Annotated in this window: 40 protein-coding genes and 3 pseudogenes; 20 read left to right on the top strand and 23 right to left on the bottom strand. The window is 45.1% G+C overall.

Features of this window, described 5'->3' with window-relative positions:
- Positions 1-55: 55 nt before the first annotated feature.
- The 8 genes from QVA83_RS07240 to QVA83_RS22430 all read left to right on the top strand — a co-directional run bounded on the left by QVA83_RS07240 (position 56) and on the right by QVA83_RS22430 (position 9,964).
- On the top strand, positions 56-1,006 hold the full coding sequence (locus QVA83_RS07240; protein ID WP_018624881.1) for a DNA-binding protein: 951 nt from the start codon (positions 56-58) through the stop codon (positions 1,004-1,006).
- Positions 1,007-1,126: 120 nt separating this feature from the next.
- Positions 1,127-1,492, top strand: coding sequence for a hypothetical protein (locus QVA83_RS07235; RefSeq protein WP_106646697.1), 366 nt, complete (start codon positions 1,127-1,129; stop codon positions 1,490-1,492).
- A 98-nt stretch (positions 1,493-1,590) separates the two neighbouring features.
- Positions 1,591-2,823 (top strand): TolC family protein, encoded by a 1,233-nt coding sequence (locus QVA83_RS07230; RefSeq protein ID WP_045980007.1) that lies wholly within the window; start codon positions 1,591-1,593, stop codon positions 2,821-2,823.
- A gap of 16 nt (positions 2,824-2,839) precedes the next feature.
- Positions 2,840-4,150, top strand: a complete 1,311-nt coding sequence (locus QVA83_RS07225; protein WP_045980006.1) for an efflux RND transporter periplasmic adaptor subunit — start codon at positions 2,840-2,842, stop codon at positions 4,148-4,150.
- Positions 4,151-4,166: 16 nt separating this feature from the next.
- Positions 4,167-7,361: an efflux RND transporter permease subunit gene (locus tag QVA83_RS07220; RefSeq protein ID WP_281084606.1), complete on the top strand. Its 3,195-nt coding sequence runs from the start codon at positions 4,167-4,169 to the stop codon at positions 7,359-7,361.
- Positions 7,362-7,537: 176 nt separating this feature from the next.
- Positions 7,538-8,440, top strand: coding sequence for a cation efflux transmembrane domain-containing protein (locus QVA83_RS07215; protein ID WP_045980005.1), 903 nt, complete (start codon positions 7,538-7,540; stop codon positions 8,438-8,440).
- A 34-nt stretch (positions 8,441-8,474) separates the two neighbouring features.
- Positions 8,475-9,362 carry a cation diffusion facilitator family transporter gene (locus QVA83_RS07210; protein WP_045980004.1) on the top strand — a complete coding sequence of 296 codons (888 nt, stop codon included), beginning with the start codon at positions 8,475-8,477 and terminating at the stop codon, positions 9,360-9,362.
- A 311-nt stretch (positions 9,363-9,673) separates the two neighbouring features.
- Positions 9,674-9,964, top strand: coding sequence for a bile acid:sodium symporter (locus tag QVA83_RS22430; protein WP_197047990.1), 291 nt, complete (start codon positions 9,674-9,676; stop codon positions 9,962-9,964).
- Between the two features lie 378 nt (positions 9,965-10,342).
- Here the strand turns inward: QVA83_RS22430 and merA (QVA83_RS07205) are convergent, their stop codons facing one another.
- The 7 genes and pseudogenes from merA (QVA83_RS07205) to QVA83_RS07175 all read right to left on the bottom strand — a co-directional run bounded on the left by merA (QVA83_RS07205) (position 10,343) and on the right by QVA83_RS07175 (position 15,574).
- Entirely contained in the window at positions 10,343-11,980 is a 1,638-nt protein-coding gene (gene merA, locus QVA83_RS07205; protein WP_281084608.1) for a mercury(II) reductase, read from the bottom strand.
- A gap of 10 nt (positions 11,981-11,990) precedes the next feature.
- Positions 11,991-12,436: pseudogene (gene merC / locus QVA83_RS07200) on the bottom strand (organomercurial transporter MerC).
- 13 nt (positions 12,437-12,449) lie between these two features.
- Positions 12,450-12,725 (bottom strand): mercury resistance system periplasmic binding protein MerP, encoded by a 276-nt coding sequence (merP, locus tag QVA83_RS07195; RefSeq protein WP_012801202.1) that lies wholly within the window; start codon positions 12,723-12,725, stop codon positions 12,450-12,452.
- A 34-nt stretch (positions 12,726-12,759) separates the two neighbouring features.
- Positions 12,760-13,107, bottom strand: coding sequence for a mercuric transporter MerT family protein (locus QVA83_RS07190; protein WP_012801203.1), 348 nt, complete (start codon positions 13,105-13,107; stop codon positions 12,760-12,762).
- 84 nt (positions 13,108-13,191) lie between these two features.
- Positions 13,192-13,587, bottom strand: coding sequence for a mercury resistance transcriptional regulator MerR (merR, locus tag QVA83_RS07185; protein WP_425292844.1), 396 nt, complete (start codon positions 13,585-13,587; stop codon positions 13,192-13,194).
- A 133-nt stretch (positions 13,588-13,720) separates the two neighbouring features.
- The gene (locus QVA83_RS07180; protein WP_281084609.1) at positions 13,721-13,915 is read right to left on the bottom strand and encodes a hypothetical protein; all 195 of its coding nucleotides are present in this window, start codon (positions 13,913-13,915) and stop codon (positions 13,721-13,723) included.
- 900 nt (positions 13,916-14,815) lie between these two features.
- The gene (locus QVA83_RS07175) at positions 14,816-15,574 is read right to left on the bottom strand and encodes an IS5 family transposase (protein WP_069945575.1); all 759 of its coding nucleotides are present in this window, start codon (positions 15,572-15,574) and stop codon (positions 14,816-14,818) included.
- A 157-nt stretch (positions 15,575-15,731) separates the two neighbouring features.
- Here QVA83_RS07175 and QVA83_RS07170 point away from each other — a divergent pair, with 157 nt between their 5' ends.
- The 8 genes from QVA83_RS07170 to QVA83_RS07135 all read left to right on the top strand — a co-directional run bounded on the left by QVA83_RS07170 (position 15,732) and on the right by QVA83_RS07135 (position 23,177).
- Positions 15,732-15,986, top strand: coding sequence for a hypothetical protein (locus QVA83_RS07170; protein ID WP_232380342.1), 255 nt, complete (start codon positions 15,732-15,734; stop codon positions 15,984-15,986).
- A gap of 662 nt (positions 15,987-16,648) precedes the next feature.
- Positions 16,649-17,047, top strand: a complete 399-nt coding sequence (gene merR / locus QVA83_RS07165) for a mercury resistance transcriptional regulator MerR (RefSeq protein ID WP_061095336.1) — start codon at positions 16,649-16,651, stop codon at positions 17,045-17,047.
- Positions 17,048-17,121: 74 nt separating this feature from the next.
- Positions 17,122-17,466: a mercuric transporter MerT family protein gene (locus QVA83_RS07160; protein WP_020743019.1), complete on the top strand. Its 345-nt coding sequence runs from the start codon at positions 17,122-17,124 to the stop codon at positions 17,464-17,466.
- 35 nt (positions 17,467-17,501) lie between these two features.
- Positions 17,502-17,777, top strand: a complete 276-nt coding sequence (gene merP / locus QVA83_RS07155; RefSeq protein WP_020743018.1) for a mercury resistance system periplasmic binding protein MerP — start codon at positions 17,502-17,504, stop codon at positions 17,775-17,777.
- A gap of 4 nt (positions 17,778-17,781) precedes the next feature.
- On the top strand, positions 17,782-18,228 hold the full coding sequence (gene merC, locus QVA83_RS07150; RefSeq protein ID WP_020743017.1) for an organomercurial transporter MerC: 447 nt from the start codon (positions 17,782-17,784) through the stop codon (positions 18,226-18,228).
- Positions 18,225-19,865 (top strand): mercury(II) reductase, encoded by a 1,641-nt coding sequence (gene merA, locus QVA83_RS07145; protein ID WP_020743016.1) that lies wholly within the window; start codon positions 18,225-18,227, stop codon positions 19,863-19,865. The genes merC (QVA83_RS07150) and merA (QVA83_RS07145) overlap by 4 nt, the downstream gene beginning before the upstream one ends.
- Before the next feature lie 806 nt (positions 19,866-20,671).
- Positions 20,672-21,817 carry a reverse transcriptase domain-containing protein gene (locus QVA83_RS07140; RefSeq protein WP_156079176.1) on the top strand — a complete coding sequence of 382 codons (1,146 nt, stop codon included), beginning with the start codon at positions 20,672-20,674 and terminating at the stop codon, positions 21,815-21,817.
- A 4-nt stretch (positions 21,818-21,821) separates the two neighbouring features.
- The gene (locus tag QVA83_RS07135; RefSeq protein WP_156079177.1) at positions 21,822-23,177 is read left to right on the top strand and encodes an ATP-dependent nuclease; all 1,356 of its coding nucleotides are present in this window, start codon (positions 21,822-21,824) and stop codon (positions 23,175-23,177) included.
- 286 nt (positions 23,178-23,463) lie between these two features.
- On the opposite strand, the gene QVA83_RS07130 is transcribed toward QVA83_RS07135, so the two are convergent.
- Complete coding sequence (locus QVA83_RS07130) at positions 23,464-24,426, bottom strand: hypothetical protein (protein WP_156079178.1); 963 nt, start codon at positions 24,424-24,426, stop codon at positions 23,464-23,466.
- Between the two features lie 442 nt (positions 24,427-24,868).
- Positions 24,869-25,843 (bottom strand): tyrosine-type recombinase/integrase, encoded by a 975-nt coding sequence (locus QVA83_RS07125; protein WP_061487031.1) that lies wholly within the window; start codon positions 25,841-25,843, stop codon positions 24,869-24,871.
- 227 nt (positions 25,844-26,070) lie between these two features.
- Here QVA83_RS07125 and QVA83_RS07120 point away from each other — a divergent pair, with 227 nt between their 5' ends.
- Entirely contained in the window at positions 26,071-26,928 is an 858-nt protein-coding gene (locus QVA83_RS07120) for a hypothetical protein (protein ID WP_156079179.1), read from the top strand.
- A 305-nt stretch (positions 26,929-27,233) separates the two neighbouring features.
- Here QVA83_RS07120 and QVA83_RS07115 read toward each other — a convergent pair whose 3' ends face one another.
- On the bottom strand, positions 27,234-27,440 hold the full coding sequence (locus QVA83_RS07115) for a hypothetical protein (RefSeq protein WP_262404710.1): 207 nt from the start codon (positions 27,438-27,440) through the stop codon (positions 27,234-27,236).
- A 566-nt stretch (positions 27,441-28,006) separates the two neighbouring features.
- On the bottom strand, positions 28,007-28,165 hold the full coding sequence (locus QVA83_RS07110) for a hypothetical protein (RefSeq protein ID WP_156079180.1): 159 nt from the start codon (positions 28,163-28,165) through the stop codon (positions 28,007-28,009).
- Positions 28,166-28,381: 216 nt separating this feature from the next.
- Here QVA83_RS07110 and QVA83_RS07105 point away from each other — a divergent pair, with 216 nt between their 5' ends.
- Positions 28,382-29,548, top strand: a complete 1,167-nt coding sequence (locus tag QVA83_RS07105; protein ID WP_156079181.1) for a hypothetical protein — start codon at positions 28,382-28,384, stop codon at positions 29,546-29,548.
- Between the two features lie 166 nt (positions 29,549-29,714).
- Here the strand turns inward: QVA83_RS07105 and QVA83_RS07100 are convergent, their stop codons facing one another.
- Positions 29,715-31,235, bottom strand: coding sequence for an ISNCY family transposase (locus QVA83_RS07100; protein WP_287498284.1), 1,521 nt, complete (start codon positions 31,233-31,235; stop codon positions 29,715-29,717).
- A gap of 307 nt (positions 31,236-31,542) precedes the next feature.
- On the opposite strand from QVA83_RS07100, the pseudogene QVA83_RS07095 reads away from it, so the two are divergent.
- Positions 31,543-32,357: pseudogene (locus tag QVA83_RS07095) on the top strand (IS5 family transposase).
- Positions 32,358-32,474: 117 nt separating this feature from the next.
- A pseudogene (locus QVA83_RS07090) lies at positions 32,475-33,107 on the top strand (class I tRNA ligase family protein); the annotation flags it as partial.
- Positions 33,108-33,262: 155 nt separating this feature from the next.
- Here QVA83_RS07090 and QVA83_RS07085 read toward each other — a convergent pair.
- The 11 genes from QVA83_RS07085 to QVA83_RS07035 all read right to left on the bottom strand — a co-directional run.
- A complete protein-coding gene (locus QVA83_RS07085) occupies positions 33,263-34,432 on the bottom strand; it encodes a porin (protein WP_287498283.1) in 1,170 nt (389 codons plus the stop codon).
- 106 nt (positions 34,433-34,538) lie between these two features.
- Positions 34,539-35,594: a cyclase family protein gene (locus QVA83_RS07080; RefSeq protein ID WP_287498282.1), complete on the bottom strand. Its 1,056-nt coding sequence runs from the start codon at positions 35,592-35,594 to the stop codon at positions 34,539-34,541.
- 77 nt (positions 35,595-35,671) lie between these two features.
- A complete protein-coding gene (locus QVA83_RS07075) occupies positions 35,672-37,120 on the bottom strand; it encodes an NAD-dependent succinate-semialdehyde dehydrogenase (RefSeq protein WP_287498281.1) in 1,449 nt (482 codons plus the stop codon).
- Positions 37,117-38,490: a sigma-54 interaction domain-containing protein gene (locus QVA83_RS07070; RefSeq protein ID WP_287498280.1), complete on the bottom strand. Its 1,374-nt coding sequence runs from the start codon at positions 38,488-38,490 to the stop codon at positions 37,117-37,119. Before QVA83_RS07070 ends, QVA83_RS07075 begins: the two co-directional genes overlap by 4 nt.
- A gap of 9 nt (positions 38,491-38,499) precedes the next feature.
- Complete coding sequence (locus tag QVA83_RS07065) at positions 38,500-39,870, bottom strand: hypothetical protein (protein ID WP_287498279.1); 1,371 nt, start codon at positions 39,868-39,870, stop codon at positions 38,500-38,502.
- 30 nt (positions 39,871-39,900) lie between these two features.
- Entirely contained in the window at positions 39,901-41,049 is a 1,149-nt protein-coding gene (locus QVA83_RS07060) for an iron-containing alcohol dehydrogenase (RefSeq protein ID WP_287498285.1), read from the bottom strand.
- Positions 41,050-41,546: 497 nt separating this feature from the next.
- Positions 41,547-41,747: a response regulator gene (locus QVA83_RS07055; RefSeq protein WP_282765002.1), complete on the bottom strand. Its 201-nt coding sequence runs from the start codon at positions 41,745-41,747 to the stop codon at positions 41,547-41,549.
- Positions 41,701-42,081 (bottom strand): response regulator, encoded by a 381-nt coding sequence (locus QVA83_RS07050; protein WP_282765000.1) that lies wholly within the window; start codon positions 42,079-42,081, stop codon positions 41,701-41,703. The genes QVA83_RS07055 and QVA83_RS07050 overlap by 47 nt, the downstream gene beginning before the upstream one ends.
- Positions 42,081-42,620, bottom strand: coding sequence for an ATP-binding protein (locus QVA83_RS07045; RefSeq protein ID WP_282764998.1), 540 nt, complete (start codon positions 42,618-42,620; stop codon positions 42,081-42,083). The genes QVA83_RS07050 and QVA83_RS07045 overlap by 1 nt, the downstream gene beginning before the upstream one ends.
- Positions 42,621-42,640: 20 nt before the next feature.
- A complete protein-coding gene (locus tag QVA83_RS07040) occupies positions 42,641-43,036 on the bottom strand; it encodes a hypothetical protein (RefSeq protein ID WP_015066045.1) in 396 nt (131 codons plus the stop codon).
- Positions 43,008-43,386, bottom strand: a 379-nt coding sequence (locus QVA83_RS07035) for an IS66 family transposase (protein ID WP_287498278.1), incomplete at its 5' end; no start/stop codon positions are given. The genes QVA83_RS07035 and QVA83_RS07040, both read right to left, overlap by 29 nt.

Genomic DNA, 43,386 nt, shown 5'->3' with positions numbered 1-43,386 from the left:
TAATATGTATATACATATTATGTATTACATTACAAAATAATCAGAGACTTAAAAAATGGCGCGCACAGGCATCTCTCAATTTGACGTTGAAAAAGCATATAAATCATTGACTTCACAGGGTGTAAATAACCCATCAATTGATGCAATACGAGCTGAGCTGGGTAACACTGGCTCCAAAACCACCATCTCAAAATACCTCAAAGACATTAAAAAGACCCGTACTAACGGTACACTCACCGAGGTCAAAGTCTCCGACGCCATTGGGCACCTGGTAAGCCAGCTTGCTGCCAGGCTCAACGCTGAAGCGAATAAAACCATTGAAGACATGGAGCAAGCCTTTGATAAAGAGCGTAAGTCTTGGAATCAAGAAAAGTCAGGACTTGAGGAGTCGTTAAGCCAAGCCACAGAGCAAAATAAAGCTCTAAGTGATAACATTCACTCACTACAGGCGAAGCTCAATACTGCCAGCCGTGAGAGTGAGCAACTGAACACTGAGTTGCAAGGTATTCAAAGTGACTTGAAAGAACTTACAGCTGTTTGTGGACAAAAAGATGAACGAATTATCGATCTGGAGAAGAGTCTGCAACACAGTTATGACAACTTGAGCCACTTCCGCGAATCCGCTAAAGAACAGCGTGATCAACAAGAGCGCAAGCACGCTGAAGAAGTGTCGGGATTGCGAGCAGAGCAGCGAAAGCTGGGGCAAACCATTGCCTCTCAACAGTCAGAACTCACGCAGTTGAACCGTCAGAACGCTGAGCTAATCACCGAAAAGCGGTTGTTGGCCAAGTCACAGCGCGAACTTCAAAACTCATTAAAAGCGTTAACTGAACAGGTGCAGTCAGCCAGTACTGACAGAGAGGAGCTACTAGCGCAACTTGATGCTATAACCAAAGAAAACAATGAGCTAAACACTTCCGTTGTTCAGCTAGAGCATGAGGTTGAGGAATTGAAATCGCCCGAGAAACTCGCAAAAAAACAGGAAGTAGCCAAGTCTAAAAGCTAGCCTTTAAGCACAAAGCTGTGTAATAGTTGGTTAGTATCCACTTATCTTTTGTGAACTAACTGATAATCTGCTAGTCTACTGCCCTGCATTTATGAGAACGAGTAGAGACTCTTTTTTACCGTGAACCGTCAACTTTTAACTTTCGCTCTAGCCATATTGATTGCCCTGCAATCGGTAGTTGCTGTGGCGGACGTTCATCAGTTTCATCAATCCGGTTCTGAGCATCTTACTTTTGATCACGAGCATCAAAAAGCTCACTCTTCTCCAATACCAGATGATGACAAGCGTTGGTTAGAATCAGAAAAGAGCAAAAGCTACCAGCTTGATTGCCACCATTGTTGTCACTGTCATGGCTCATCACACCCTTTCTTTCTGGGTCGCCAAGATATCTCTGCTTCTCTTTATCAAAAGGGTGCTATTTTAGGCAACCCTTCCCATTACCGTTCCCATATAGCCTTCCCTGATAATCCCCCTCCGATCAGTTAAATACAGTACAAATAAACTTTTATTCTGAGGTATAGCGTTGTGCAAATGCCAACCCAGCTGTACCTGATGTACTTTGATTTTAATTGTGAGGAAATTTCATGAAGAAACTATCCGTTTCTTATGCGATGTGTGCCGTTATTTATTTGCTGTCGGCTTCGGCGCAAGCGCAACCCGTTGATTGGGAGCGCTGGCTGGCATCACAGATAAAGCAGCACCCAGACATCATCGCGGCCCGCGAGCAACTGCAAGGCTCGGAAGCTACTGCGGACGCAGCGGAACAGCCACTTTACAACCCGGAGTTATCTTCTGAGCTGGAACAGGTTGGTGAAGAAAATAACTACCGTGTAGGTGTTTCTCAAACGGTTGACTGGTGGGATAGACGAGGTGCTAAACAGCAGCAAGCGGCTTTTATCCGACAAGCAGCCAAAGCCCAGTATCAGCAACAGGTTATGAGTAAGACTGCTGAGGCTCTATCAGCATTGGTTGAGTGGCGTGCCAGTAATGAAGCCGCCATTATTGCTCAGGCACAAAAAGAGCAGCTTAATGCATTATTGCAAGTGGCTGAAAAGCGCCAAAAAGCAGGGGATATAGGCACTATTGATGCTGAACTCACCTTTCTATCTTTATCAAAACAGCTGGCACAGGTCGCTGAGCTTGAAGTCGCTTTGCAAAAAGCAGAAAGCAGAGTGCGCGAACTTTTGCCACAGTGGACTCCTGAAAAAGGAGGCATTCCCGAAGATTTCTGGCCTTCGGAGCCAGTGTCCATTACTGACCAGGAGTTGTTACAACATCCCTATGTTGCCAGCGCTCAGGCTCGCTGGAAGTCCATCAAGGAAGAGGCCGTAGCAACCCGCCGCGCAGCCAAAGCAGAGCCGACCTTTGGAGTCAATGCTGGTCGCGACGGTGGAGAAAATACTGTCGGCCTGACCTTCTCGATTCCTTTGAATGTACGTAATGACTACAGTGCCGAAACTCGTGTGGCTAATCGTGCAGCACTAGAAGCAGAGGCCCGATTCTTGGCCGTTTATCGCAATCTACGGTTTGACTGGCAGGCTGCACAAGCTGCCTGGAAACGTTATGACGAGCAATACCGACGCTGGCTCGAGCTAGCTCGTGGCAGAGTTGAAAATAGTGCTGACTTGTTGGAACGCCAGTGGCGAAGCGGCGACCTATCAACAACTGACTACCTGCTCGCTCTCAACCAGCGTTCGGAGAGCCTGCTGGCAGGAATCTCACTCGAAAAGCACACACAACTTGCGTTAACCGAAGTGTTGCTGCACTCCGGCCAGCTCAGAGCTGTTGCACCAACTGCGACTAAGCCACTGAATTAAAGATAGGATAATGAACATGAATAGATTATTGATAGCGATGCTAAGCGCCGCAATGACTGCACCAAGCATAGGGCTTGCAGAAACGATGAGTGGTGAGGCGCACGAACATGATAAGAGCAAGCCTGCTCAAGAGGTTATTGAGCATAAGGATGATGCGTCTCACAAGGAGCACCCATCAAATGCCACGGATGAACATGAGCGTCATGGTGATACAAAACATGGGTCTAGCGATAGTTCCCACAATGAAAGTCATGATGATGCGGGACACAGCGAAAGTAATACTGAAGAAGATGGACATGGGCATCAAGAAGAAGCTTCTGCCACTACGGCACTAAATGCTACTCAAATGACGATTGCTGATATCCAGGTTGCTCCTCTCACTGCCGAGCGCGTTGATTATGAGTTCTACGCACCAGGGGAAGTTCTTTCTAATGGATACACTAGCTACATAGTGTCACCGCGAGTAGCTTCCGTTGTATTACGTCGTCACGTAGCATTGGGCGCTCATGTCGAACAAGGTCAGCCACTGGTAACCCTGTTCAGTGAGGATGTGGCGCAGGCCCAGGCAGACTATCGCACCGCTTGGCCTGAATGGGAAAGAGTCCGCAAGCTCGGTCGCAAAACCGTTGGAGAGCAGCGTTATATCCAGGCCAAAACCAGCTGGGAGGCTGCTCGGGCAACGTTGCAGGCCTATGGGTTAGCTGAGTCAGATTTGCAGTCTCTGGCATCGCAAGATATTAAGGCATTGGGCGAATATACCCTACGTGCCGAAACCGATGGTTCTGTGTTATCTGACGACTTCGAGCAGGGGCAGCGCGTCGAAGCTGGTTCTCCTCTGATCAAGCTGGCCAATGAGAAGCAGCTCTGGGTCGAAGCACACCTTCCAGCAGATCAGTCTATATCACTTCCGCTCGGTACATTGGCTGACATTGTGGCTGGTGATATCCGAATTCAAGGCAAGGTATCCCAAGAAGCACATACCATAAACCCCGTTACACGAACCCGAACAGTGCGCTTATTGGTGGACAACCTGGAGCATAGGCTGCATCCGGGACAGTTTGCAGAGGTCTTCTTCCGTTTTCGTACAGAAGAGCCGGTATTGGCTGTGCCAGAGTCAGCACTGATGCGAAATCCCGATGGAGACTGGGCAATTTTTGTAGAAGAGAGTCCAGGGCAGTTTCGCTCTCAAGAAGTTGAACTAAAGCGAGCACTAGGTTCGTTGCGTGAAATTAACGGCATTGTTCCCGGAACACGTATTGTTACCGACGGTGCCTTTTTTGTTGCTTCACAAATCGCCAAAGGCGGTTTTGATCCGCATAACCACTAAGCATTAAGGAGACTCTATGTTTAATCGAATTGTCGATTGGGCGGTCACTAACCGTTTGCTGGTGGCGATTGCGCTCATTACACTAACGGTCAGCGCCTTTTTTATTATTCCAAGGCTGAATCTTGATGCATTTCCGGATGTTACCAACGTTCAGGTCTCGGTCAATACTGAAGCTCCTGGCTTGGCTGCTGAGGAAGTCGAGCAGCTGATAACCTATCCGATTGAAGCTGTCATGTACGCTCTGCCTGATGTAGAAGAAGTAAGGTCTATTTCAAAGACTGGCTTGTCTGGCGTTACTGTTGTGTTTAAGGAAGGCACTGATATTTACTTTGCCCGGCAACTGGTATTCGAGCGACTTCAGGCTGCCAAAGAGCTGATTCCAGAGGGCGTTGGTACACCCGAAATGGGGCCAAACACTTCTGGGCTGGGGCAAGTCTATCAGTATTTACTGGTTGCCGAACCCGGTTCGGGTTTCGATGCCATGGAGCTACGCAGCTTAAATGACTGGGTGGTCAAGTTGTTGCTTATCCCGGCCGAAGGCGTGACTGATGTGCTGTCTTTCGGCGGTGAGGTGCGTCAGTATCAGGTCGATCTGAATCCGTCAAAGCTGTTATCTTACGATCTGACCCAGGACGATATCATGGCGGCTCTGGAGCGTAACAACACCAATGTTGGCGGCTGGTATATGAACCGTGGTCAGGAGCAATTGGTGATCCGAGGTACCGGCTGGCTCGATCATGGCAAGCAAGGGCTGGAGCAGATCCGTCAAGTTCCCCTGAAAACGGTGGATGGCACCACTATCACCGTATCGGATGTAGCCAAAGTGAATCTGGGTAGCGAAATCCGCCAGGGCGCAGTGACCATGACACGCCGAACTTCGGATGGGAAAGTTGAGACACTAGGCGAAGTCGTCTCAGGCATTGTATTAAAACGTTTAGGCGCCAATACCAAAAGCACCATTGATGGGGTTAATGCCCGTATCGAGCGTATTAATCAGGCGTTACCGGAAGGAGTTAAGTTCGAGGCTTACTATGATCAGGCCGATCTGGTGACGCAAGCGGTTGATACCGTTGTCAATGCTCTGTTACTGGCGTTTGTCTTCATTGTGGTCATTTTGGCGCTGTTCCTAATGAATTTGCGTGCTACCTTACTGGTACTGATCTCAATTCCAATTTCCATCGGTATTGCTTTGATGGTGATGGCGTGGTTTGGTCTTTCGGCAAACTTAATGTCTCTAGGCGGTATTGCCGTGGCCATTGGCATGCTCGTGGATGGCTCTGTAGTGATGGTCGAAAACATGTTCAAACATTTGACCCATCCCGATGCCACCCATGACAAAGATAGACAGACAATGGTTCAGGATGATCCAGGTCCTGTTGATGCAGCTCATGATAGCCATGGGATTGCTTTACGCTTGCAAGAAGCTGGCAGAGAGGTAGCAAGACCTATATTTTTTGCGACAGCAATTATTTTAGTTGTCTTCATGCCGCTATTCAGTTTCGAAGGGGTCGAAGCCAAACTGTTCCAGCCGATGGCTATCAGTATCATGCTGTCTATGCTGTCCGCGCTGGTTGTAGCTTTAATCATAGTCCCAGCATTAGCCACCTACCTGTTTCGCAAAGGGATACGCCCGCGGGAGAGTTTCGTCTTGAAACCACTTGATAAACTCTACCGCAAGGGTTTGTCGTGGGCTATGAGCCACAGTAAGGTCGTCGTTGGTATTGCTGTAACGCTCGTGGTTGCGGCAGCTTTAGTAATACCGCGTCTGGGTACCGAGTTTGTGCCTGAACTCGAAGAAGGAACGGTCAACCTCCGGGTAACTCTCGCTCCGTCCTCCAGCCTGGATACTGCGCTTGAAGTCGCTCCAAAACTCGAAGCAATGCTGATGGAATTCCCGGAAGTCACCTATGCGTTATCACGCATTGGACGTGCCGAAATTGGCGGTGATCCAGAGCCAGTGAATAACATTGAGATCTATATTGGTCTTAAGCCAGTGCCAGAATGGACCAGCGCCGATAATCGTTATGAACTTCAATCCCTGATGGAGCAAAAGCTGGAACAACATCCCGGATTGCTGTTCAATTTTTCACAACCAATTGCCACCCGTGTGGATGAGCTGTTATCGGGGGTTAAAGCGCAACTAGCGATAAAACTCTTTGGTAAAGATCTTGATGTGCTGGCTGAAAAAGGGCAGGCAATTGAGGCAGTGGTCAAAAAGATCGACGGTACGCGTGATGTTGCCATGGAGCAAATTGTCGGTGAAGCTCAATTGGTCGTAAAGCCCAATCGCCGCGCATTGTCTCGTTATGGACTCGACGTAGCGGATGTCATGGAAGTGGTTCGAAATGGGCTTGGCGGTGCCAGCGCTGGACAAATCATCAATGGTAACGAACGTTATGATATCTATGTTCGGTTGGATGAACGTTTTCGCCAAGATCGCGAAACTATTGCTGACCTTCGTTTGCAGGCACCTTCAGGAGCCTGGGTTCGCCTTGGTGATGTAGCCTCTGTAAATATTGCTTCCGGCCCGCCGCAGGTTCGCCGCGATGATGTTCAGCGCAGAGTAGTCGTTCAGGCCAATGTGCAAGGGCGTGATATGGGCAGTGTGGTAGCAGATATTCGCGCAGCGATTGCTGAACAAGTTGATTTGCCAACGGGTTACTCCGTGGATATAGGTGGACAATTCGAAAATCAACAGCGAGCACAAAAGCGTCTGTCGCTGGTCGTGCCATTATCGCTGGCGCTTATTGCCTTGTTGCTTTACTTTGCCTTTGCTTCGGTTGGTCAGGCTATGCTGATCCTGGTAAATGTACCTCTAGCCGTTATTGGTGGGGTGTTCTCACTCTGGCTGTCAGGGCAGTATTTATCAGTGCCCAGCTCGGTCGGATTTATTACCCTGTTTGGCGTCGCGGTACTTAACGGTGTAGTGATGGTTGAAAGTATCAATCAGCGTATCAAGGATGGCCTACCTGTCAGTGAAGCCGCTTTTGATGGTGCCGTATCCAGGCTTAGACCGGTATTGATGACAGCAGTGACATCTGCGTTAGGTTTAATACCGATGTTGCTATCAAATGGCGTTGGCGCAGAGATACAAAAACCGCTTGCCAGTGTTATCGTAGGCGGGCTGATAACAGCCACATTTTTAACACTGTTTGTGTTGCCCGTTCTGTTTGCCTGGTTTTCAAAAGGTAAGTTGAAGGAGAAACACTAACTAGCAATCTGCCGGCTCTATTTTGGAGTCGGCAATACTTTATAATAGCAAGATGGTTTGAACCAACACCCCATTAATGCTGAAAGCTCGCCCATTTTCGTATCGAGGACTCTCCGCTTTAGACTATAGTGATCGGGGAGGGGGAAAGCCAATATCAAAAAATGCAAGGTATACCTATGAGCCAGAAATGTAACCGTGACTGCAAAGCAGATGCTACAGATGAAACACAAGATATTACTAACGACGACAAGTTATTTGAAGGGGCACATGTAAGCGAATACCACGTTCCTAAAATGGACTGCCCATCAGAGGAAAGCATGATCCGAATGGCACTGGACAGTCTTGAGCCAAGTGTAATCCTCGAGTTTGATACACATAAACGCATAGTTAGAGTGCTTCATCACCTTGAACTCAGGGACATGGTAGAAGACCGGATAACGTCTCTTGGGCTTGGGGCTAGATTGGAATCAACTAACGCTGTGGACAGCGAGATTATCCATAAAGCAAGGTTGACGGCACAAAATGAAGAAGCAGAGGAAGCTGGGATACTTAAAATGCTATTAGCTATTAATGCAGTGATGTTTATTACAGAACTTGTTATCGGCTGGTGGGCACAATCGACCGGATTGATAGCTGATTCATTGGATATGTTTGCCGATGCAGCAGTGTATGGGGTGGCACTATACGCCGTTGGGCATGGCGTCCGAAAAAAACTCCGTGCAGCGCATATATCAGGATGGTTACAGATTATATTAGCTCTGGGTGTATTAACAGAAGTTGTGAGGAGACTGGTTCAAGGGAGTGAGCCTGAGTCAAACCTTATGATGGTGTTTGGCTTAATTGCCTTGGTAGCAAATGTCTGGTGCTTAATCTTAATTGCCAAAAAGCGAAATGGCGGCGCTCACATGAGAGCAAGTTGGATTTTTTCTGCTAACGATGTCATCGCTAACGCAGGCGTTATTATTGCCGGAGGATTAGTGGCATGGACGGGCTCACAATATCCAGACTTAATCATTGGGTTTATCATTGGATTAATTGTTTTAGTTGGCGGTATTCGTATATTGAAGATCAAATCCTAAGGTAGGAATAGAGCTCCACAAGAGGTAATCTTAAATGCATGATCATTCGCACTCACATGGTTCAAATAATCGTATAGGTTGGGCATTTTTTCTGAATGTCACCTTTACCATTATCGAATTTATAGGAGGTATCTTAACCAATAGTACCGCCATCATGGCCGACGCCGTTCATGATCTTGGCGACAGTTTATCCATCGGATTTGCTTGGTTTCTCAGTAAAGTTAGTGAAAAAGGTTCAAATTCAGAGTTCACCTATGGTTACCGCCGGTTATCATTGTTCGGTGCACTTATTAATGGTCTAGTCCTCATTATTGGTTCCGTCTGGGTTCTGACAGAAGCTATCCCTAAACTCCTGCAACCAGAAATGCCTATAGTTGAGGGCATGATCGCCTTAGCCGTGTTTGGGGTGCTAGTTAATGGGTTTGCGGCTTATAAATTAAGTAAAGGCAAAACTCTTAATGAGCGTGTACTCAATTGGCATTTATTGGAAGATGTACTGGGTTGGGTTGCAGTTTTAATCGTTTCCATCGTACTTCTTTTTGTTGACTGGCCCATTCTTGACCCAGCTTTATCAATTCTTTTCACTCTCTATATTTTAATTAATGTTGCTAAAAACCTTTGGCACACTATAAGGTTATTTTTACAGGCAATCCCTGACAAAGAACTGTCAAAATCAGTTTATAAAACCTTAATAGAACTCAAAGAAGTGGATAGTATCCATCACCTGCACTTGTGGTCATTGGATGGAGAGCATCATGTACTTACTGCTCATCTAGCTCTACAAGAGGCACTGTCTACTCAACAGCAACTGGAGTTAAAAAAGTCCATAGCAGAACGATTGAGTAAATTTAATTTAGAGCATACGACCATTGAGCTTGAAATGACAAATGAGCAATGTCGCGATGATTCTCAAGCTCTGTAATTGGGAGTGTACAGCTATAATTTATATTGTGGCCGCACTGTAACTGGTACCCTTGACCTATGCGTCGATTAATTTATTTCGTTGAATCAAATCTTGTTTGGTTTGTGATTATTGTAGCTGGAGTTGGCCTGATATTGCCCGAATCCGGGAAGTACCTCGACTCCTCAATAGCCCCTTTACTTGTGATTCTGATGTTTGTGATCAGCCTTACATTTGATGCACATGCCGTACGAATAGTCTTTCGCAAACCGTCAAGACAGTTTTTGGCAATGGGGCTCGTCTATGGCCCGATTCAATTGCAGGCTTCTTGACTGGTCGCCTTTTTCAATGCGGTCAATACAGCCTTTTCTCCTTTCGTAGTTCCGCTCCTTTTTCTATGGCTGACAGGGATACAGCTAGAAGTCCCTCTCGTTTCCATCATCCTGGAGTTAGCTCTAGTTGTTTTAGTGCCTACAATTCTCGGTGTAACCTTACGCACCAACTTTCCGACGATTATTTCAAAGCATGATTCGACTTACGCAGGAATTGGGTCAGTCTTCTATCTTGTAATATTACTTGCGGTAGTGGCTTCCAATGCAGAAACCATCATTGGTTATGGATAGTATGCTTTTGTAATTGCTGGAGCAGCTTTAAGTCTAAATCTTTGTGGCTACTTAATTGGAATGGCTTCACGGTTTATAACGACAGACCGACCGGAAGTCATCGCATACCTATTTACTGTCAGCAAAAAAGAATTTAGCATTGCAGCGGCTTTTGTGGCTGCATCCCGGTTGCCATCAGAAATAGTAATACCAGCCACATTCTTTGCAGTAATTCAGATGATCACATCTCCTATTGTGGCCAAATATCTTGCTTGAGGCTAGCTCTCAAACAGTTACTGAAGAAACTTTCCACGAAGAAATATGCAGTAAATTGGTAGTACCGTATCACTGGAAACCAAAAGCAGACTCATAAATATCTTTTCTGACGAAAGATAAAGCTTACCCAGCACAGCAAGACAGTTCTTTAATATCTTTACTGAAAGTTTGTGCACAAAGCTTCAGGCCTTCCACCATAGTTAAATAAGGAAACAATTGATCCGCTAAGTCATCCACTGTCATGTGGTTGTGAATCGCCAGTGCCGCGCTCTGGATAATCTCGCCGCCATCATGAGCTAATACTTGGGCTCCGATCAGGCGTTGGGAGCCAGCTTCAACCACCAGTTTGATGAAACCCTGAGAGTCGAAGTTAGCCAGTGCTCGAGGCACGTTTTCCAGTGGGAATACTCGACTTTCGGTCTCAATATTCTGTGCATGAGCTTCTTGTTCTGACAACCCTACCGTTGCTACCTGCGGTTCGGTAAAGATCACGGCTGGCATCGCGGATAGATTCAACCGAGCTTCACCCCCTGTCATGTTAATCCCTGCACGACTGCCTGCCGCTGCCGCGACATAAACCAGTTGCGGCATGTTACTACAATCACCTGCTGCGTAAATATGTGACTGTGATGTGCGCATCTGATCACCTACAGTGACCGCTCCATTGGCCTCTTTTTCTACACCGGCAGCGGCAAGATTAAGCTTACCGGTATTAGGTGCACGGCCGGTGGCGACCAGCAATTTATCGCCACGAATTTCTCCTTGCTCGGTATCAAGGATAAACTTATTATCTTCATAAGACACCTGACTGGCTTGGGTATGTTCCAGTACGCGAATGCCTTCCTGTTCAAAAGCTACGGTTAAGCCTTCTCCCAACAGTGGGTCTTCACGGAGCAATAAAGTACTGCGAGCCAAGATAGTGACCTCTGCACCCAGCCGACGATAAGCTTGAGCAAGTTCGACAGCCACAACTGAAGAGCCTATCACTAACAAGTGCTCAGGTAGCTCAGTTTCGAATAAAGCTTCCGTCGAAGTCCAATAAGGGGTATCAACCAGGCCTGGAATAGGAGGAATAGATGGCTGACTGCCGCTGGCAATCAAAAAGCGATCTGCAACCAGCTCTTGCTCGTAACCATCTTTGTTGCGAATAGTTAAGGTATGAGTATCTTTAAAAGATGCATAACCTTGTACCAATGACAATGCTGGATTGGTATCCAGAATATGCTGATATTTGGCGGCACGTAACTCTTCCACGCGTGCAGTTTGTTGTTTCGCTAACAAGCTACGATCCAAAGAAGGTTCATGATTTTCTAGACCGTCGAAAGGATTGTTACGCTGCTGTTCAGCCAGCTGGGCAGCCCGGAGCAGAATTTTCGAAGGTACACAACCGACATTAACACAACAACCTCCGATCACATCTCCAGCTTCAACGAGTGTGACTTGTGCTCCATTTTCCACTGCCTTGATAGCACAAGCAAAAGCAGCCGAGCCAGTACCGATGATAGCGACATGCAGCGACTTTTTGTCAGTCACATCTTCACTATCGCAGCCATCTAACGCGACAGGTTGAGCCGTGTAGCCAAGAGCTTTGATGGTATTGATTAGCGTCTGTTCATTGACATCAGATTCTGCTTCGACGACTGCACTGGATTTCGTATAAAAAACGGTGGCATTTCTGACGCCAGGCATGACGATCAAGGCATCTTCGATCTGCTGAGGGCATCTTTCACAAGTCATTCCAGAGATGGAGAATTTACGCATAAAGACCTCCTTATGGATTTGAGTGAGTGTTGTCGGCAGGAAGCACACAACTTTCATTGTCACAGCGTTTATTCGCTGGCGAAAAAATATCCCAGATTGATACCGCTACCATCAGTGCCAAGGCTGAGTACGTCACATAAGTGCTCCAGGCATATTGAAAGAACGGATAAAGTGATAGCAACAACAGAATAGGCCCTAGCATACCAAGCAGGTTACGATGCCACTGCTTGTGACCAATCCAGCCAAGTCCGTTAACTATTAGGCTAACCCAAGCCAATATAGGCAAGAGTGTATTGATAAAGAACCACTACCACTGACTGAGGAACCCTGCCCGATGGCTGCCCCCAAGCTGGCGATGGCCGGAAAGCACATGGCACAACCCATGGCAGACACCACGGCACCTAATGAGCTGGCTTTGTCGCCAATGCGGGTAAAAAGACTCAGCAGGTTCTTCATTAGTATTCGTCCTTTATTGCTTTACCACAGATGGATAGCCGGCATTTTTTGTGGCCTCGGTCAGCTTTTCCACCGTAGTTTTTTCATCATCAAAAGTGACCACGGCTAACTTATCTTCGAAGGTCACTTCAGCTTTGGTAACTCCCTCAACCTGTTGCAATGCTTTTTCCACCGTAATCGGACAAGTTACGCAGGTCATCGTGGGAACTTCAAGCATGACTGTTTGCTGCTTGGCAAACGCACCCAAGCTAAGTATTGATAGTAGGGATAATAGTGCAATTTTTTTCATCTTCTTCTCCAAGGGTTATTTCTCAACGATATAATTAAGCAAACCAGATAATCCAGTAATTGCTAGTGACTAATATTAATGCAATGAAGGCGGTTACCCAGAAAATGATCTGCCGGCGCTTACGTACTTGTGGCATTGCACAAGCGGTTCCAGGCTCACACTCTTCTATAGGTCGATAAACTTTCCAACCGGCAAAACTAAATAAAACCAGTACCAGCAAGATAAAAATAGGGCGGTATGGCTCCAATACGGTCAGATTGCCAATCCAAGAACCACTAACGCCTAGTAGTAACAAGACTAAGGGCCCAGCACAACAAAGCCCAGCACCAATAGCAGCAGCAATACCACCAACTAGCGGTAAACTGGTATCGTTTTTTGCCATGGCTTACTCCACTTCAAATGTTCTGATAGAAAACAGTATAAACTCCGTATCCAAGTACGGAGTCAAGGGGTTTAGCGATTGTTATTAGTTGTTTTCTGGGAGAAGGGAAGTAATAATCGGGCAATGTGCCTGTTCAGTGTTGCTTGCACATTGTTTCAGTAAATCATTAAGACTGGTTTCTAAGCGGCGTAGATCAGCCATTTTTGCACGAACACTGGCAAGTTTGTGGTTTGCTATACTTTGTACTTCTTGGCAAGAAGTCTCTTCCAGCATCAGCAAGTTAGCGATCTCATCCAAGGAAAACCCTAACTCTTGAGCACGTTTGATAAACCGAATGCGATTCAAAGTCGTCTCAGGATAACGACGATAACCTTTAACGGGTTTTTGGGGCTGTTCAATTAAGCCGCACCGTTCATAATATCTAACGGTCTCAACGTTTACGCTTGCCAATTTGGCAAGTTGACCAATTACATACATAATTTAACCGTATTGTCGGTACTGAAGTGGGTAGTAAAATTCTAAGTTGAAAGTACGAATATAACAAACAGTGTATCAATAGCGCAAAGTCTGCTGTTAGTTCGTTGAGATATTCAATATATTTCATATGGTTAAACTATTTTTTGGTCGATTTATCACGAATCGTGGCCGTACCTCGAATATCGTTTTCACCAGCGTCGATGTTAATGCCTCCATCATTTAGCCAGTAAGCTTTCTGACCAGCGACAAAGTTCTCCTTAGCAAATGACGATAAGATGTCTTCAACTTGCTTAGGCGCTACAGCGAGAAAGTGAGTTTGGCAATAAGGCATGAACATCGGCTTTGGTTGCGTTGTTATCTATCAAGCATAGCTAAGAACTGACTTTGAATATCGATCTTTTTGTCAGTAATCTTTTTTCACTGCGCCAAACTTGAGCAAGCCATCATAGCGAAAGCAATGCACTCTCTTACATACTCCAGCGCCTGTTTTATAAGCGTTACTACCGTACCTTTGTTAAGCCGAATACTGCCCAAGGTCGGTGGCCCAGAAGCCGTGAAAATAGCAGTTACCTTGCAAAGGGAAGGCTCCTTGATGCACCTGCCTACGCCGGAATTCTCGGTTTCAGTAAGAGGGTTGCTTGAGTGACCACTGACTTCAAAATCAAGCCATCATCAATAAAGTTCATAGGTAAACCTCTGGTAACAGTATAAAACACCTTACTCTTTTCAGATCTCCGCGCAAGTTGCATTTTGCTGTAAAAGTTGTTATTAACACTAAAATTCTGATTAATAAGTATAAAACTGTTATTTTTCCTCAATGCTTTTTCGTGTAATCACCTACTCTAACGGCCTGTTGTGGTTGATGTAGATGTAGCGGTCAATATGACATGGCCAGTCCAGCAACTCTAATTACATGGCCAAAGTCACTGTTCCACTACAGCTAAAACAACTCACAGGTCGGAGCCTGCATTAATTGGGATTGCTCAAATAACTCACAGATCTAAATTTTCCATCAGGTAGATTTAACAACATTAAAATATTATACTTCTGCCGTGGGAGTACCGTTTAGTGAGCTAAGAGCGGTTGAGGATAAATCGTTACCGTTGGAAGGTAAACCACCTTCATTTGATGACAACCTTATCATCCATGGCGATAACCTCGTAGCCATAAAGACGAGCATTTAAATGGAAACGATGACACTAGAGGCTGTTGATCTTTGAACATTATTTGTTCAGCAGTACATTGGTAGCCACATCATCATGAATGCCAATGCGACTGTACTGCTATAGTTTCGAGCTAGCTTGTCGTATCTTGTTGATATTGCCCGGTACCTTTTTATCCTCAAAAACGCGTTTTCAACAAGATGCCTATATCGATACAGGCACCAGTCCATATCGTCATTACCTAATTTGTTATTTCGTTTGCGTGGAATATTGGCATCTGCTCCACTTTCTTCTACGTAAGCTCTAAAAGCTTCACTGTCATGGCCTTTATCAGCACATACAATATCGGCTTGTGGGGAGTTTATTATCAGACTTTGTGCATGTACGATGTCGTTCACTTGACCACCGGATAGTTCAAAATAAACGGGCAGGCCACCGCTATCTACCGCAAGGTGAATTTTCGTTGAGTTACCACTTCGACTTTTTCCGATGGCCTCATCTTGTTTACCCGCTGTACCGCTACTATCCTGATGCGCTTTAACTATACTACCATCAAGAAACAACCATTCTGGGTCACCCTCGGAGGCTAAGCTTTCAAATAACTTTTGCAATATGCCTTTCTTCGACCATAAATTAAATCGTCGGTAGACCGTATTCCAGAGACCAAATTCAGATGGCAAATCCCGCCACTGAATGCCGGTACGCATTCGGTAAAGTATGCCCTCCAGGGTATTTCGGTGCTCATATTTGTTATAGACTCTGCCACTCTCCTTTAGCAGTACTTTTAGGATTTCCCACGCATCATCTGTTAACATCGTTCTTGGCATAGCAACATTACGGTTAATTATTTTTGGCGAAACAATTATACCTCGTTGCTATGCCGGCTGCTTTTCATACAAAGATCAACAACCTCTAGCGTTCAATCAAGACAATATGCCATTATGTATCAAACATTACGGCATATTGTTTATTATGAATAGTTTATTGCATTTAAAAGAAGGTGCATTTGCTGAGCGACTCACCGATAAAGCGATCACCAAAGTCATCGCTCAGGAAAGTAAAGATGATGAACTTAAGTTTTTTGTTTTTGCAATTAACGCTGATACTAAAACAGCATACGTTATGCGCCATGGCCGTTCTGATGCGCTGCGGACATGGCGCCTGGACAATCTAGCAAGGTTTTTAAAATTGCACGCTGTAGACGCTTTTGAAGTGCAATACGCGAAAATACAAGATTAATAAAGGTCAGTTGGGCATGGAATGTATTTTTAAAGCAAGAGAGCAACTGGAGCGTATCTGGCCACTAACAGAATTATGTTCTGCGCCGCCTACCACTCGGAATAAACTCATTTCATCAATGTTATTTGGGCTATTTGCATTCTAAGGTTGGATATTGAAATTTCATCCAGATAGCGACATTTCCGATTTGTGCAAAACTTGGTAGAAACTGGTTTGATAGTCAAGGTCGCCTAAAGACAAACAGCGGACATTCAGGTCATCATTTGGACTTCCGGTTTAAGCAATATTGCTTTCATCCCCACCTACAAGAATGCATCTCTGGAGTGTGCCGGATAGTGTCTGTTAGCGCGTTTCACTCTAATTGAACCTTTGGTTTGTGTGATTTGCTAATTGTCTTGGTTATGTACAGGAGAAAACTTTACAGACATACGCTGTGCACCGCAGCCATTAGAGCTAAAAAGCAAGCGATATTCGTCGGTTGTCGATGTACATTTTATTCTGCTTTACAAAAGTATAAAGCTTTAAATCGGCGAACCCTTCTCCACAACCATTTTGAATGAATAGTAGATAATCGATAGGGTTACTGTTACTAATTTTACCGTGTCGATATAAGCAGCATATATGTAAAATGAAATGAGAATTTATCAAAAGTAGGCCACATTATGCCAAACAGAACTATTAGCAAACTGGCAAAAGAAGTTGGGGTGAATGTCGAAACTATCCGCTTTTACGAGCGCAAAAGTTTAATTGAACAGCCCACAAAGCCAGAAACAGGCTACCGACACTACTCTGATGAAATAGTTAACAGAGTCAGATTTATCAAAAGAACCCAAGAACTAGGTTTTTCTCTAAAGGAGATCGAGAATCTACTCAAATTAAACGACTCCCCGTGTAGCCAAGTTCAAGATTTGGCTGAAGCCAAGCTAGAATCTGTAGCCGATAAGATCAGTGATTTAAAAAAATTACAAAAGGCGTTAACCGAGTTGGTTGGTTTATGTCATTCTAATGCCGATAAAAACACCTGCCCAGTCATTGACTCACTTCAACCGAATTCAAAATAACAAAAAACGCTTGACTCCGTACCTAGATACGGCATTCATACTCTAGTTAAGTTCATAAACTGGAGTATGAAAAATTGAACCAAGATTCAAACTTACCTTTGATTAGTGGGGTAATTGCAGCCATTGGTGCAGGATTATGCTGTGCTGGACCGTTGGTTTTGCTTTTACTCGGCATTAGCGGTTCTTGGATAAGTAACCTAACGCTATTAGAGCCATACAGACCAATCTTTATAGTTTTGGTTATTGCTGCATTTGGGTTCGCAGGCTGGAAAGTTCATCGACCTATCGAAAAATGTGAGCAAGGCACTGCATGTGCAATTCCAAAAACAAGAAAACGCAGACAAGTCACTTTTTGGGTATCAGCACTAGTCGCACTTGTCCTTGTGACGAGTAATTACTGGATCATTTGGTTTGCGTAAGTTTTCGAAAAATCTTTAAAACGGAGAATATCATTATGAAAAAATTAATAACTTGTTTATTACTTAGCGTGTCGGCGGCGTCTGTTGTGGCAAAAGAACAAACGGTTACGCTGGAAGTTCCTACCATGAACTGTGTGACCTGTCCGATTACCGTTAAAAAAGCCTTAGAAAACGTTGATGGTGTGAAACTCGCCAAAGTATCGTATGACACTAAATTAGCGTTGGTAACATTTGATGACGAAAAGGCCACCATCAAAGCACTCACTGATGCCACAACGAATGCGGGCTACCCATCCAAGAAAGTTAAGTAGTCTTATGAAGAAACTACTGAATATAACCACACGTTTTGGAGAAAAAGCAGGTGCTATTGGAGCGCTCGTTTCCGCGATGGGGTGTGCGATGTGTTTCCCTGCAATTGCCAGCTTAGGCGCTGCAATTGGAATGGGATTCCTGAGTCAGTGGGAAGGACTGTTTATCAATACCTTATTGCCCTTTTTTGCTTGGGTTGTACTCGTACTAAATGGTTTAGGGTGGCTGAGTCATAAACAATGGCGACGAAGCGCCATCGGTATGATAGCTCCCGTCCTTTTACTATTGTCTTTGTACCCTTGGTTTAAATATGGGTGGAGTACATACGTAACCTATTCAGCACTAGGGTTAATGGTCTTGGTATCGCTATGGGATATATTTTCACCTGCTTACCATCGCTATGATGGCACATGTGACACAACTGACAATATTGGCGCTAAGGAGTTAAAATGATTAAGTTAAGTATTCAAGGCATGACATGCCCCAGTTGTGCACCTAAGGTTCACAATAAAATAATCAAACTAGAAGGCGTACTTGACGTTTCAGTCTCTTATGAAGAGAGTTTAGTCTCAATCACTCCGTCAGAAGATTTCAACGTCCAGAGTGCAATTGACGCCTTAGAGTCAGAGGGCTACCAATCTCATGCGCAGGAGGATTCTTGTTGTGCATCTGATCAGTTTGTATCAAATAAAAAACATCTGCATGTTGCCATTATTGGCAGTGGATCTGGCGCATTCGCTTGTGCAACCAAGGCTGCTGAAGGTGGCGCAAAAGTTACCATCATTGAGGGAGCAGACGTTATAGGTGGCTGCTGCGTAAATGTAGGCTGTGTGCCATCAAAAATATTGATCAGAGCCGCACAACTCGCGGAGCAACAACGTAACAATCCATTTGCAGGTCTTGAAAATCACCAGCCGCAATTAAATCGAGCATTATTGTCGCAGCAACAATCGGCACGTGTTGAGGAGTTGAGACATGCTAAATATCAGAACATCTTAGATACAAACCCTTCTTTGAGTCTTATCAAAGGTTATGCACGCTTTAAAAACGCCAACACTCTGATTATTGATAAACCAGACGGTGATCAACAAGAAATCAGTGCGGATAAAATTTTAATTGCTACGGGATCTACTCCCACCATTCCAGCAATCAATGGGTTGAGCGGTACGCCTTATTGGACTTCAACAGAAGCACTATTTGCAACTGATTTACCAGAGCATTTGGTTGTTATAGGCTCATCAGTAGTGGCACTGGAAATCGCTCAAGCGTATCGTCGGTTGGGTTCTGAAGTGACGGTGCTTGCAAGGCATACCTTACTATATCGTGAAGATCCATTATTAGGTGAAGAACTGGAGAAATGTTTCAAAAAAGAAGGCATCAATGTTCTTACTTATACGAGTGCCAAAAACATTGCCCACGATGGTAAACAATTTATTATCGACTCAAACAACGGTCAAATCACCTCTGACAGACTACTTGTATCAACGGGACGTCATGCCAATACAGAAAAACTCAACTTAAAAGCGGTGGGTGTACAAGTTACCGAGCGAGGCGAAGTAATGGTCGATGAAAAGATGCAAACAAATGTCGAAGGTATATATGCAGCAGGTGACTGCTCGAACATGCCACAATTTGTTTACGTAGCGGCAGCCGCAGGCAGCCGAGCAGGAACGAATATGACTGGTGGTGATGTGAATTTAGATCTAACGACTATGCCTGCCGTTATTTTTACCGATCCCCAAGTAGCTACGGTAGGATTAACTGAAACTCAAGCGAACCAGCAAGGCATTAGTACGATAAGTCGGGTGTTACCAATGGAAAATGTGCCTAGAGCATTAGCTAATTTTGAAACTGACGGGTTTATTAAATTAGTTGCAGAGGAATCCACAGGTAAGCTGATAGGCGCACAAATATTGGCTCATGAAGGTGGTGAGCTTGTTCAAAGCGTAGCAATTGCCATTATCAACAATATGACAGTTGAAGAATTAGCAGGACAACTATTTCCTTACCTGACAATGGTAGAGGGGTTAAAACTATGCGCTCAAACCTTCAATAAAGACGTATCTGAATTATCCTGTTGCGCAGCTTAATCGAACCTAATATGTTAGAGCTAGCGCTTATGCTAGCTCCACCTTTACAAAACAATTGATGTTTTTTTGAACGCTCATATACATGAAAAATATGTAAAGGCCAACTTCCGCTTTACGTAAAGCTGACGCTCAGAGCCATGTAAAATTGATAGCGATTATGATCGGATGGTAGGCGCAAAAAATAATTGGTGCGCAGTGTCTAGAACATTCATGGCAAAGGACGCTGGCAACGCATCGTGCCAATCAGCCAACGGGCGCTAGAATGGATCACATTATACTGGCAACGAATTCGTCCCATTTTTGGTTGTGATTGTTTTTTGGGCTAATAACGGAAACGATTATTTGCCTAACATGTTATCTGATGTGGTCGCCAAATATGTTAAGCAAGTTTTCAGCCTCATGGAGCGTGTCATTTGTTTAGGCATGTAACAGTAACATTAATGCTAGATAACGATGCAGAGAGCCGGCATGTACATGTGATGTTATGACACGCAAGTTTAAGTTCAACAAAGATGTATACGCATGTTAGTCAGGAAAAAATTGCATGCGGTTTATCAGTGGACTCATCCTTTGGCAATGACCTCTGGGGTTGAAATTATCTAGCTAAATGGAGCTCAAGGGTGATTACATAGCTGTTCTTTTGAGCTTCAAGCCAACCTTGAGGATCAGTAAGAATTGAAAAAAACAACTCAAAACCATATACTACACATATACCTCGTGACTAGAAGTAACTTCAGTCGAAAAATTCGAGGTCACTACCGGCTATGATTCAGTTACTCTTCGCTGCGGCTATTTAAATTTTTTAAATGGCCGCAGTGTTAAGTAGTAAACCTCTTGAATCAAATTATCGTTTATTCGAGATTCGAGGCGTTTCGCTCCCGCTTGGCTTGTCATGGCTTACCGAAGGTTTGATTGCTCTATGCTCTATTGCTCTTCAGGGACTGCTTATCGCAATGAAAACAAACGCAAGCTATAGAACGTTTCAAGAAGTGTTTGTTTCCAATTTTCATAACTCTCTCTCATTTGATGACTTTCTTAATCTTTCCGTTGATAAGAACATTGAAGTTACCCAGATAAAAGAGCGCGAGATTGTTAAACCATCTGAACGGCTCAAACGCATACTTCATTTTTTGGCAAAAAACGTGTTTGACTATGGAATTATTGCTACTGAAGTGGTTTTTTCATATCGAAAAGGCGTAAATGTTCGTGATGCAGTATTACCTCACTCTAAAAACAAATTTTTCTTTCAGACGGATATATCGAATTTTTTTAGCAGCATAACAAAACCCCTAGTACGTAACTCGATCCGTAACGGATTGGGAAGTGTTCCTATTTCAGATGTTCATGAATATCTAGATGTCATTTTAAATCTTGTCTCATATAAAAATGGTCTTCCATTGGGGTTTCCTACGTCTCCCGCCATAAGCAATATGTGCCTGTTAAATTTTGATAAAGAGTTATTGATACAATCGAATAAATTAGATGTTAGTTACACCAGATATGCTGATGACATCATTTTGTCTGCGGACAATGAAGAGGTTTTAAGAAAGCTTGCGGCCATGGTTAGTGGGCTTTTGCAAGAGTTCGTCGGTGCGGAAATCAAACTAAATGAAACCAAGACTCGTTGTTTACAGAAAGGACAGAAAGTAAAACTGCTCGGAGTAGTGATTTTGCCCAATGGACAGATTTCGATTGATAGAGCCGATAAAGTTGAAATCGAAACATTGCTTCATTTCTACTTAACCAACGACGACAAGTTCTTAGGCTACGGATTAGCACTCAAAAACAAAAAAACTAAGAATGATAAGATTATTACTCGCGAAAATGTTATCTCGATGTTGTCTGGGCGCTTAATTGGCGCAAATGCAATGGCTCCAGAGTATCTATTGAAACTCCGCCAAAAGTACGGCAATACAATCATAGACATGTTTTTGCACAAGTCGGCAAAGTAACGAAATGCTGCTTTCAGTCGAAATTGAAAACGTACAACATATAGAGCACTGTTCTTTTGAAGTCGATCTTTCGCTAAATCAACTTCAGTGTTTGGTAGGTAAGAACGGGTGCGGAAAAACTACCCTCGTTAGAGCAATCCGCAATCTATCTATCAATGATACTTTTCAACAGACAGGAGCTCCCTACATATTTGATGATTCAAGCCATATCTCCTATCAAGTTGGAGACAAGGCATATAGTTTTGTATTCAACAAAAAGCTGAAAGCTATCGACTCTAGGGAGCTCATTGACAAAGACATTAGGCAATTGTTTGGTGTTGAGCTTCCTATCCCACACGGGAAACGTTTTAGTCATTTTCAGGAGCTTGTTAAGTACGACTCAGATATCCGCTCGAAAATAGCAAATGGTGATTTTGAAGTGCCGGAAGAGCTTATTCAATTTCTCAATCGAGTATATGGCGATGATAGATTCAATAGTCTCAAAAAAGTCAGCATCAAAAACAAGACTTTTTACGCCATTTTGCGAGATCCAGTAGAACGTTTTTATATCAGAGAAGACTACCTTAGCTCAGGAGAGTATTTCCTAATAAACTTGTATAGATACATACATGAAAAGCGTAAATGCATCGTTATAGATGAAATTGATATTGCTCTTGACTCATCAGCGCAAGTTAAACTTATCGAAGAGCTCCGAAGGCTATGCGAGCTTTATGAGGTAAATGTTATATTCACGACCCACTCTCTGGCCTTAATGGAGACGCTTAACGAGGGTGAATTGCACTATATGGAAAACTCAGAGGGGAAAGTTTCTATAAGGGAGATCTCACACAATTATGCAAAGAGCATTTTGTTTGGATTTCACAAAAACTGGGATCGTTATATTCTTGCGGAAGACGAGTTATCAGCAAATTTCATAAAGTATCTTATCCATAAAACTGGCGAGCAGATTTTTTCCAAATACATAGTGATTCATTTCGGTGGTGCTCAGAATACAGTTGATATACGAAATAGAAATGAGGCGCAGGAGTTCTTTTCTGGCCCTGAGAATGTCCTATGTGCGTTAGACGGCGATCAACTGAATGTCGGTAACCTTGCGAATTTGAAAAATGTTGTCTTTTTGCCCTACCAAGATTTAGAGCATGAACTTGGGCTTTATTGGGATGCTCGTCATGACAAAATTTATGATGAAGGATTAAACGTTAGAGGAAACTCACCGAAAAAACGGGGAAAATCTCTACTGAAGCAATATTCACACAATAAGCTTAAAACAGAGTTTGAAGTGTTTGAGTTTCTAATTAATCACTCACCTGATGGCATCGATGAATATCAAGCAAAACTGATAGAGTTTTTGTCCAGATAACGGTTATTGCTTGCATTTGGCAGTAGGTATCTATATTCAAGCAAGATACTATGCTCCTGATATAGATCGTTGTGTCGTGGCTCAGTAAATTTGGCCAAATCGTTACTCCTCGAACGTCTGGTGTTTGTCTTTTGCTGCCTACCAACTCAGCTCGCCCAGTATAATCGCGTTAGATAAAAAATGAACGCAACCGCTCACAAAAAATAACGATGAAATTAACGCTATCGATCTCCTTGCTCCTCAAGACTGATGCCATGAATTGTAGTACAGATTTTATTAGCCATGTTCACAACCCTGAAGTAGACAACAATTTATTTAATCGGACAGTTTCCCGTTGGAGCTCTGTATTGACGGCCTCTAAGCTGTCTACTTTTTTTGACAATGACGCGATTTCTTCGTCTTTATTCACTTCAATGTCTATCCCTAAAAGCTCACTCATCGGGTTAGGCACACTTCGAAATTGAAGAGCTTTCTCGCGCGTTTTTTTAAGCTCTTTGTTGAGCGCCATGATCTGAGTCTTCTTTGCTGCTTTGAGTTCGATAAGCTCTTCACTTAACGCAGACACTTGTTCCCACGCAGCAGCGATGCTCGCTTTAAAACGACTGATGTAACCGTCACGGGTTTTTTTAGCTACTTTGAAGTAGCGTTGCCTGTCTTTATTATGCGCCCGCTTCGTAACGCCGGAGATTGACGATAAAAGCGCGTAATCATTTAGAATTAACTGAATTATGCTGTTCACCGGGGCAATGGCTTTTACGACTTCTTCTTGTATATGTTTCTCCAGAACACTGAGTTCAGAGAAGGAAGCATCTGAGCCCCGACCTGATTGCTTGTCATAGCGCGCCAATTCTCGCGCAATGAGGTCAAAGAATTTAACAAAGATATCGCGATAGCCAATGTCTGAGGCTTTTTTCCCCAATAAGCGAGGACATATCGATGAGAAATGGCGATATTGAAGCTCAATGTCTAGCAACAGCATGGCCACCACTGCCACTTTTACATCGGAGGTAACGGCATAGCTATTTAAGTGGTTTGACGCCATCTCAACACACACCGTAGCCCTATGCAAAGAAGGCGCATCAATCGGTTTTAACTGGCCATCAAGCTGCAGTTGTTCGTAAAGCCTGGCTTCAATGTCAGCGAATTCTGATTTCAGTGAATCAATTTCGACGATAACATGTTCGAGGGTCACCCCATGAAGTGCAACGTCATCGTCATTGTCTAGCGCCTGATTCGGTTTAGCATTCATTGTCGGTCTCACAGAGTTAGTTAATGACGATTGTATAAATGACTGAAAGCGAAATATGAACACAGCCCGTAAATTACTAATAGGTTTGTGTTTTTCACTGTTGTAAAGAAAACACTAGTTTTACCTTCGTAAATGATTTTTTTATACCCGTCAGTACGTTACAAACATCTTTGTATACCCTTGCTTAATAACGTGAACACCGATTGAACAAGTGTTTTGTAAGATTAACGAATATAAAATATAAACCTCTGTCAGCACTGGTTTTTTCGTGAAAAAACAGATTTTTTTCTATTTTTCCTTAAGGGGAATTTTACTAGCGCTATCATGCATTAATAACCAAATTAGCACGATTTTGAAACAGCGCAATAACCGCGCTTGAAAGCGCAGCCGTTTGTGTCACCAGTGAGTTGTTAGGACAGCATTTTTCAATCCGTCTGTTGTCTTATCGTACATTGGCCATCCCAGTCTTTGTGACATCAAACTCTTCACCGTAATGCATCGGCATAGCTGAACTTGTCCACCCGCCGGCCTTTTGAATTTGATCTAATGAGATACCTCGTTCAAACATGGTTACCACCCCACCGACCCGGGTACTATGGCAGCTTGGTTTGAATTCTAAATTGAGTGTTGCCGCTAAATTCTTATATCTGGCCAAGAGTGCATGGTATTGCATCGCGTTATCTTGTACCGTTTGCTTGGGTGATAATTTTCTCAATAAGGGGCCATCCGCAATGCCCGTTCTTGTGAGCCATTTGTCGATAAGATTGATAGTGGTTGTTGAGATATAGCCGTACTGGCCTTTACCTGATTTATCGGTCTTGGAGCGAGGCGCAAAGATCCGTTGTTTAGCAAAATCGATGTGATGGATCTCAATAGCTAACAAATTGGATGCTCGGAATATCGTGTCTATCGCCGTATTAAAGATGACGGCGTCACGTAACCCAATCAGCGGATCCGTATCGAGTTTTGCATTGATGGCGTCAATAATTTCAAGGCGCATAGGCGCGGCTTGAGACTGACGACTGGGCTTTTGATTTATCTTATGGTTGGTGTATTCGGCAAAGAGTTTTGACTGTTTCCACGGGTCCGGTAATTCGCTTACACCAATGAAATAGCGCACTGACGCAATTTTTCGACGTATTGAATGATGCTTCAGTTTGGTCGACATCAAGTAGTCCAGATAGGCACGACATGTTGTTTTAGTCACATTGACATCACTGGCCATCGCCGGTAATGCATTATCTTTGCAAAACCCTAGGTACTGATTAAAGTCATACTGATAAGCGCGTTTCGTATTTTCTGACTTCAATTCCCATACATCGTCCTTTAACTCACGTAAGTTTCCAATTACGCGATCTCGATCTGATTCAGCGATCGCCATCGGTACATTTTCTACATGAATTAACATTGCGCTCATAAATAGGTGCTTTTTTATAATTTAAGATAATTCGACTTATATTGAATAATAGAGCAGGGGAGAGGGCAGATCAAGAAATCTCTTTTGCGTTACTAGTAACGCTTTATTTATATCTTATTCTTAGTACAACGATACGTAATACAAATAGCGTTACTAGTAACGCTTTCATTCTTTTTTGTTTTTAAGGTAATATGAGAGACAAGAAGAAGAAGAAGAAGGGGTGAACAATGTCTGACCAAAGCCTTTGGCAACAATTTCTACACGCGCAATTAAACACGTTCTTATCAACCTTACAGGAAAAGGATAAGGTTACCAACGTAAATATAGACAAGCTCGAGCGTGATGTTTTAGCGTTAGGAAAAAGCATGGGCTTCATCGCGTTGAGAAAACATATTAAGCCTCAAAAGCTAGGTGAATTTGAACAATCTTTCACCTTGTTCAAAGCACAAAAAGAGCAAGAGTTGTGGTCTGACTATCTAGCTAATCACCTATTAAAATTTTTATCTTCCATCCCCGAATCAACGTATCTGAAAGACAAAGAAGCCCTAGTAAATGCTGACAGTGTAACAATAAAAGAATGGCAAACACTGGCCCCAAAAGCCCTATATTCGGCTATGCGAGCGTGGTTACCCCAGGCCTCAATTAAGCAATTTCAAAATCGCTATCGGGCTTATAAGCACCGCGGTATCAAACGCACTGACACCATAGATGTGAGCCCCCAAACCAAAGCAATCATTGATATGGCAAAAGCTGAATTGCATGCCAGTAACTATGATGAGGTATTTGAACTCCTATTCTCAAAGCATTACAACGTCAGTGCCGACAGTGAAGTTAGAGCGGTAAAAGAACAGATTTCCAATGCATTACCTGCCTCCAAAAACCTGTTTTTGGAAGAATTCATGCTTAGATTAAACCCAAATGACAGAAATAGAGTCAAGTTACTCATCGAGAATGCTTTCAATGAAGGCTGGGATAGGGCAAAGGCATGTAGAAAGCGAAAAGGGGACCCACGCGCAGAAGCGTTAGTAGATTGCAGTATTTTCACAACTGCTGCGAACTTCTCGACTGATGAAAGTAGTGACTAAGACACCTTGGAAAATGGCCGGTATTGTAAGCCAGGTTTAACGAAGCTAAAGAAAAGGCGATACGTTTCGATTAGACCGAACCTTTTATTATTATGGAGAATGGAAGTTGTGCACCAGTAACAAAGAGTGTTACAAGGCGGGGAATCGCCCCAGCGAATACCAGGGCATAGAAAACAAACCATGATTTGTTGAGCCTTCACTCCTTACACATGGCCTTATCAATGTGTGATGAGGTGACAACGTCATTAAGCGGGTGAGCATTGCGAGCAGCTTACGGGTAAGTATCAACGTTTGTTTCCGATAATTTATTCCAGCGAATTCCCATCCCACTCATGGTTAGGATCGGGCAGAAAAGTCAATCCCATACCATCAGCATCACTAGCGCTAAGCAACCACCCTCCAGGTACCTTAGTTCGATATGTGTGCCTAAGGACACCCGAAGTACCTTCGTTTTTAAGTGGTTCCCAATAAAGTTTAGGTGAAGCTTTGGACCCACTTGTGAAAAGTCCCATTATTTCTCCTTATTTGATAATTCTGTGTAGCAGTTTTATTGAGGAATGTGCTTATAGGTAGCAAAGAACCAACACAGATTATTGCTTAGCGTGATAAAGCGGAGAGGAGCAGCTGTTGCAACTAACACGACGGCGGCTATCTGTTGCATTATGTGCACCTAAATTTCGAAGGGATTTTGAACCACAAAAAGCGCAAGCTATCCCATTTTTTGTCTTCGCTGTAGGGTTCTTGGCTAAATATTCCTGCAAATTAAGAGGGAATTTACGTTTCCAGCCAACAAAGTTATACCAAGCCACGAAAGCAATTACGGATGTTATTGCTAAGATGTACATTGATTGATAAAACATTAAGTATTAAGTCCCTTTAGTACAATTGAGTTCTAATAAATACTATCAACGCTATTAAATCAGTCAAGAAAAATATAAGCAAAATCTTTCATAAGTCATTGTTAAAGCGTATGTTTTATAGGCAACTCGAAACTGACAATGCGAGCTGTAAGGGTTGAATACATTGGAACGTAAATAAAATAAAAAGCATATTGTCATTGCATAACGTTGATAAAACTCTAATCGATTATGGGCTCTAATTGATATTCATAGCCTTTGAAACAATCACCCTCATCAGTAATTAATGTTACAAAGCCACTATCTTCGTTGTAGTGCGTAACAATGCCTTCAACGTAATCAAGTGCGTTTATAGGGGCAAAAAAGCGTTGACCAATCATTGCAGGAACTTACGGTAACCAAATGTATACTGGATAACGTATTATTATTTGATGTGGATGAGCGATTGTTTAAGCCGAAACCTCTAATTATGAATGTAACTAATTAGGAGAGATTTACAGAGCCAACACAACAGCGGGCGTTAAAACTCACTAATTGTACAAAAAATCCACAATAAGTTACCCTGTCACCTGAGTAAATCTTGAAAAGGACATCAGATGAACAGACTCTTTTTATTTTTTGTGGTAACGCTCACATTTCCCCTTTTTTGCGCAGCAGGTGTAAATGAGGATACCCTCGCACTCTACTCAAAATGCAAAGGGGGAAGGGATAACCTGGATGGCTACTGTAAATGTATTGCGGTGAGAACTGCGGAAGTCGCCACCCCAGAACAACTGAAGCATTTTTCTGAACATCCGACTGAAATCAGGAAAATACTCAACGAAGATGAAATCTCAATCTCCATCCCGTTTGAACAGGCCGGAGTCATCAACGATCACACCAATTTATTTTGTGTTGGTATGCCCACATCAGCTGAACAATATTGGAGAAACTACAAGTTAAAACCCAAGTCTGCCTTAGAGGAGGGCATCGAGGAGCAAGGGCGACAGTTAAATGCACTACTAATACAGGCGATGTCTCAAAATGACAGGGCTTGCTATACCACAACAATATTAGGGGGAAGTTGCAAGGACATGTGTAAAAATGAAAACACGTGCCCTGGAGGCCCTAAGTATGCACTTTTGAGGGGGCTCGCCTTAGCTTGTAAACAGGATCCTAGTAAGAAAGCTTGCCCACAAGCGGCCACAGCACTTCAAATTGAAGATTGGCGCACGCTTTCTCAATTAATTAACAGTGTACCCAGACAACTTATTGAGGACATATCCAAAGGTAAACGCAGAAAATACACGCCTCAGGAAGTTTATCAGGTCATTCAGGCAAGTAACTACCTGATAAGCTCATGCAAGTCCATTGGCGGTGACGCATTAGATAACGCGCAAGCAGTACTTAAGGTACAACACGACAAACTATTCAAAAACTTTGAAATTTCACAAATTTTATTAAAAGTCGTTGAAGGGAATGGTACCAACTGGGCCAAAGCGCAAGCCTGTGACGCGAAAATCACATTGCCATTTTTGTTTGGGATGACCGAAGCTCTCGATGAAAAGCTTACCGAAAGCGTCTTTTTCTCTACGTGTCTAGCAAATAGTAAATCCATGGCGCACTGCCAATGCTGGTACGATGTTTATACACAAACTGACAAACAGGCAAAGAGCCGGGCGTACCCTTTAAACTTGATGGATCCGCAACGCCCCGCCTCTAGAGCAAGACGTAATACCCTAACCCAAGGTCAGAGGTTTGCAGCCATGAGTTGCCCTGAATAATGCTACCTAATCAGCTGCATTTTCCTTGTAAGCGCCTAATTAGATATGAAGCGATTAAGGGGCGCTGACAGGGTAACATAATTTGTAGCACCATAATTTGTAGTAGTGTGATTACCAAGGGATACTGACGGTATAAGTACCAAGCGATTTTGACGTAATCACACTATCAATGTTGCCGAGCTTCGGCAAGCTTTGCCAGCCGTAACGCAGTGGTATTCATGTTTTCCCTCAGCCAGATATTACGAACGCCGCTAGCGTGTATGTCGACGTTTCTTTCAGATTTGAGCAGCCGTGACACCTTGGATTGACCCAGGTGTGGGTTAGCCAGGGAGAATTCGATGACCACTTCCTCAATAGCTCTGTCAGTACGGTTTTTGTGATGAAGATCCGGCGTTTCCTGACGTTTTAACGATTCGGTTCCACCTTGTTTTATCAGTTTACGATGACGGTAAATCGTATCGCGGGAGACGCCACTAAGTCGGGATGCCTCTGCCACATTTCCAAGCCTGTCAGCCAATGCTAATACCTCAAGCTTCTTCTGGATCTCATTGTCTTCCGAGGATAATTTTTCAGGCTCAGTGACTTCTGATACCTGTAGCTTTCGTCCGGCGAAGTAAGCATTGAACCGCTTATTTTTACCGGTACGAATTTCAATTTTCTGGTTTGCGATTGAGTGTTTAAGCGGGGAGTCGATGAAGTAGAGTTTTCCGCCGTAGCTAAACGTATGGTCGTTGCGTATTTTCCGGTAGACCTTGGTGATGCAGATATCATCAAGATTTGCGTAGCGTGGTACAGGCGTATATTCGGTGTCTGATGATCTTGATTTTACAACCAGGTTTTTACGCCAGAACTGGGGAATGAAGACGTGTTGGAGATAGCTATTCGCGCCCGTCATGTCAGTAATATTGTTGAGTCGTAGCTCCGGTATCAACCTGTCTTGCAGTGTATCAAAGGCGCGTTCAATCCTGCCTTTCCCCTGAGGAGAACTGGCGAAGATGATTTCAATGCCTAGCTCCTCACAGGCCCGTTGCATCTGGGAGAAGTTGCAGCGCTTAGGGCCACCGAATATTCCTGCACGATCAACATACAGGGTTTTAAATACACCGTATTTCTCAACGACTGAGCGCATTACTTTCATACAGCCTTCAGTCGTTTCTGACGGAAAGAACTCAGCATGAATATCGCTGTTGGCATCATCAATCATGGCAATTAAACACGACTTTCTATCGCCGAACCAGCGATGTGTGCTGCCGTCCATTTGCAGCATTAACCCTGGCGCTTCCATTCGCTCTCTGCGCTTGTGAACACGGGTGCGCCTGCGCTTCGCTCGTTTTACATGATGGATATCATGTGCCCATTTACGCAGTGTCTCGCGCTTAACAACAATGTGTTCGTGCGTCTCAAGTATCTCGGCAAGGTGCAACAGGTTCAGGTCATAGTATTTCTCGCGAATTAGCGACTGAACTTGCTGCTTAAGCCTATCTGGAGTTTTATTAACTGGCTCGCTGCCCGAATTACCATGAACAACAAACTGTAGTCCTTGGCTTCGGTAACGCTGTAAATAACGTTCAACAGTACGTCTGGATTTATTGAGGAGCTTAGCGGCATTGGCTATCGTAATTTTACGCTCAGCCACTTTAGCGATGACATCAACTGTCAATTGAGCTTTGGAATTCAACACAATCATCCTTAGCGTTCCTCAAATGCACAAACAAAACATTCAAAGAACACGGTTAAAGATAACCGTCAATTTCCCTTGGTAATTAGCGACTACGACAGAATCGCGTGGTAATTAAAGTACGACAAAATCGCTTGGTGTTAACACCCCTTAAGTGGATTAGTCGCCACTTAACCTGACACTTTCACAGGTAGAGTTATATCAAATCTGACAGTCTCTTGTGTACGTTTTTCGGACCTTCAAGACTTAAGGAAGGTGCGAATAAGTCCCTGATGTGAGATCATAGCAGTACATTAAATCACAGCCATTAACGTCTATGAGCCATCAGTTCACCTTTGCAGATAGCGAGTTTTCAAACAAACGCCGCCAGACGAGAAAAGAGATTTTCTTATCTCGGATGGACAACCTGTTGCCGCGGTCTCAATTGCTGGACGTGATAAAGCAATTCCAGACCGTACTACCATTATGAACTTCCGGCATTTGCTGGAAAAACACAAGCTTACTCGCAAATTATTCAAAACGGTCAATCAATGGCTGTCGGATTACGGTGTGATGATGACGCAAGGAACATTGGTAGATACCACGATTATTGAAGCACCCAGCTCCACTAAAAATAAAAAGAATGAACGTGACCCGGACATGCATCAGACTAAAAAAGGCAATGAGTGGCACTTCGGTATGAAAGCCCATATTGGTGTGGATGCCAAGAGTGGCCTGACCCATACGCTTGTGACCACTGCCGCCAACGAACATGACCTGAATCAGTTGAAGAACCTGTTGCACGGCGACGAGGAGTTCATCTCTGGCGATGCCGGATATCAAGGTGCAGAAAAACGCGAAGAACTGAAAGATACTAATGTGGAATGGCTGATAGCAGAGCGTCCCGGAAAAGTTCGGGCACTGAAAAAGCATCCCCATAAAAACAAAACTGCCATAAACATCGAATATTTAAAAGCCAGCATTCGGGCGAAGGTAGAACACCCGTTCCGGATCATCAAATGTCAGTTCGGCTTTATCAAAGCACGCTATAAAGGGCTGACGAAAAATGACTCACAGTTAGCCATGCTATTCACCTTGGCGAACCTGTTTAAAGTAGACCAGATGTTACGACGACAGCCAAGATCTGTCTGAAATCCGGGAATAGCCCGGATTAGGGCCGAAATAGGAGATTTGGTGTTCGAAAATTGGTCTGGCAGTACAAAGTCTCGATCCGGACCTAAATTGTAGGACTTGTTCGCAGTTTCCCATGAGCATACACTGCGTTTACTGCATCCGTTTATGCCGTTCATTACCGAAGAAATCTGGCAACGCGTCGAGCCGCTATCTGACGTGAAAGGCGACACGAAGAGCATCATGGTACAGCCATTCCCGGTACAGGATACGTCACTGCAGGATGCGCAGGTACTCAGCGATATTGAGTGGGTGAAGAAGTTTATCGTGGGTATTCGAAATATCCGCAGGGAAATGGATATCTCTCTGAATAAACCGCTGAATGCGCTGCTGAAAAATGTCAGCGATGAAGATGCGCGTCGACTAGATGCCGCGAAAGCATTCTTAGATAAACTGTCCAAACTGGAAACCGTAACTATTCTTAAAGACGGTGAAACAGCGCCGCCTAGCGCCACAGCGCTGGTGGGGGATATGGAAATTCTGATCCCAATGGCCGGTCTTATCGACAAAGAGGCGGAACTGGCTCGACTGAACAAAGCCATTGATAAAGTTCAGAAAGGCGTTAGCCGGACTGAAGGGAAGTTGTCGAATGAGAAATTTGTCAGCAATGCCCCTGAAGCGGTTATCGCCAAAGAGCGAGCGAAGCTGGAAGATGGTCAGAAACAGCTTGAGAAATTGCATGTTAAGGTAGAAACCATTCAGTCGCTTTAATCGCTTACACTAAGAAAAGCAAAAAAAAGGCCTCATTTGCGGCCGTTTTTTTATGTGTTTGTAGCGTGACATCCTGTCTATGGTTTAAATGCTGTTCATAACACTGTGTTCTATCAACGTGCAGAGTTGGATGAAGCGCCAAAGGCTACCAACGCTTAAAAGCTGGTCATCACTCCTAGGCTGATAGCCTGATTTCCAATGTCATCACCGGCATGGTTTTCTGCATCGATATCAGATATTTCAAGCGCTACTGTAAACAGATCTAATACAGGCTGATACACGCCTACAGTCACCTTTGACTGAGACTTCAGCTGAATATCACTGTCACTCGCTGTCAGGTCCACAGCAGACTGGCCGTAGTTAATACCAACTTTGGTGTCACCAAACAGGTGAGTGGCCTGCAGGAACCAGCCATCACTGTCCCGGGGTAAGCCCTGACTGTCAGCAGCATCAGTCAGCAGACCATAATATCCCATGCCTTTCGCACTGAAACCTGATGCAACCAGATGGGTATTGCCAATATCCAGTGCGGCAGTGATATCTATCGCGCGGGCGGTATAATCATTCACTGCGGTGTCTACATCCTGGCTGATAAACGTGGTAGAAACATACCCGTTTGCATGGTCATAGCGCAACTTTCCATGAATGCCCGGGCGGGAAGAGCCGGTATCGCCATTGTAGCCGTTGCCGCCAAATGAAATTAAATCCAGAGGCTGATAGATACCCACCGCACCGCTGAAGCCTGAAGGCAGGCTGTGAGAATAGGTAATTTGTGAAAGCCTGTCGGTGAAGATATAGCCGTAGCCAGCACCACCAAGACTGGTATTCAGAGGAGAGTTGATACTGGCAGGTGCGCCGGTACCCGCTAACGACATGTCCTCAAGAACAATATCGATACCGAAAACACCGTAGTCACGGCCGGCTTTCAGTGTACCGTATTGCTCGTTACCAACGGTAAAGAATGCGCGATAGGCTTTGTTATCACCGCTGCCGTTAAATGCCGTATTGTCAGTGTTGCCAGGCTCAATGGCGAGTGTCGCCGAGTATTGCCAGCCGTGTTTTTCGGTTTTGGCACCAAAGCTAAAACTGGCGGGGCTATAGCCGTTTGAAACGGAAGAGGCGTTTTCACCCCGGCACAGCAGTGCATTGCCAGCTACTACGGTGTTGCTGTCATCACATTTTGCATAGACCACATGGGTGTTAACAAAGCCGTTGAAGGAATATTGCCAGCCCTCGTGACTTATTTCTGCTGAGTGAGTACTGAAGCTTATCAAGCTGATTGTTGCAAATGGGATGGCTGTAAAATTGCGTAAATGCGTATTCATAATGTGTCCTGATTCTTAGAATTATTCAAATTTCAGACACAGCTTTCACGTCAAGCCATCTCGCGATGGCTCTACAGCAGATTATGAAAGCTGAGTGGGTAGGGTGTTAACGGATAACCAATGGGTTAACTGGCGAGCCTGTGCCGCCCTCCATTTTCATTGGCGTCGCGGAGAAAAAGAAGGTGTACTGGCCGTCCCTGGCGCTGGCCTCGGCAAGATCATCAAGCCAGTAAAGCTCTGTCAGAACCACACCCAGGTCGCGGATTAGCGCGCCGTGCAGCGGGATGACATAGTCCTGGCCATCAATGTTCTGGAAAGATTTCTCTACTGCCAGATTGTCCGCAGCAATTACCGGAATTTCCATGTTATCAATCCAGGTGACAAGCTCTTTGCTGTAGCACAGGCCCGGCTCAGTAAGTGCTGACCAGTTTTTGGCATCGCTTTCGTCGTAGAAACGTCCCATAGACCCTGTGCGAATTACCAGAATATCGCGTTTCTCAACACTGACTTTCTGTTCTTTCTGCGCTGATTTAATATCGTCTAACGTCACACATTCATTTGGCGCCAGACGGTGGTTGCTGTCGCCTTTTAAGCGACCGATATCCAACAGGATCCCGCGACCGACAATGCCTTGTTCACCCAGTTTGTCGATACTGACAAAACTGTGTCCGTGTACGGTGGTGTCTGATGATTTGCCGTTATAAACTTCGTTGCCATACCACGCATGTCCTAGGGCGTCGACGTGAGTTGTTCCCTGCAAATACATGAAAACCGCATCATCAGAATACTTCATACCACCATCCAGCGGCGCGGATTTGTTTGCAGAGTAAAGGCCTTCATCCTGCGACATAAAATGCATTACCGGAACGCGTCCAGGGAACACCGGGCCGACACCGTGGATCATCGGCAACTGAAGCATGAACTTCTCACCTTTCTGCGCCGCAGCCAGGCCGCGTTTCACCTGCTTAGTATCCAGATAGTTAAGAGCGCCTATTTCATCGTCCTGACCCCATTTACCCCAGTTCTTTGGCATATCTTTTTGCAGGGTCTGAATTGGACTACTCTGGGTAGCGGCATAGGCAGATGCGCTCCCTGTCAGTGCCAATCCCAGGATTGTCGCAGCAGTACCTAAGGTACGACAAGCTTTTTGGATGTTTAACATAATTTTCTCCTATTATTATTTAGTTCCTGTTAAGGCTGCAGTTGCAACGCTTACAGGGACATCCTTCACACCGATGTTCAGGCTTTAAGCCCATAACACTGATATTTCATTTCCAGGTATTCTTCGATTCCTGTGTGCGCGCCTTCGCGTCCAAGCCCACTTGCCTTTACACCACCGAATGGCGCGTTGGCTGCTGAGATCACGCCGGTGTTGATGCCCACCATTCCACTCTCGATTTCGTTGACCACGCGTTCTACCTGATGAATGTCATCAGAGAATAAATAAGCGGCGAGACCGAAAGGGGTGTTATTGGCAAGGGTGATCACGTCTTGCTCGGTATCGAACGTGACCAGTGGGACGACCGGTCCAAATGTTTCTTCCTCAATGCACTGTGCGTTGGCAGGCACATTATCCAGAACGGTAGGTTCAAACCAGTTTCCGTCCGTATGCGGGCGCTTACCGCCGCACAGCACGCTGGCACCCAGTGACCTGGCGTTCTCAATATGCTTCTGTACTTTCTGCACGGCTGCATAATCTATCAATGGGCCAACGGTGGTATCGGGATCCAGCCCGTCTCCCAGTTTTAATTCTGCAACTGCAGCAATCAGGGCTTTTGTGAACGTATCTTTCACCTTCTTTTGTACATAAACCCGGTTTGGTGAAATACAGGTTTGTCCCGCGTTTCGAAACTTTGCTTTCATCAGTTCTTCGACCGCCAGGGACACATCACTCTTGTCAAAAACAATAAATGGCGCGTTGCCACCAAGCTCCAGTGATAGCTTTTTCACATCGGCGGCGCACTGACTCATGAGCAGCGAGCCAATAGCAGTGGAACCGGTGAAGCTAAGCTTTCTGACCACGGGGTTGGAGGTCATCGCACCGCCAATCGCTTTTGCGTCACCGGTAATAATTTGTAAAACGCCGGCAGGAAAGCCAGCCTGGTTAGCCAGCTCGCCCAGTGCGAGTGCCGTAAGCGGGGTTTGTTGCGCGGGTTTTACGAGCATAGTGCAACCGCTCGCCAGTGCTGGCGCAACTTTTCGCGTAATCATCGCCGCCGGAAAGTTCCAGGGCGTAATTGCAGCACACACCCCGACAGGAGAGCGCGTCACGATCAACCGTTGCTGTGGATTAGCGCTGCTTAAAACCTCGCCCTGCACACGCATCGCTTCTTCAGCAAACCACAGGACATAGCTGGCCGCATAAGCAATTTCAGCACTCGCTTCGGCAAGTGGTTTACCCTGCTCGCATGACATGATGTAAGCCAGAGAGGATTTTTCATCCAGAATCAGCTGATACCACTTACGCAGAAGACGGGCTCTTTCCATTGGCGACGTTTGCTTCCATGAAGAAAACGCGAGCGCGGCATCATCAATGGCTTGGTTTGTCTCATCTGCACCCATTGACGGGACATGCGCAATTACGTCTCCCGTTGCAGGGTTGTAAACTGGCATCGGGCTTTCACCCCCGCACCATTCTCCGTTTAGCAGGCATTTATCCCGAAATATTGAAGTAGACTGCAAAGTCATGACGACACCTTATTTTCATTTCGTAGTGTTTGACGCTTTTTCACCAGCGTCGATTGATTAATTCCCAGCGCTGCGGCGGCAGAGCGGGTAGTTCCGTATTGTTGAATTGCACTCTCAATGAGCCGCGCTTCGAGGGCTTGTACCTGCTCTTTCAGAGAGCCGCCAAAGACATCTGAAGTCGAAGTGTTTATATAGCGAAGGGTTCCCGGTAAATCTGCAACATCTATTTCTTCGCGGGTGGTTGAAACCACCAAGCGCTCTGCAGTGTTGATCAGTTCACGGATATTTCCCGGCCACGCGTGCTGAATGATGAGCTCTCTGGCCTCGCTGGTAAGGCTGCGGTCACATTCATATTGCTCGCAAAACTGCGCCAGGAAATGCTCGAACAAGGGCAGTATTTCTTCTTGCCGTTGTCGCAGCGGCAGTAACTTGAGCGGCAGGACGCTGATGCGGTAATACAGGTCCTCTCTGAATTTTCCTTCATTGATGGCGGCAGTGAGGTCATGGTGAGTGGCTGTGATAATGCGCACATTCGTTGACTTCAGTTTGGTACCACCAATAGGTAAATATTTATTGTCTTCGATGACTTTGAGAAGTTTTGCCTGTAACGCCAGCGGAAGATCACCAATTTCATCCAGAAACAAGGTACCTCCATTCGCGACTTCCAGTAACCCGGCTTTTCCTTTGCTGGACGCTCCCGTGAATGCACCAGGTACATAGCCAAAAAGTTCAGCCTCAATGAGTCCTTCAGGCATGGCTGCACAATTAAGCGCCATGAAAGGATTAGACGCTCTGTCGCTTTCCTGATGAATATATTGCGCCAACTGGGTTTTGCCAGTGCCGGTTTCTCCCTGAATCAGTATTTTCACTTTTGTCGGTGCAACGCGTCGTGCCAGGGCATAACAGGCTCTAGTCTTATTGCCTACCAGCAAGCCGGGATGGGCTTCTTTGTCAGGTAACGCGTTGTTGTACTGCTCAAATTTATTCAGAATTTGCTCAAGCTGCTCTTCAGCATGTTTGGCTCTGAGTAGTTCAGTCACATCACGTACATTCAGCACTACCTGAGTGATGCGGCCCTGAGAATCAAACATGGGATTACCGCTGACCAGAATTTTACGATCTCCCATAACCGTCTGGACTAACGTTACGGGCTGGCGCTCCTTGATAACCTCCAGGCTTACCGATTTGGAAATGACATGGTTATTGACCAGGTCACTGACATGTCGTCCGACAATTTTATGCCTTTGTAGCCCTGTAATGCGTTCATATGCATGATTTATGGTGATAGCCATGCCTTCTCCATTGGTAATGAATACGCCATCCTGGAGGGCATCAAGTACAGGTTGTAGTGATTCAAAATCCACAGACATAGTGCTACCTCACAGGCCGGAATGTTTGTTGAAGGTATTGTCGACTTCGCCTTTGAAGAAGTCTTTTCCATAAATCAGCGCGGTAAGCACAACGCCTATCGCAAAAGCCCAAGCGGCTCCTTTGATGCTGAGGATTGCGGCGATGACACCGGCGATCCCTAAATCACGCTGCGAACGCGACTCCATTACACCAATTCGGACGCTGACGAAGCCCTGAATAAGCAGAGTTAGCGCCAGGGCAACACCCAGGATTGGTTGAACCAGGCTGACAATAGGGAGCAGTAATAAGCCGGTATTGGTGCCCCAGCGAAATGAGCCGGAGCCTCCGAAAATGCTTTTCATCGCGGTTTTACCCTGCTTATAGCGCTCGACAACTACCACCTGCATCGCAGCCCATAGCGGGCCGCACATGGTGACGTCGGGTCCAAAGATACTCATAAACAGATTGCGCCCACCAAAGATCATGTGGGAACGGTTGGCATCATAATCGATGTCCTCGTCTTTTCTGATCTCATCAGCTTCTTCAAGAATGGCCTTGGTCTGCAGTACATCGCCGAACACCACGATGTAAGCCGCCAGTACCGTCGGCAGTGCTGTAAGAAACATAGTCAGAGGCGGAAGGCCAACGCCAAACACCGTGTACTCTGTCCACATCAGCATAAAGTCAGGTTGTGTGAAGCCCCACTCAATGTCTGGGAATTGTGTTTCGCCTACCAGTGGAGCGACAATAACTGCCAGCACAATAATGGGAAATATGCCCAGCTTACCGACAACTGCCCAGATCTTGTTGTGGTGACGTAGTTGCGTGAAATGACGGGAAAAGATGAGATAAAAAGCAACACCAACCGCAATGGAAATGGTGATTGGATAAGTATCGAAGCGGCCGCCTTCCTTGAACACCACCGCGATAGCAGCGATCCCCGCTCCAATAATAATGCCGGATTTGATGGCATTTGGAATCATGTGCACCACTTTTGTAGCAATGCCCGTTCGCCCCAGTATCATTACCAGCAGGCCCAGTGTCATCTGAAAGGCAATAAGCGCGTGGATACGAGCGCCCCCCGGATCAAACGCTTCAACATAGGCGATTAGCAGGGGAATGGCGGGTGTTATCCAACCCGGGATCACCGGGTCTCCAAGCAGGTGGTGAACCAGATATAACAGGCCGTTTAGCATGACAATAGCGATAGCCGCTTCAAAGGGCATACCCAACAGTTCGGTCATCAGGGGGATAGCAGCCAGATCTACTGCGCACATTAGCAGGCCCTGAAAATAATCAGGCCACTCAATTCGGTAATGCTTAAATGGCACTCGGATTTTAAACGGTCCGAGAGAGTAATAAGGCTGCTGCTCTGAGCCACCGGGGGTCGTGCTACTCATAGTTATTCTCGTTATTTATTGTTATTGGAGTTAAAACGCCTGACGGTAAATTTCTTCTATCTCATCGACAGTCAGTTTACGGGGATTATTGCGTAACAGACGCGTCACTTTACTGGCTTCAACCGCCAGCGTTTGAATGTCCTGTTCCGGAATACCAAAGTGTTTCAGGGTTGCTGGTATTTCTACGTCGCGGCAGATTTTCTCTATCGCATCCAGTACCTGTGCGACGATGTCCTCAGTGGAATGCCCCTGAATTTCTAACTTCATCGCGCTGGCAATATCAACAAAGCGCTCCCGGCTTACTTCTGCATTCGCCTTCATGACGTGCGGTAACATAACCGCGTTACTCATACCGTGAGACAGGTGATACCGGCCTCCCAGCGGATAGGCCAGAGCATGTACAGCGCCTACGCCTGCATTGCCAAAAGCGAGGCCGGCAAGCAGGCTGCCGGTCGCCATGTTTTCCCTTGCCTCCAGATCTTTTCCATTAGCAAACGCTTTGGGCAGCGCAGGGTAGATCATTGTTACCGCTTTTATTGCCAGTGCATCGGTAATCGCACTGGCGTTTACTGAGAGATAGGCTTCCAGTGCATGCACCAGCGCATCAATACCACTGGCGGCAGTGACATTGGCAGGGCAACTTACCGTCATTTCGGCAGCAACAATAGCTACATCTGGTAGCAGGTACTCACTTACAATGCCTTTTTTAAGTTGGTCTTCCGGATCTGATAAGATAGCAATATTCGTGACTTCGGAGCCTGTGCCTGCGGTGGTGGGGATCGCAATAAGCGGAATGTCTCTGGACGAGACATTATTTTCACCAAAAAGCGCTGAAATTTTCCCGTTATGTCCCATAGACACCGCTAATACTTTTGCGCTATCCATCGCACTTCCGCCGCCCACGGCGATAATGCCATCAACGTCTTTGCCACGAAGTTCTGCAACACAGTTTTCAATCACCGAAATCTCCGGCTCCGGCGGAATGTCATCGTAGACCAAAAAACTGTTCGGCTGGAGCTGATCGGTAACCAGAGATAGTCCACCGGACCGGCTCACTCCTTTATCCGTAATTACGGCTGGTCGTTTTACTCCAAGACGGGATAGCTCATCTTTCAGAGTGCTGACTGCCCCGTTACCAGTAATCAATTTTTTTGCTGATTTAAAATAAGCTATTTGCATGTTCAGTTCACTTCGCATTGTGTTGCTTTGATTTTCTGAATTGGACAACAGCAACAATCAGGCCAACTATGTTGCAGCCATGTAACACCTTTGTTTTCGAAGCTTACAGCAGTTTTACAAAAGCAAGTTTTGATGCAATTGATGACATAAAGAATCAAATGATGCAAATAGTAATCAGGCGCGAAGTTTTGTGGCCGTCAGTTTGAAGTGGCAGAAATAGTGAAATGATGTCAGAGAATGGTAATAAAGGCGCATGGCTAAAAGTTAAAAAAGAAAAAGGTGCACAATGCTAGGAGAATATATAAAGGGCGATTTCTCAAGGGGATAGAAAACGTCAGCAAACACAAGTTTATACATAAACGGGCAACACATAGCGGGCTTATTGCCACCAGCTGTACCGAGAAGAGCTCCTGATTTTTATTAAAAGTGTTTCGTCAGGAGACTATGAACTGACTTTGGTAGGCTTATTTCACAGAATTATCAAACGACGTTAAGAGTTATTGACACAAATATTCCTTTAATTTGTGTGATAAGGCTTGGCGTTTAATGGGCTTGGTAAGGTAATCGTTCATGCCTGCTTCTTTAGCAAGACTGCGGTCTTCTTTCATCGCGTTGGCTGACAATCCTATGATCGGAAGATCAGTGAAGCCTCTATCTCGAAGTTCCCGTGTGGCCTCGTACCCATCTTTCACTGGCATTTGCACATCCATCAGGATGATGGTCGTATACCGGTGAATTCATCACTTTTCTGACAGCCTGCAACCCATCTTCCGCGATATCGTTGGTCAGGCCAAGGCTGGACAGAAGTTCTCCGGTCACTACCTGATTAATATTATTGTCTTCTACCAACAGAATATGCCCTTCAAGCTCAATGTGTTCTGCCTGGCTATCGTAAACCACGGGCTCAGATTCAATCTTATTCAGCTCTTTGATAAAACGTTCAAACTGAATAGGAGAGAAGGGATGGACAAGTACGGAGCCTCGCCAACCTTTAAGTAACTTTTCCTGGATAGCGCCAACCTGTGTGGCCATCACCAGGCCAACGCGAACGTTTTGAGTCTGCAGCGTGTGTGATCTGAGATCTGTCCGAGGGTGTCCAGCGGCAAACCTGACTCTCGTATACCAATTAATTTGAGGTAGCTTCGGGACAATAGCGGCATGTCGCTGAAATATTGTATGCCCTCGGGGATGCTGGGTATCCCCTCAAGGACCCCGGTTTGATTCTGAAATACGCGCAGGGGGAACATTACTCGGAACAGACTGCCTTTTCCGGGAGTCGATTCGACTTCAAGGCGGCCTTTCATCAGTTCGGTGAGTTGTTTTACGATGGTGAGACCCAGACCAGTGCTACCATAGCGCCTGTTCGTCGATCCATCAGCTTGAGTAAATGGCTGAAAAATTCGTACTAACTGCTGATCAGACATGCCAATACCAGAGTCCTGAATCTCAATAACCAGATTAATCCGATTAGCGGCGTCGTTGCGTTGACCACGAAACACGATATTGATTTCGCCTTGTTCGGTAAACTTGACCGCGTTGGTACCAAGGTTCATTAAAACGTAAGCGATCAATATAGACCGTTGTGATTCGTTTAGTGTTTGAGGCTATCTTCGTTTAAGGAGATGCGTTCTATATCTAACCGTGCTTCACAGCCGAAGATAAAGTCCCCTTGCTCTTCTCTTATCCAGTGATCTCCAACCGCGCGGATATCATCGCTAAACTTGGTCTTCTTTCTTTTTATCAATCGTTTTACTTGAAGTTGTCCTTCTTTAGGCGCTTGAGAGAGTGCATCAAGCACCATTTTTTCATTTTTGTCTGTGTTGTGCCAAGTGTCCAGTACGATGGCATTCCACACGGTTATTATCGTCAGCATAGCATCTTCCATTTCTGACTGGCTGTAATCAGCAGGGAGTGCATTTAACACTCCTTTACCGAACTCCATAATTGTGGCTGAGATTTTAGTGTTGGGAAGTGAGTATTTTGACATCGCTGACTAACCTGTTTTGATTGTATTTTTGTTTCCAGAGCCGCGGCGTGAGGTCGATTACGTCCCTGGCCGGATGTAATGCCACGCGTTGTAATACATCCACCAGATAATGGTAGGGATTGATGCCTTGCAGGCGGCAAGTCACCATCAGGCTTTGCAGTATGCCCAGCTGTTCAGCGCCAAGTTCGGTCCAGCAGAACAAATAGTTTTTTCTCCCCATGGGAATAACACGCAGTGCCCGCTCAAGATGATTGGTGTCCATGGGTAAAGCAGGATTGCTCAGGAACACCTTGAGTTGGCATTCTCGTTCATGCGCATAATGGAGTGCCTTGGCGAAGGGAGACTTGGGG

Origin of the sequence: Alteromonas sp. AO-Serp, from assembly GCF_017849675.1 — a bacterium.
In the GTDB taxonomy this organism is placed as follows: domain Bacteria; phylum Pseudomonadota; class Gammaproteobacteria; order Enterobacterales; family Alteromonadaceae; genus Alteromonas; species Alteromonas macleodii.
Note: the sequence above shows the minus strand (reverse complement) of the source record. Positions and strands in the feature narration are given on the sequence as shown.

Coding starts and splice junctions, on each gene's coding strand:
- QVA83_RS07240 (WP_018624881.1), top strand. CDS start 56: ATGGCGCGCACAGGCATCTCTCAATTTGACGTTGAAAAAGCATATAAA.
- QVA83_RS07230 (WP_045980007.1), top strand. CDS start 1,591: ATGAAGAAACTATCCGTTTCTTATGCGATGTGTGCCGTTATTTATTTG.
- QVA83_RS07225 (WP_045980006.1), top strand. CDS start 2,840: ATGAATAGATTATTGATAGCGATGCTAAGCGCCGCAATGACTGCACCA.
- QVA83_RS07220 (WP_281084606.1), top strand. CDS start 4,167: ATGTTTAATCGAATTGTCGATTGGGCGGTCACTAACCGTTTGCTGGTG.
- QVA83_RS07215 (WP_045980005.1), top strand. CDS start 7,538: ATGAGCCAGAAATGTAACCGTGACTGCAAAGCAGATGCTACAGATGAA.
- QVA83_RS07210 (WP_045980004.1), top strand. CDS start 8,475: ATGCATGATCATTCGCACTCACATGGTTCAAATAATCGTATAGGTTGG.
- merA (WP_281084608.1), bottom strand. CDS start 11,980: ATGCGTAAATTCTCCATCTCTGGAATGACTTGTGAAAGATGCCCTCAG.
- merP (WP_012801202.1), bottom strand. CDS start 12,725: ATGAAAAAAATTGCACTATTATCCCTACTATCAATACTTAGCTTGGGT.
- QVA83_RS07190 (WP_012801203.1), bottom strand. CDS start 13,107: ATGGCAAAAAACGATACCAGTTTACCGCTAGTTGGTGGTATTGCTGCT.
- QVA83_RS07180 (WP_281084609.1), bottom strand. CDS start 13,915: ATGCCTTATTGCCAAACTCACTTTCTCGCTGTAGCGCCTAAGCAAGTT.
- QVA83_RS07175 (WP_069945575.1), bottom strand. CDS start 15,574: ATGCCAAGAACGATGTTAACAGATGATGCGTGGGAAATCCTAAAAGTA.
- merR (WP_061095336.1), top strand. CDS start 16,649: ATGCCAAACAGAACTATTAGCAAACTGGCAAAAGAAGTTGGGGTGAAT.
- merP (WP_020743018.1), top strand. CDS start 17,502: ATGAAAAAATTAATAACTTGTTTATTACTTAGCGTGTCGGCGGCGTCT.
- merC (WP_020743017.1), top strand. CDS start 17,782: ATGAAGAAACTACTGAATATAACCACACGTTTTGGAGAAAAAGCAGGT.
- merA (WP_020743016.1), top strand. CDS start 18,225: ATGATTAAGTTAAGTATTCAAGGCATGACATGCCCCAGTTGTGCACCT.
- QVA83_RS07140 (WP_156079176.1), top strand. CDS start 20,672: ATGGCCGCAGTGTTAAGTAGTAAACCTCTTGAATCAAATTATCGTTTA.
- QVA83_RS07135 (WP_156079177.1), top strand. CDS start 21,822: ATGCTGCTTTCAGTCGAAATTGAAAACGTACAACATATAGAGCACTGT.
- QVA83_RS07130 (WP_156079178.1), bottom strand. CDS start 24,426: ATGAATGCTAAACCGAATCAGGCGCTAGACAATGACGATGACGTTGCA.
- QVA83_RS07125 (WP_061487031.1), bottom strand. CDS start 25,843: ATGAGCGCAATGTTAATTCATGTAGAAAATGTACCGATGGCGATCGCT.
- QVA83_RS07120 (WP_156079179.1), top strand. CDS start 26,071: ATGTCTGACCAAAGCCTTTGGCAACAATTTCTACACGCGCAATTAAAC.
- QVA83_RS07115 (WP_262404710.1), bottom strand. CDS start 27,440: ATGGGACTTTTCACAAGTGGGTCCAAAGCTTCACCTAAACTTTATTGG.
- QVA83_RS07110 (WP_156079180.1), bottom strand. CDS start 28,165: ATGATTGGTCAACGCTTTTTTGCCCCTATAAACGCACTTGATTACGTT.
- QVA83_RS07105 (WP_156079181.1), top strand. CDS start 28,382: ATGAACAGACTCTTTTTATTTTTTGTGGTAACGCTCACATTTCCCCTT.
- QVA83_RS07100 (WP_287498284.1), bottom strand. CDS start 31,235: ATGATTGTGTTGAATTCCAAAGCTCAATTGACAGTTGATGTCATCGCT.
- QVA83_RS07085 (WP_287498283.1), bottom strand. CDS start 34,432: ATGAATACGCATTTACGCAATTTTACAGCCATCCCATTTGCAACAATC.
- QVA83_RS07080 (WP_287498282.1), bottom strand. CDS start 35,594: ATGTTAAACATCCAAAAAGCTTGTCGTACCTTAGGTACTGCTGCGACA.
- QVA83_RS07075 (WP_287498281.1), bottom strand. CDS start 37,120: ATGACTTTGCAGTCTACTTCAATATTTCGGGATAAATGCCTGCTAAAC.
- QVA83_RS07070 (WP_287498280.1), bottom strand. CDS start 38,490: ATGTCTGTGGATTTTGAATCACTACAACCTGTACTTGATGCCCTCCAG.
- QVA83_RS07065 (WP_287498279.1), bottom strand. CDS start 39,870: ATGAGTAGCACGACCCCCGGTGGCTCAGAGCAGCAGCCTTATTACTCT.
- QVA83_RS07060 (WP_287498285.1), bottom strand. CDS start 41,049: ATGCAAATAGCTTATTTTAAATCAGCAAAAAAATTGATTACTGGTAAC.
- QVA83_RS07055 (WP_282765002.1), bottom strand. CDS start 41,747: ATGCCAGTGAAAGATGGGTACGAGGCCACACGGGAACTTCGAGATAGA.
- QVA83_RS07050 (WP_282765000.1), bottom strand. CDS start 42,081: ATGGCCACACAGGTTGGCGCTATCCAGGAAAAGTTACTTAAAGGTTGG.
- QVA83_RS07040 (WP_015066045.1), bottom strand. CDS start 43,036: ATGTCAAAATACTCACTTCCCAACACTAAAATCTCAGCCACAATTATG.